Below are 57201 nucleotides of genomic sequence, written 5' to 3'. Positions count from 1 at the left end.
AGGAGATCGCGACCATGCGCACCTCCGACGCCCAGCCCGACGAGCTGTTCCGCGTGCAGGAGGGCGCCCTCCTCGCCCTCCCGGCCGAGTTCGACACGCCCACCTCGACGCTGTTCGCGTTCCAGCAGCTCAAGTTCCACGGGCTGCCGCTCGACTGGTACGACGGCTACCAGAAGCGCCTGCGCGCGGTCGACATCGCCGCCGTCCGCAAGGCCGCCGAGAAGCACCTGCGCGCCAAGGACTTCGTCGTCCTCGTCGTCGGCGACGCCAACAAGGTCCTCGGCGACCTCGACGCGATCGCCACCGAGAAGCTGTTCGGGGGCGGCGGCGTGGTCGTCCTCGACACCGACGGCCAGCCCGCCAAGCGCCCGACCGAGTAGGTCGCCGTCGCACGCACTCGCATGATTGAGCGCGCGGTCCCCCGGGGCCGCGCGCTCGTTCTATTCAGGGGAGGACGTGGGCGGATCGTGCATGGTCGCGCGATCGGGCGTATTCGAGGTCGTAGGATTGCCGTCGCCGGCGCGCGCCAGCGCGCCGCCGGGGACGCGGTTCGTACGCGGTTCTCGTGGACACCCGCGCGCCGCCGTGTTTGACTCGTGAAATGGTGAGTCCCTCGAACTCCGCGGGCGAGCGGGAGGCGCGGCTGCTGCGTGGCGCGCCCTTCATGGTGATCGAGCTCGACGGCGAGCGGCGCGTCACGCTGTGGAACGAGGCCGCCGCGCGGATGTTCGCGCTGCCGCCCGACGCGGCGCCCGGGGCCGAGGTCGAGCGCGTGCTCCCGGCCGCGAGGGACGACTTCTGGGCCGCGCTGGCGGCGGGCGGCTCGGGCACGACCACGCACGTGCGCGCGGACGGGGCCCGCGTCACCTGCGAGTGGACCTGCCGGGTGGAGCGCGACGCCGCGGACAATGTGGTGTCCGCCGCCTGCTACGGCCAGGACATCAGCGAGCGGGCCACCTTCGACTCGAAGCTCCGGCTCGAGAGCGCGATGCTGCGGGCGATCATCGAGAACATGAACATCATCGTCTGGACGATGGAGCCCGACGGGATATGTACATACCACCAGGGCCGGGGGCTGCAGAGCGCCGGCTTGCCGCAGCACGCGCTGGTCGGTCAGAACATCCGCGAGCTGTACCGCCAGCTCGACCCCGCGCCGCTCGACGGCGCCTGCGCGGGCACGCTGCAGAACTCCACCACCGAGGTGCACGGCCAGAGCTGGGAGAACTGGATGATCCCCGTGCGCGGCGAAGACGGCTCGATCGGGCTGATCGTCGGGCTGTCGCTCAACGTGAGCGAGCAGCGCGAGGGCGAGAAGGAATTGCGCGAGAAGCTGCTGCAGATCGAGCACCAACAGCAGGTGATCCGCGAGCTGTCGACGCCGATCATCGAGGTGTGGGACCGCGTGCTGACGGTGCCGATCATCGGCATGATCGACGGCGGCCGCGCCTCCGAGCTGATGGACAACCTGCTGCAGGCGGTGGCGAAGACCCGCGCCCGCTTCGCCATCCTCGACCTCACCGGCGTCGAGGAGGTCGACGCCGGCACCGCCGGCCACCTGCTGACCCTGGTCCGCGCGGTCCGCCTGCTCGGCGCCGAGAGCGTGATCACCGGCATCCACCCCAACATCGCCCGGACGATCGTGACGCTCGGGCTCGAGACCGCCGCGCTCACCGTGCGCGCGACGCTGCGCGAGGCCCTCGGCCACTGCATCGCCCAGATGTCCGGCTCGCGCAAGTGAGGGACGTGCCCGTCACGGCTGCTCGAAGCAGTAGAGCCGCGCCGACTTGTCGCAGGTGACGTCACAAGCATCTGTCCAGCCGCCGTCGCCGCGCTTGGCACTGCCGGCGCGGCCGGTACTCGACCCGAGATTGATCGTCCACTTTGAACAATGATTGGCGAATGTGTTGTCGTCATTCAAGCCGGTCCACACCAAGACATTGCCGTCGCAGTTGGTCCCTTGCAGCTCCTGGTGGGTGTCGGTGACGTCGATGGCGGTGTCGATGCCGCCGTCGATGAGATCGACCCAGCCGTCGGCGATCTTCGCCGTTGAGCCGTTGTGCAAGGTGCAATAGGGGATCGAGCTCGGGTAAAAGCTGTTCTGCGGCCCGTTCTGGCCATCGCCGAGCCACGCCTTCCAGGCGCTGCCCTTGATCTTGAGCGCGCCCGAGTCGGCGGCTGCCAGCTCGGCGCAACGGGCGTCGGCGGCCGCGATCGAGTCGAACTGAGCGCTGCCCGGGTTGTAGGACTTCGAGCTGACGAACACGAGGAAGCCGTTGCGGGTGCAGTTGTCCTTGCACACGCCCTTGCTCGAGTCGTTGTCGTTGAGCGCGCCGTGGTCGCAGGCCTCGTCCTCGGGGTTGAGGTAGCCGTCGCCACAGACGTTGTTCTGGCAATTCTCGCGGCAGGCGTCGAACGGGTCGGTGTTGCCGTCGTCGCACTGTTCGACGCCCATGTGCAGCTTGCCGTCGCCGCAGACGTTGTTCGTGCAATTGTTGAGGCAACTGTCGGTCTCGCTCTTGTTGCCGTCGTCGCATTCTTCGCCCACATGGACGATCATGTCGCCGCATACCGGCAGGCTGCACGCGGTGGTGCATCCGTCGTCGTCGACTTGGTTGCCGTCGTCGCACTGCTCCATGCCCATCCACGGCTTGCCGTCGCCGCAGATGTTGTTCTTGCACGCGAGCGTGCACGCGGCGTTGTCGGCGTTGTTCGTCGCGCCGTTGTCGCACTCCTCGGTGCCATTGACGATGTTGTCGCCGCACACCGGGTTCTTGCACGTGTTGCTGCAGCCGTCGTCGTTGACCCCGTTGCCGTCGTCGCACTCCTCGCCGGGCGACACGGTGCCGTCGCCGCAGCCGGGCGGGCCGCAGCTGTTGGGGCAGTCGTCGCTGTCGACCTGATTGCCGTCGTCGCAGTGCTCGACGCCCTGCCACACGTGGCCGTCACCGCACGTCGCCATCACGCAGCCGGCGACGCAGCCGTCGTTGTCGAGGTTGTTGCCGTCGTCGCACGCCTCGACGCCGGCCTGGACGAAGCTGTCGCCGCAGCCGGCGTTCTTGCAGGTGGTGAGGCAGGCGTCGGTCTCGTCGGCGTTGCCGTCGTCGCAGTCCTCGCCGGCGTCGAGGTCGCCGTCGCCGCACGAGGTCAGCTTGCAGTTGACGCAGCCCTCGACGTCGCCCTCGCACGACTCGCCGGCGCCGGTGTAGCCGTCGCCGCAGACGTTGAACTTGCATGCAGGGGTGCACACACCGTTGCCGCTCGGGCCCTGGTCGCACTCCTCGCCGACGTCCAGCTGGTAGTCGCCGCACAGCTCGCCGGGGCTGGTGGTCGTCGTCGGCCCGGTCGACAGGGTCGGCTCGGTGGTCGACGTCTCGCTCGACGTCGTCGTGTCCGTGGCCGCGCCTGGATTGCCGATCGCGTCGAAGAAGCAGCCCGACAGCAGGAACCCCCACCCCACCCATCGCTTTTGCATGCCCGATCTCCCTCAGAAGCCGAATCGCAGCACCGCGCCGGTCGCTTGCGGGCCGAACGTGGGTGCGAGGGTGTAGCGCCCGGACTTGCGCCGGAGCGCGAGCGCCAGCATCGTCGCGCCTGCAGCGACGAACACCGGCGCGGCGACGATGCCGAACACGGCGGCCCGATCGAGGGCCGTGCCGCGGCGGTAGTGCTCCGCGCAGGCTCCCTGTAGCTCGGCAGGATCGCAGGCGTTCGCCGGGTCGTTGAAGGCGTGCTCGTGCTGATTCATGCGCGCCAGGCTGGCGCCGAACATCACCGCCATCGCCGCGCCGGCTCCGAGGGTCACACCGCCGCCGGCCGCCAGGCCCTTCCACGGCCTGGGGGGCTCGGCCGGCGCGGGGGCGGGGGCGGGCGCCTCCGGATGCACGGGCGCGACCTTGACCGGCGGCTTTTTGGCTTCGCGCGCGGCCAGCTTGCGGCGAAGATACACCTGCGCCTTGATCACCGTCGCCGGCAGAGCTTGCCCCGAATACGCGGCCGCGTGACCCTCGGCATATCTGTCGAGGGGTTTCAGCGCGGCGATCAATTCAGCAGCCACGACGTCCTCGTCGCGGGCCTCGATGGATTTGATGAGCGCGTCCGCGGCGTACTCGTAGATCGCGGCGCGGTTGTCCCGGTGCTCGGGTACCTCGGGCAACAGCTCGGCCGCGTCGAGCCAGGTGCGAGCCGCGGCGGCGTATTCGCCCCGGTTGTACGCGTCCTGGCCGCGGCGAACGCCGGCGTCGACCGCCGCCAGGTCGGGGCCCCTGGGGGCCGCCATGACAGCAGGTGCCTGCAGCGCCGATACGGCACAGGCGGCGACGCACAGACGTCGCGCGAGATCGACGACCTTGCGTCGCCAGCCAAAATGGTTCGACACGATGCTCTCACGGTAACACGTCGCGCCGAGACGCGGTGGAGGCGACGCGGCGCGGAACAGCGCAGGAATGCAAGGCACGCTGGTTTTGCGCGAGCGACCCGGGCGAAATGGCGCGATGGATCTGCTCGCGTCCGGGCGACAGAGCGCCCTGTTATCGCAACAGTCGGCGCCGCTCGTCGCGTCAGGTCGACTTCATGTGGCGGTGGGCGGCGAAGGTCGCCTTCAGCGACTCGGCCAGGTGGTCGCGCAGCAGGGCCACGCGGGTCGGGATGTGCCGACCCGAGGGCAGCACCAGCGAGAAGTCGGCGTGCGTCCAGCAATGGTCGGGCAGGACCCGCACGAGCCGCTTGGCCGCGACCGAGCGGGCCGCGAGCACGTGGGGCAGGTAGGCGACGCCGGCCCCGGCCTCGGCGGCGTGGACGATGAAGGAGAGGTCGTCGGCGGTGATCGAGCCGGTGACGTCGACGTGCTCGTCGCCCTTCGGCCCGCGCAAGGTCCAGGTGCTGCGCCCGGCGCGGGCGCGGAACAGCACGCACTCGTGGCTCGCCAGCTCGGCCAGGGTGGTCGGGGCGCCGCGCCGCTTGAGGTACGCCGGCGCGGCGTAGAGGCCGTCGGCGAAGGTGCCGAGCTTGCGCGCGATCAGGCTCGAGTCTTTCAGGCGAGATGCCCGCAGGGCCAGGTCGAAGCCCTCGCGGATCATGTCGACGATCCGCGCCGTCAACACCAGGTCGACCTGGATCTGCGGGTACTCGCGGGCGAAGCGGGTCAGCGGCTCGGCGAGGAACTCGCCGAGGTCGACCGGCGCGGTCAGCCGCACGGTGCCGCGCGGCTCGTGACCGAGGTCGGCGGCGGTCAGCGCCGCCTCCTCCAGCGCCGACAGGGCGCCGCGCGCCTTTTGATAGAAGGCGGTGCCGGCGTCGGTGAGGTGCAGACGCCGCGTGGTACGCTGCAGGAGCCGCACGCCGAGGTCCTCCTCGAGGCGCGCGACGCTGCGGCTCACCGACGACTTGGGCAACCCCAGCATCTGCGCGGCGGCGGTGAAGCTCTCGGCCTCGACGACGCGCACGAACGCAGCAACCTTGACCGGATCGATTGTTGTCATGGGAGCAACGATGTGTTGTGACTATCCCACCTGGTCGCGGCCTCCGCAAGCCCTAAGCTCGGCTCCATGTCCCGCCTGCTTCCCACCGTCGCTCGCACCCTGCTGGGCCTCCTCTTCCTCGTGTTCGGGCTCAACGGCTTCCTCCACTTCATGCCGATGCCGCCGGTCCCGGCCCGCGCCGGCGAGTTCCTCGGGGCGCTGGCCGCCAGCGGCTACATGTTCCCGCTGATCAAGGGCACCGAGGTGGTGGCCGGCGCGCTGCTGCTGTCGGGCCGCCTGGTCCCGCTCGCGCTGGTCCTGCTCGCGCCGGTGATCGTCAACATCGTCGCCTACCACCTGGCCCTCGCGCCAGGCGGCTACGGCCTGCTGGCGCTGATCGTCGGCCTCGAGGCGTACCTCGCGTGGGCCTACCGCGACAGCTTCGCCGGGGTCCTGAACCCCTCGGCGCGCCCCGTGCAGGCCGAGGCGGCGCCGCAGCTGGCCCGCGCCCGCGCGTGAGCGAGAGCTTCGATGTGCGTCGCGCGGGCCACGAGGCGCCGCCGGGCGGGACGGATGGGGCTGATGCGCTCCGTCCCGGCGGCGAGGCCCGCGCGACGCACGATCGGATCGGCTCGGCTCAGCGCTCGACGCAGTCGGCGGCGAGCCGGTAGTCCTTGAAGCGCTCGCGCAATTGCAGCTTGGAGATCTTGCCGGTGGCGGTGTGCGGCAGGGCGTCGACGAATTCGACGGCGTCCGGCAACCACCACCTGGGCACGTTCTCGGCGATGTGCGCGAGCACGACCGCGGGGTCGACCTCGACGCCCGGCGCCTTGACGAGGACGAGCAGCGGTCGCTCGGCCCAGCGCGGGTGCGGCACGCCGATCACCGCCGCCTCGGCCACGCCGGGCACGCCGACGGCCAGGTTCTCGAGCGCGATCGAGGAGATCCACTCGCCGCCCGATTTGATGACGTCCTTCGAGCGGTCGGTGATCTGCATGTAGCCGGCCGCGTCGATGGTGGCGACGTCGCCGGTGCTGAACCAGCCGTCGTGGTGCGCCGTCGACTCGGCCTTGTAGTAGGCGCTGCACACCCACGGGCCGCGGATCTGCAGGTCGCCCGCGGCCGCGCCGTCGTGCGCCAGCGCCTGGCCGTCGTCGCCGACGATCCGCAGCTCGACGCCGAACACCTGCCGGCCCTGCTTGCGCTGCACGGCGATCTGCTGGTCTTTGGGCCAGGTGCGGATCGCCGGGCTCAGGCCGCAGGCGGTCCCGAGCGGGCTGGTCTCGGTCATGCCCCAGGCGTGCAGGACCTCGACGCCGTAGTCGTCCTGGAACGCGCGGATCATCGCCTCCGGCGCGGCCGAGCCGCCGATGACGACGCGGTTCAGGGTGCGGAAGCGGCGGCCGTGCTGGCGCATGTACGCGAGCAGGCCCATCCACACCGTCGGCACGCCGGCGCTCATCGTCACGCCCTCGTCCTCGAACAGGTTGTAGAGGCTCTCGCCGTCGAGCCGCGGGCCGGGCATCACCAGCCGCGTGCCGGTCAGCGCGGCCGCGTACGGCAGGCCCCAGGCGTTGACGTGGAACATCGGCACCACCGGCAGCACCGTCTCGCGCTCGCCGAGGCGGAACACGTCGGGCAGCGAGATGCCGAACGAGTGCAGGACGGTCGAGCGGTGGCTGTAGAGCACGCCCTTCGGCTCGCCGGTCGTGCCGCTCGTGTAGCACAGCGAGGAGGCGGTGTCCTCGGGGAACTCGGGCCACTGCAGGCCGCCGGGCTGGGCGGATAGGATGTCCTCATAGACATGTGCGTTCGGCAATGTCGTCTGGGGCATGTGCTCGCGGTCGGTCATGACGACCACGGCGCGCAGGTTCGGGCAGCGCGCGACCAGCTTCTCCACCAAGGGCACGAAGGTGAGGTCGGTCAGGAGGACGACGTCCTCGGCGTGGTTGAGGATGTAGAGCAGCTGGTCGGGGAACAGGCGCGGGTTGAGGGTGTGGCAGACCGCGCCGATGCCGGACACCGCGAAGTAGGTCTCGACGTGGCGGAAGCCGTTCCAGGCGAGGGTGGCGACGCGGTCGCCGGGGCCGACGCCGAGGGCCTGCAACGCCTGCGCGAGCTTCTGCGCCCGGCCCTCGAGCTCGCGCCAGGTGGTGCGGTGGATCGGGCCCTCGACGGTGCGCGACACCATCGTCTGGTCGGCGTGCACCCGCGCGGCGTGGCGGATGAGCCCGGAGATCAGCAGGGGTGAGTTCATCATCAGGCCGGTCAGATGCATGCGAGCCTCCAGGCCGGCGAGTGTGGGGCAACGCGTGCGCGCGGCGCAAGCGTCAGCGGCGCGCGAACGGGTTCAGGCGGGGGATCTGCGCCTCGTAGCCGTGGTAGTGCGCGCCGTGCTGGGCGCGGAGGTCGCGCTCCTCGAGCTCGAGCGCGACGAAGACGTAGAGCGTCATCGCCAGCGCGAAGCCGAGGTGACCGACGCTCATCGTCGGCGCGGCCCAGAACGCGATCAAGAACCCGAGCATGATCGGGTGACGAACCAGGCGATAGGGACCACGGACGCGGAAGTCTGGCTCGTGCGCGGGGCGACCGAGCCAGTGGTCCACGGCCTGGCGCAGGCCGAACAGGTGGAAGTGGTCGATGGCGAAGGTCGAGACCAGCACGAGACCCCAGCCGATCGCGGCGAGGCCGTGGACGAGGCCGGCGAGCCAGCCGTGGCCGAGGTCCCAGATCGGCGTCGGCAGCGGCTTCCAGGCCCACATCAACAGGGCGAGCTGCAGCGAGGCGAGCAGGACGTAGGTCGAGCGCTCGGCGGATTCGTGGATGAACACCGTCCAGACGCGCTTGAACCATGGTCGCGCCATGACGCTGTGCTGCAGCGCGAAGCTGGCGAGCAGCGCCGCGTCGACCAGCAGCGCCCGCGGCCACGCGACCGGCGGGCCGTCGTCGATCGTCCTGGGTACGCCGAAGCCGGCGACGAAGCCGGCGAACCAGGTGAATACGCCGAGGACGACCAGGTAGGAGACGACGCCGTGGACGAGGATGAAGACGCGACGCACCCGGCGATCTTACGAGCCCGCAAGCCCGCGCGACAGGGGACGCTGATGGCGCACGCGTGGCACAATAGCCCCATGGTCACGGAGATCTCTGCGCTCGCGGAACGGCTGGTCATGCATTACGACGCGCCGAGCGGCCGGCGGGTGATCGCGGGCAAGGACGTGCTGCTCCATTGCCATCACTACAACGCGCGGCTGCAGCGGACCGTGGAGTCCGCCGACCTCGTCGACGGCAAGCGGCTGATCGTCGGCGCGGCCGAGTGCGTGTTCGCCGAGTACATCGACCTGGCGCTGAGCTCGGGCGACAGCCCGGCGGCGCGCTGGGCCCTGGCCGAGCGGCTGTATTCCCACCTGGGGTTCGGGCGCCTCGACTTCTCGCGCGCCGACGAGGGCGTCGTCGTCGGCCCGGCGTCGCACTTCGTCGAGGGGTGGTTCGCCAGCCTCGGTCGACCCGAGCGGATGGTCTGCAGCTTCGCCGAGGGCTACATCCAGGGGGCCGTGCACGCGATCACGGGCGAGCTCGTGCACGCGCGCGAGCTCGAGTGCATGGCCCGCGGCGCGCCGGCGTGCCGCTTCGCGGTCGAGCGCGGGCGCACCGACCCGATCGCGCGCAACAGCAAGCGCCCGCTCGAATTCCGCGCCCGCGAGGGCGGCGAGTGGTTGCGCTCGCCGGCGATCGACGAGCAGGCGATCCTCGACGCGCTGGTGGCGATGCCGATCGCAGGCGGTGACGACGGGTTGATCCCCGCCTTCGGCGTGTACCTCGCGTGCATGCCGGCCGATTTCTACAATCGCGTGTGCATCGGCTTCCTCGCGGAGATGCGGCGGGTCGGCCGCGGGGCCACGGGGGAGCGCCTGCTGGTCGCAGAGGCCGAGTACTGCGCGCTCAACACGTTCCGCGGGGTGATGAGCTCGCCGGAGTGGGAGAGCCTGGTGGCGCCGATGTTGCGCGGCCCCGACGACCCGCTGTTCGCGACGATGGCCTTCAGCAACGCGCTCGGCTACGGCCACTGGCACATCACCGGCCTCGATCCGGGGCAGTCGATGCGGGTCGAGTCGGTCAACGGCTACGAGGCGATCGGGGCCCGCGAGTACCTCGGGATCACGAGCACGCCGCTGTGCCACGGCCACAAGGGCGCGGCCGCGGGGATCTTCGCGCTGATCTACGGCGAGGGCCCGATGACCGAGCGGTTCGGCACGTTCCACGCGGTCGAGGAGGCGTGCATCGCCTGCGGCGACCCGGTGTGCCGCTTCCGCGTCGAACGGGTCGGCTGACGCGAGTTTGATGCGCGTCGAGACATGTCGATCAGGACATGCTTGAAAGAGCATGCTCGAATGGACAGAAGGAGGGCCGCGCTCGGCGGCGCGAGACTAGCGGCGGCGGAGGGCCAGGCCGGCGCCGAGCGCGACCAGCAGGCACAGCCCGCCGTAGACGAGCTGCGGCGGCGGCCACGGCTCTGTCGAGATCTCCCCGGCGGCGGTCGCGGGGGGCGGCGACTCGGCAGGGGTCCGCACCGTCGATGGGGCGCTCTCGTCGGACGACGGTGCATTTGCAGGCGGCTTCTCCTCCGGGTCCGGCGCCGTCGCCTCGACCGCCGCCCCCGGCGCCGGCAGAGCCTCGACGGCGGGCTTCGCCGCCTCGGGCGGGGGAGCAGGCGGGATGTCCTGCGGCCGCGGGAGCCGCGGCCGCCGCCCCTTGTAATAGGCCCTGTCGAGGATCCGGCCGCCGCCGAAGTCGAAGCGGACGCGGGTGGGCGTGAGCGTGAGGCCGCCGGCGTCGATGCGCACGCGGTACACGTCCTCGATGCGGTACCCGTCGCTGTCGAAGGGCCGCCACCACCGCTGCTCGCCCTCGATCGTCTCCACCAGCACGCGCGGGTCGGTCGGCCGCTCGTCGCCCAGCTGGCGCCGCGCGGCCTCGGGCAGGACGTCCTCGTCGACCGCGTAGGTGTCGGCGGGGAAGGCGAACAGGCGCTGCGTGACGCAGCCCTCGGCGAGGAAATCGCTGCGGCCGTCGTCCTCTTCCAGGTTCAAGATCGTGTAGCTGGCGAGCGATTCCTCGTTGTGCGAGCAGCCGTCGGGCCACAGCACGAACAGATACTGCGGGTAGTCGCCGAGGTTCTCGACCGCGATCGTCACCTCGACGGCGAACTTGTCCACGGGCGGCACGAACTGGTCGGCGCGAGCGAGCCGTGGCGCGGCGCAGAGCGCGATCATGAGCCCGAGCTCCGGTCGAACGCGAGGCATGAGGCACTTTAGAGGATCTGCGGCGCCGCCGCTGCGTGCGCCGACCGACATGTCCTTCAGGACAGATCGTCGGCGCGCGCTGGCGCGCACCCCCGACGGGCGAAAGAGATGGGGACAGTGGGCCTCGTGTTGCGATAAACAATGGTTCGTGAGCGAAACCAGCAAGCTGGAGGGCGCCCCCCTGGTCGTGATCGAGGTCGACCCCGGGCTCATCGTGACCGCCTGGAACCGCCGCGCCGAGCTGGTCTTCGGGACAGATGCGGCCGCGGCCGTGGGCCGCCCGCTCGACGAGGTGCTGCCGCTCGCGGGCGCGAGCTGGCGCGCGCTGACCGACGGCGACGGCGAGTCGCCGCGGGTGTGGCCGGTCCGCAAGGGCGAGGCGACGCTGGCGTTCGAGGCGTGGTCGCAGGTCGGCCGCGACGACGACGGCCGGCTGCGCAGCGTGCGGCTGTACGGCCACGACGCCAGCGCCCGCGCGGCGGACGAGGCCCGCGCGGCGCTCGAGTCGACGATGCTGCGCGCGATCAAGGAGAACCTCGACATCGCGCTGTGGGCGACCGACGAGCACGGGGTGTTCCTCTACCAGGACGGCAAGGCGATCGTCGACGCCGGCATCACGCCGCACCAGTTCGTCGGCCTCAACATGCTCGAGCTGTACAAGGACCTCGGCAACAACCCGCTGATCGAGCGGGCGCTGCAGGGCGAGCCGGCGCGCACGCAGGGGGCCGAGGCGCACGGGGTCGTCTGGGACACCTACTACATCCCGATGGCGGGCGAGCCGGGCGAGGCGCGCCTGGTCGGGGTGACGCTCAACGTCACCGAGGCGAGGCGCGCCGAGATCGAGATGCGCCAGAAGCTCGAGCTGATCGAGCGCCAGCAAGAGGTGATCCGCGAGCTCGCCACGCCGATCATCGAGGTGTGGGACGGCGTGCTGACGATGCCGATCGTCGGTCTCATCGACACCGCTCGCACCGCCGAGATCATGGAGAGCCTGCTGCAGGCGGTCACGCAGACGCGGGCCCGCTTCGCCATCCTCGACCTCACCGGCGTCGAGGTCGTCGACACCGGCACCGCGAGCCACCTGATCCGGATGATCCAGGCGATCCGGCTGCTCGGCACGGAAGGGATCCTCACCGGCATCCACCCGACGATCGCTCAAACAATCGTCGCGCTCGGCGTCGACCTGTCCCACGTCGCGGTGTATGCAAAGCTGCGCGACGCGCTCAAACACTGCATTCAGGCCGCCCGCAAGGCATAATCGCGGAACTGCGCACATTCGCGGCAGGCGCGGATCCGCCCTTGGGTCTGCGTACGTGGAGACGGACAGATGTCCGCGGACACGGTACAACGGGCACGTGGACGAACGGACCTTGCTGCAGGACGCGCCCCTCGTCGTCATCGACGTCGACCCGGCGCTTCGCGTGTCCGGCTGGAATCGGCGGGCGGAACAGACCTTCAAGACGCCGCGCGCGGCGGCGGTGGGGCGACCCCTCGGGGAGCTGCTACCGGTGTCCGGGGGGTGGGGTGCCCTCTTCGAGGACGGCGCGAATACGCGCGTATGGGAGCTGCCCGGCGCGTCCGAACCGATGCTGTTCGAATCGTGGTGGCAGGTGAATCGCGGGGCCGACCATCGACCCGAGAGCGTGACGCTCTACGGCCACGACGCGACGGCTCGCGTGGTCACCGAGCGGCGCGCGCTGCTCGAGTCGCAGATGCTGCAGGCGATCAAGGAGTACCTCGACGTCGCATTGTGGGCGATCGACCGGCGCGGCACGTTCCTCTATCAGGACGGCAAGGGCGTGCGCACGGCCGGGATGACGTCGCATCACTTCGTCGGGCAGAACATCTTCGACGTCTACAAGAGCGGCGGTGACCTCGACGGCGTGCGCCGGGCCCTGCATGGCGAGCCGATCTCGGGGCTGCCGGCCGAGGTGCACGGGATGCACTGGCAGACGTGGTACATCCCGATGCCCCCGAACGCGGCCGACGCGGCGGTCGTCGGCATCACGCTCGACGTCACCGAGGCGCGCCGCAGCGAGCTCGAGCTGCGGGCCAAGCTCGAGCTGATCGAGCGCCAGCAAGAGGTGATCCGCGAGCTGTCGACGCCGATCATCGAGGTGTGGGACGGCGTGTTGACGCTGCCGATCGTCGGCCTGGTCGACAGCGTCCGCACCGCCGAGATCATGGACAACCTGCTGACGACGGTGGCCAGGACGCGGGCCCGCTTCGCGATCCTCGACCTCACCGGCGTCGAGGTCGTCGACACCGGCACCGCGGGCCACCTGATCGGCATGATCCAGGCGATCCGCCTGCTCGGCGCCGAGGGCATCCTGACGGGCATTCACCCGACCATCGCCCAGACGATCGTCGCCCTCGGCGTCGACCTCGCGCGCGTGGCGGTGTTCGCCAAGCTCCGCGACGCGCTCAAGCACTGCATCGTGCAGATGGGCCAGCGCAAGCCGCAGGCGAAGTAGCGCGCGACGACGAACCCCGATCCCCCACGTCCGTCGTTCCTTGAACATGCACCGACCCCCCGAACGCCGCCGCGCGACGACGTCGACGCGGACCCGCCGCCGCGCGCGCGGGTTGCGAAATGATTCGCGCAAGATGCGCATCTGGCGAAAGGAGCCCGAATTCGGCGGAACGACGCCGAGATCCGTTCGGGCCTCCGGCGTCGCTCATGGTGCGCGCGACACCGCCTCCGGCGCGGCGGGCCCGGGCCCGCGCCGCTTGCCGGCGGCGTGACCCCGGACAACAAGACCTGACCCCCATGACGACCCTCTCGCCCGTTTCGGACGCGACGAACGACCTCTTTCTGACCTCACGCCGCGACGCGCCGCTGGCCATCGACGATTTCGTGACGCTGGCGCCGCGGCGCGAGAACCCGCGCGCCGACGAGATCGAGGCCCGCGCGCTGGCGCAGGCCGAGCGGCTCGGGCTGGTGCACGCGCACAACCGCGGCCGCTTCGACGGCTTCAACACGCTCGGCCGCCACGTGTATCCGTCGGCCTCGGTCGAGCGCGGGGTGCTGTGCGCGACGTGGTGTAACTGGCTGTTCTTCTTCGACGACATGCACGACGAGGAGCTGCGCAGCCGCGACGACCAGAGCCGGGTGCGGCGGCAGATCGACCACGCGCTGGCGCTGCTGTCCGGCGCGCGTCAGCCGAGCGGCGAGGTCGACCCGCTCGACCGCCTGCTGCTCGAGTTCCGCCGCGGCGCGCTCGACCTCGCCGGCGGGGCCTGGCTCGACCGCCTGTGGTGCGTGACCGCCGATCACATGTCGCTCGGGGTGCTGCCGGCCGTGCGCAACTGGGGCACCTCGCGCACGCCGCCGCTGCGCGAGTACCTGGCCCAGCGCGAGCACGACAGCGGCGTGCTGACGGCGCTCGACCTCATCGAGCTGGCGGCGCAGATCCGTCTGGCCCCGGCGGTGCGCGACTGCCCGATGATGCTGCGAGCCCGCCGCGCGGCCAGCCGCACCGTCGGCTACTTCAACGACATCGTGTCGTTCCCCAAAGAGGTGCTGCGCCACAAGAACCCCAACAACCTGGTCCACGTGCTGATGTGCGAGCGCGGCTGCTCGCTGGCGACGGCCCTGCGCGAGGCGACCGAGCTCGCCAACGCCGAGGCCCGCGAGCTCGAGGCGTGCGTGCGCGAGGTGAGCGCGGCCCACCCCGAAGACCAGGCGGTGCAGACGTACCTGCAGGGGCTGCTCGAGTGGCAGCGAGGCAACATCGAGTGGTCGCTGGCGAGCCCGCGCTACGACGCGACCCGCGGGTGAGTCCCGGCGTCGATGATGCGAGTCGGACCCGCGGCGATCCGCGGGTCTCGCCATTCATGGGGAATGATCACGGCAGCGGGGCGCCCGGGAACTTGGCGGCGGCCTCGTCGCGCAATTGCTTGTAGGCCGATTCGTCGCCGGCGGCGCGGAGGTGGAGCAGGTAGGCCTCGTAGACGCGCGGCTCGTCGGGGGTCCGGGCCAGCATGCGCGGGAGGATCTTCGCGGCCAGCGCCTGGTTCTTGCGCGTGATCGTGTAGAGGGCGCCGCGGGCGGGGGCGAACTCGGGGTCGGCCTCGTAGGCGCGGACGAATTGCTCGGCTGTCTCCCAGGACATGCTTGAAAGATCTGCCAGGTCGCCGCGGGCGATCTCGCCGGCGAGGTAGTGGCGGGCCGCGGCGGTGAACGGCTGGGCCGCGGCGGCGAGGGCCTCGGCGCCGCTGCCGGCGAGGATGGCCGCGGGGGCCGGGACGGCGCGCTGCAGGATGGCGGCGAGGTTGTGCGCGCCGAGAGTGCGGTCGTCGCGGTAGGCCACGCGGGCGGCCTGGAAGGCGATCTCGGGCGCGAGGTCGGTGTTGCGCGGGGCGCCGTCGGACCAGGCGGCGAGCTCGTCGGGGCCCATGACGTACGACGCCAGCAGGTCGCGCGGGTCGACGATGTTGCGCAGCTCGGCGGTGTCGGCGGCGAGGCGGGCGACGTCGAGGCGGAGCTGGTCCGCGGCCGGGTCGGGGGCGCGGCCGACGAGCGCGAGCGCGGGGTTCTGGGCGTTGTAGATGCCGAGGAACGCGTAGGTCTCGGGGAACACGTCGAGGAAGGTGCGGACGATCGTGCGCACGTCGGCCTCGTCGAGCTGGTAGAGCGGGAGCCACTGGCACATCAGGCCGCCGGGGCGCAGGTGGTCGCGGGCGGCGGCGAAGTGCTCGCGGGCGAACAGGGCGCTGGCGCCGGCCTGGCCGGGGTGGAACAGGTCGGCGACCACGAGGTCGTAGCGGGTCGGCGCGGCGGCGAGGTAGCGGCGGGCGTCGGCGGCGTGCAGCGCGACCTCGGGGCGCTTGGCGAGGTCGTGGTTGATGTCGGCGAATTGCGGCAGGAGCTCGACGATCTCCGGCACCAGCTCGACGCCCTCGGCGGCGGCGTGCGGGACCGCCAGCGCGCCGCCCATGGTCGATCCGGTGCCTAGCCCGAGGTACAGGGCCTTTGGGATAGGTCCTTCGGGACCTGACGCATGAGACAGGAGTGAACAGACCTGGCCCATGCGCTGCTCGCCGAACCCGGCGGCGCCGCCCATGCGGAACAGCTTGCCGATCTGCAGCCGGCGCAGCGGGGCGCCGCCCGGGCCGGGGCGCTCGCTGACGGCGACGAGGCCGTGCAGCGTCTGCCGCTCCTCGCGGCGGACCCACCCGTCGTCGCTGGCCGCGAGCACGAGCGAGCGCGGGCCGGCGGCGGTGAGGGCGACGCCGACGAGCACGCCGCCGATGAGCTTGACGGGGGCGAAGCGGCGGAACCACCCGAACGCGGCGAACAGCGCCAGGTAGGCGTAGAGCACGGCGTAGAAGGCGTCGGCGTAGCCGAGGCGGGGGATCGCCACGAGGCCGAACACGAACGGGGCGGCGGCGCAGCCGAGCGCGTTCCAGGCGTAGGTCCGGCCGACGCCCCGGCCGGTCGCGGCCGCCAGGCCGATGACGTGGCTGAGCAGGGCGCCGAGCACCAGGGCCGTCGGCGCGAACACGAGGGTCGCCACCGCGACCTCGGCCAGCGCGGCGCGCCCGAGCCCGGCGGCCTCGGGCGCGAGCGCCTGCAGCAGCTCGGGGGCGTACGCGAGGGCGACGGCCGCCGGGACGACGAGCAGCCCGAGCAACCACAGCAGCGCGGCCGTGACGGTGGCCGGGCGACCGGCGACGGCGCGCGCGGCCAGGCGCTGGTAGACGACGGCGCCCACGCCGGTGGCGAGCAGGTAGGCGGCGAGGATGTGGGCGAAGGTGTAGATGGTGTTCTCGAGGTGCTGGCCGAGGACCCGCACGCCGACGACCTGGAGGCCGATGCCGGTCAGGCCTGTCCCGAAGGACACGAGGTCGAGCAGCCACGGCTCGCGCAGCAGGTCGGGGTCCGGGTCGCGCGAGGCGTCGACGACCGCCGCGGCGGCCGGCGACGCCAGCGGGGAGTGGGCTGGCGCTCGGGACATGTCCTCGGGGGCATTCGCGCTCGCGCCGGCGGGGGCTGATAAGGACGTGTCCGGAGAGACAGGTGCCGCGATCGCCCGTGACATGTCCGAGGAGACACGTGCCGACCAGGCGCGAAGGGTCAGGGCGGCGGCGAGGCCGGCGCCGGCGGCGAGCGCAGCGCCGATGGCGTAGCCGAGGGCGGGGAACACCACATGGATGCTGACGAGGGCGGCGAGGGCGGCGCCGAGAGTGTTCGCGCCGTAGATCCGCCCGAGGCCGCGGCCGTCGTGGTCGGAAGGCCAGGTGCGACGGCGGGCCTCGACGAGCGCGGCGAGCGAGGCGCCGAGCGGGGCGGCGCCGAGAGCGAGGACAGCCGCGGCGACGGCGGTCGAGGCGGCCAGCGCCGCGGTGCCCCCGGCGGCGGCGAGCGGGCCGAGCCAGGCCGGGAGCACGCGCGCGAGCAGCTGTAAGAGGTGCGGCGAGACGACGGCGAAGCCGGCCGCGACCAGCTCGAGCGCGACGAACAGGCGCGCCGGGTCGCGGGCGCGGAGGGTGCGGTCGTGCAGCAGCGCGGCCCCGAGGGCGAGGCCGGCGAAGTAGCCGGCGAGCCCGGCGAGCACGCCGACGGTCTCGCTGCCGAGCGACAGCGCGAGCATCCGCGTCCACAACATCTCGTAGGCGAGGGCCGCCGCGCCCGAGGCGAACGCGGCGACCAGCAGGAGGCCGTCGCGCGGGCCGTTCGTTGCTGACATGCCGCGTGAGCATACACGGCAGCCCCGAGGTCGGCGCGAATCCGAAGACGATCGCTCGCACTGCCGCGAGGCTTCTCACTTGGGGGCCCGGGCGGCGGCGCGGTAGCATTGCGCGGTGAAGATCGCGGTCCTCGGTGGCGGCCCGGCTGGCCTGTATTTCAGCGTGCTCGTGAAGAAAGCGCGGCCCGACTGCGAGGTCGTGGTCGTCGAGCGCAACCGGCGCAGAGACACGTTCGGCTGGGGCGTGGTGTTCTCCGACGGCACGCTCGGCAACTTCCGCCGCGCCGACCCGGAGACGTATGCGGCGATCACCGGCTCGTTCATCCACTGGGATGATATCGACACCTGTTTCAAGGGACAGGTGGTGCGTTCGGGCGGCCACGGGTTCTGCGGGATCGCGCGGGTGCGGCTGCTCGAGATCCTGCAAGACCGCGCGCTGGGGCTCGGGGTCGCGATCGAGTTCGAGACGGAGCACGAGGGGCTGCAGTCGCCGGCGACCCGCGGGGCCGATCTGGTGGTCGCGGCCGACGGGATCAACAGCAAGGTCCGCGGCCAGCTCGCCGAGGTGTTCGCGCCGACGATCGCCGAGGGCAAGGCGAAGTACATCTGGCTCGGCACGACCAAGAAGCTGACGGCGTTCACGTTCTACGTGCGCGAGAACCACCACGGGCTGTTCGTCGTCCACGCCTACCCGTTCGACCGCGAGACCAGCACGTTCATCGTCGAGACCGACGCGGAGACCTGGCGGCGGGCCGGGCTCGACGCGATGAGCACCGAGGAGAGCGTGGCCTACTGCGAGCGGCTGTTCGCCGAGGAGCTCGGCGGACACCGGCTGATGAGCAACAAGTCGAGCTGGCTGTCGTTCCGCGAGGTCAAGTGTGCGCGCTGGTGGTCGGGCAACGTGGTGCTGATCGGCGACGCCGCGCACACGGCCCACTTCTCGATCGGCTCGGGCACCAAGCTGGCGATGGAGGACTCGATCGCGCTGTGCGAGGCGCTGCAGCGCGAGTCGTCGGTGCCGGCGGCGCTGCAGGCGTACCACGAGGCGCGCTGGCTCGAGGTCGCCAAGCTGCAGCGGGCCGCCAAGGTCAGCCAGACGTGGTTCGAGGAGGTCCGCCGCTACAAGCACCTCGACCCGCAGCAGTTCGTCCTCAGCATGATGACCCGCAGCAAGCGGGTGACCTACGAGAACCTGCGCGTCCGCGACCGCGCGTACGTCGGCGGGCTCGACCGGTGGTTCGCCGGCCAGAACGGCTGCGAGGCCCACGAGCCGGCGCCGCCGCCGATGTTCACGCCGCTGCGCCTGCGCGAGCTGACGCTGCAAAATCGCGTGGTGGTGTCGGCGATGTGCCAGTATTCGGCGGCCGACGGGCTGCCGGGCGAATGGCACCTGGTCCACCTCGGCGGGTGCGCCGTCGGCGGGGCCGGCCTGGTGATGACGGAGATGACGAACGTCGCGCCGGAGGGCCGGATCACCCCGGGCTGCACCGGGATCTGGTCGCCGGCGCACGCGGCGGCGTGGCGCCGCGTGGTCGACTTCGTGCACGCGCACTCGACGGCGAAGATCGGGATCCAGCTCGGCCACGCCGGGCGCAAGGGCTCGGCGGCGCACCCGTGGGAGGGCGCCGACACCGGGCTGCAGGAGGGCGGCTGGGAATTGCTCGGACCTTCGCCGGTGGCCTACGCGCCCGGGTTCGCGGTGCCGAAGGCGATGACGCCCGCCGACATGGCGGCGGTGGTCGAGCAATTCCGGGGCGCGGCGCAGCTGGCCGAAGAGGCAGGTTTCGATCTGGTCGAGGTCCACATGGCCCACGGCTACCTGCTGGCGTCGTTCATCTCGCCGCTGACGAACCTGCGGCGCGACGAGTACGGCGGCTCGCTCGCCAATCGCATGCGCTTCCCGCTGCAGGTGTTGGACGCGGTGCGCGCGGCCGTGCCGGCGCACAAGCCGGTGTCGGTGCGGATCTCCGCGACCGACTGGATCCCCGACGGCCTCGACGAGGAGGACGCGGTGGAGATCGCGCGCATGCTCAAGGCCCACGGCTGCGACCTCGTCGACGTGTCGGCCGGCCAGACGACGCCGGAGTCGCGGCCCGAGATCTACGGGCGCATGTTCCAGACCCACCTGAGCGACCGGATCCGCCACGAGGCCGGGGTGACGACGATGGCCGTGGGGGCGATCCAGGACTGGGACCAGGTCAACACGATCATCGCCTCCGGCCGCGCCGACCTGTGCGCGCTGGCCCGGCCGCACCTGCTCGATCCGCACTTCACGCTGCGCGCGGCGGCCGAACAGAGCTACCGCGGGCCCGGGGTGACGTGGCCGCCGCAGTACCTGGCCGCGCGCCCGCGCGGGTGAGGCGGCGCGATGTCCTTATGCACGATGGGACATGTCGTCACGACATGTCCCATCGTCAATGTTCGTGGGCCGCGCGGCCTCAGTTCACGTGGAAGTTGTACTCGACCTCGTACTCGAGGCAGGCGTCGGCCGGGCCCTTCTGCAGGCGCACGTACAGCATCGCGCTCTCGTCGCCGCCGGCCTGGCAATTGATGCTGTAGCTCATGCTGCCGGGGCCGCAGCAGCCCTTCCGGCCCTCGAGCGACAAGGTGCTGGTGGTGCCGTTGGGGCAGGTGAAGACGGTGTCGCCGTCGATGTCACAATCGGCGTACATGCAGACCTCGAGCGGCCCGTCGGCGCTCACCATGACCGACGCGACGCCGTCGGGGTCGTTGTCGTTGCAGCTGTTGCCGCTGAAGTCGCCGAAGAAGCGGTACCAATCGACGTCGGTGTTGCCGTCGAGCACGCCGGAGAACTTCTTCGGCGGGGCCTTGCAGTGCTGGTTGCCGAGGTCGAAGGACTCGGCCTCGGTCTCGTTGGGCTCGGGGCCGGGGTCCATGCACATGGGACCGGTGGTGGTGTCGGGGCCGGTCGAGGTGCTCGTGTCCGTGCTCGTGGTCGACGTGTCGGTGGCGTCGGGTCCCGTCGAGGTGGTCGTGGTGTCCGGCCCGGTGGTGGTGGTGTCGGTCGTCGTGGTCGTCGTGTTGGAGGGGTCGACCGGCGTGGTCGTGCTCATGGTCGCGCCGTCGCTCTCGCTGCCCCCGGGGCCGGCGGTGGTGGTCGGCAGGGCGTTCGTGCCGGTCCCCGGCTCGGCGGTGACGGTCGAGGTGTCGCCGCTCGAGGTGGTGGAGGTCGGCTCGCCGACACTCACCAGACCGCTGCTGTCGAAGCTGCAGGCGAGGAGCAGGGTGAACGCGGTCCAGCGAACCCGAGCGACGGAATAAGGGAGCATCGTCGGAGGGTAGCGCAGCAGCGCGCCGCCGGGCCAGCGCCGCAGCCGCGCGAGCCCGGTCGGCCGACGCAGGCGCGGTGAGGCGTTCACGGCGATCGAGTGCGTGCTTTCCTCTACTACTTGGAGCCGCAGCCCCACTTGCCGCCGCCGCAGACACAGGCGAAATCGCCGCCGGTGGTGCGGTAGACGCAGAACTCGGACTCGCCCCGCGGACATGGAGCACCGGCCGCCGGCACCGCGCGCGGACACGACGAGGGCCCCTCGATCGCCGTGACGTCGCCGGGCGCCTGCGAACCTCCGCCGCCGCTCTTGCAGGCGAATCCGACGAATCCGGCGAGGGCACCGGCGAGGGCGAAGACGGGGAAATTGCGGGTCATCGTGACCCCAGCGTCTCCCTCCCCAGGGTGCGGTGTCAACGCCATCGCGGCCGAGGCGCAGTTTCGCGCACTGCGCTGAGTGAAAATTGCTGTCGTCGCATGCGCAAGTGACTCAGGGTCTCCCGTATTCCTCCAGCGGGCTCAACAGCGAGAACCCCGGCGCAGCGGCCCCGGCGGCGAGATCGCGGCTCGAATTGGGGTCCACGGCCCCCCAGGCGCGCCGAGCTCCGCCTTGCCGAGGCGGTGCAGTCGACCATGGTTCCCTCGAAACGTCCTCTGACGGCGTCATGTGCGCTCTGTCCTTGAGGACATCCATACAAAGAACCCATCACGGCGCGGATACAGGTCCGCGACAGAGGTACCAGCAATGCCGAACAGCACCGGGAAATCAGGGGAGCACCGCGGAGGACGCGGGTTCGCGGGGATGGAGGCGGAGAAGCAGCGGGAGATCGCGCGCAAGGGCGGCCGGGCAGCCCACGAGAAGGGCACGGCGCACGAGTTCGACTCGGAGGAGGCCCGCGCGGCCGGCCGCAAGGGCGGTGAGGTGGTGAGCCAGAACCGCGAGCACATGGCGGAGATCGGGGCGAAGGGCGGCCACGCGTCGCACAGCAACCGCGCCGCGTCCCGCTCCCGCTCCCAGCGCGGAGCGCAGGGGATGACGGGGACGAGCGACGAGCCGCAGGTCGTGGAGGAGCGCGAGGCGTCGACGTCCTCGACCACGCCGGAGAACCGGCCGGAGATGCCCCGCAACGAGCCGATGTCGCCGAGCGGTCGCGACGAGGGCGAGCAGGACCGCTGAGCCGCACGCCGCTGACAGCAGGGCGGTCGACGAGAGCGGCCGCCCGCCGTCATTGGTTCGCTGTCAATCCCGCACGATCTCGCTCGCCAGCTGGGCCGCGCGAACCGGTGAGAGCACGGAGCAGACGAGCGGCGCATGATGTTGTCCTTTTGGACATGTTCTTGAGGGCAGCCGATGGTGCACGTTCGAGCCGGCGCCGGCGAGCCGTGAGCGTCGAGGCGTCAGGCCGGCGAATCGCCGCTGCGGCGGGGGCCCTGAAAGGTGACGCGCACGCCGGTCGCGGGGCCGAGGACGACGTTGCGGCGGCCCGGCTTGACCTCGCGCGGCTCGGCGAGCGCGAGGCGGTAGTGCCGGAGCAGCGTGGCGAGCACGACCTTCATCTCGTAGAGGGCGAAGGCGGCCCCGAGGCAGCGGCGGTGGCCGCCGCCGAACGGTGTGTATTCGAACGGGCTGTACTTCTTGTTGATAAAACGTTCGGGGCGGAACTCGTGCGGCTCGGGGTAGATGTCGGGGCGCACGTGCAGCAGGGCGGTGGCCGCGGCGACGCAGACGCCGGCGGGCAATCGATAGCCGCCGAGTTCGAACGGGCGCGCGAGGGTCCGCGGCGCGTCGGGGGCGATCGGGTAGAGGCGCAGGGTCTCGTGCACGACGGCCTCGAGGTACGGCAGGCGCGCGAGCACCTCGGGCTCGGGGTGCTCGCCGGCGGCGTCGAGCTCGGCGAGCAATTTCTCGAGACGGTCGCGGTCGCGGTGGAGCCAGTAGATCGCCCACGCGAGGGCGATGCCGGAGGTCTCGTGGCCGGCGAACAGCAGGGTGAGCAGCTCGTCGTGGATCTCGACGTCGCTCATGCCCGCGCCGTCGTCGTGACGCGCGGCGAGCATACGGCTCAGGATGTCGTCGCCGACCTCGTCGGGGCGGCTGCGGCGGGCGGCCAGCTCGGCGCTGATGAGGAAGCCGAGCTTCTCGCGCGCCCGTGAGAAGCGCGCCCACGGGCCGCGGCCGAAGAATTCGCGCTGCAGGAACGGGAAGAACAGGATGCTCGGGGCGGTGGCGGCGACGAACTCGAGGATGGCCTGGCGGACGGCTTCGACGCGGGCGGCGTCGGCGACCCCGAACACGGCGCGGATGATGACCTCGAGCGAGATCCACTGCGAGCTGTTCTGGAACGTGAAAGGCTGTCCTTTGGACCATGTCGCGGCGGCGGCGTGGGCCGCGGCGCGGATCGTCTCGCCGTAGGCGCGCATGCGTTCGCCGTGGAAGGCCGGCATCAGCAGCTTGCGCTCCTTGCGATGGCGCTCGCCGGAGAGGAGCAGCAGCGAGAAGTCGCCGACCAGCGGGCGCGCGGCGGCGACGCCGAACGGGGCAAAGGTGTCGGGATCGGCGGAGAAGATCTGCTGCACGCCGGCCGGGCTGCCGGTGATCACGACGTCGCCGTTGACGACGTGGGCGGTGAACGGGTCGCCGTTCTCCGCGAGCATGCGGGCCAGGTAATCGTAGGGGTCGCGGAGATAGCGGTAGGTCTGCAGGAGGGTCAGCTTGGAGCCGGGCGGGAGCGCGCTGCGGGTCGACACGCCAGGGAGGGTGCGCCGGCCCCGGTGGTCCGTCAAACGCGAACGATGTGCACCGGTCCGCTGCGGCGAATCGCCGCACGTTCACGCGCGCTGGCGGCGACGTGGCGCGCGGGATCGCGGGGATGCTGGTGCGGAGCAGGCGGCGAATCGCAAGAGCCCATGCGTCCTCCCTTGCGAGGCCACCCTCCCCGGCGAGTCGGCCGGGCGCACCTGCGTCAGCCGTCGTTTCCTGGTACGAGCCCGGGCTGGCTCTCGGGTCATGAGCGAGGTCCGGGGGTCGTGACGCCGGCGCAATGAGAACCTGGCTGAAAGAGCAGGCGGCGAGATCTTCGCCCGGAGGCCGCGGCGGGCGGTCGCTCTCGGCGGATGTCCGGAGGGTCAGGCGCCGAAGATCTTCGCCAGGTGGTCGTTCATGAACACGCCGCGGGGGTCGAGGCGGCGGCGGACGGCGTGGAAGCGGTGCCACTCCGGGTACATGTCCTGAAGTTCATGTGCGGTGAGGTTGTGGATCTTGCCCCAGTGCGGGCGGCCGCGGTGGTTGCGGAAGATCGCCTCGCAGCCGGCGAAGTAGTCGGCGTACGGCATGCCGGCGTACATGTGGACGGAGATCACGGCGCTGTCGCGGCGGTAGAACGGGCTCAGCCAGATGTCGTCGCCGGCGACCACGCGGTACTCGATGGGGAAGTGGACGCGGACGCGGTCGCGCTCGATGTAGGCCTTGAGCTCGCGCAGGCAGTCGGGGCCGCGCTCGACGGGGACGGCGTACTCCATCTCGTTGAAGCGGACGTCGCGGGGGCTGGGGAACACGCGGTGGCTGTGGTCGGCGTAGTCGGCCTCGGAGATCGCGCGGGAGGCGAAGCGGGCGACCGGGCGCGAGAGGCCGGGGAACAGGCGCACGGCCTCGGAGGCGGCCCAGAACAGGCCGGTCTCGAGCATCTTGTCGGCGAGGACGCGCTTGACGGCGGAGCGCGGGCGCGGCGAGGCGACGATGTCGAGCGCCTTGGTGGCGGCGCGGTCGCTGTAGGGGAACCACCAGAACTCGAAGTGACGGTGGCGCCGGCAGCTGTCCTCGAAGTCAGCCAGGCATTGATTGAGGTCGACGTTCTTGCGGACGTCGCGGAGCACGTAGCTCGGCACGCACTGCAGGCGGACCCGCGCGAGGACGCCGAGGCTGCCGAGCGAGACCTGGGCGGCCTTGAAGATCTCGGGCTCCTGCGTCGGCGAGCACGACAACAGCTCGCCGGTGGCGAGGACGAGGGTGAGGGCGCGGACCTGGGTCGAGATGCTGCCGAACGCGATGCCCGTGCCGTGGGTGCCGGTGCTGACGGCCCCGGCGATCGCCTGGCTGTCGATGTCGCCCTGGTTCTCGAGCGCGAGGCCGTGCTTGCCGAGCAGGCCGCCGAGGTCGCGGATCGTGGTGCCGGCCAGCACGGTCGCGGCCCCCGCCTCGCGGTCGATCTCGGCGATGCCGCTGATCCGCGCCAGCGAGACGAGGGTGTGCTCGGTGGCGACGACCGGGGTGAAGGAGTGACCGGCGCCGACCACCCGCAGCTTGCCGTTGGCGGTGGCTGTCTCTCGGACCAGGTCGCTGAGGGCGTCGACGGTGCTCGGGACCACGAACTGTCCCGGACGACAGGTGACGCCGCCCGACCAATTGGACCAAGTCTTGCGCGCGAACATCGCGGCGGATGGTAGCAGGCGCGCGCGCCCGGACGAAGTCAGCGGCCGGCGCCGACGAAACTGAGACAATCGCCGCCGGCCGCGGGACGATGCAGCGGCGGTGCGGGGTCCGGGCGAGGACGGCGAGCGGTGGTTCGCCGGCGGCCGTGCGGGGTCCGGACGGCGACGCCGAGCAGGGGTTCGCCGGTCCGACGAAGCAGCGGCCGTGGGGCTCGGGCGAGGATGGCGAGCGGTGGTTCGCCGGTCAGACGAAGCAGCGGCCGTCGCCGCGGTAGGTGGGGACGCGGCCGACCACGGCGGCGCCGGCCAGCAGCACGAGCTCGGGGAAGTGCTCGCACAGCTCGCCGGCCTTGGCGTGGCGGAAGAAGATCGGGTCGCCGATGCCGAGGATCTCCGGGCCCGCGTAGGTGACCGGGGTCTGGACCTCGCCGCAGCCCTCGTTGGCCAGCAGGCCGGTGCCGGCCGGCAGGTAAGGGGTCGGTTGCCGATCGCGGCCGGGGCTGCCGGAGGCGATGTAGCCGCCGCCGAAGCAGGTGTAGATGGCCGGAGTCGGCCGCCGCACGATCGGCAAGGCGAAGCCGGCGGCCGGTTGCGGCCGGAAGCTGTCGTAGCCGTCGAACAGGGTCGGTCCGAAGAGGCCGGAGCCGGCCGCGAGCTCGGTGACCGAGGGGTCGGTGCGGGTCAGGTCGAGGCTCCCGGTGCCGCCGCCGTTGACGAACCGCAGGGCGTGGCCGCGGGCCTTGATCGCGGCGACGACCGCAGCGCGCCGGGCGAACACCTCCGGCTGCGAGCGCCGCTTGAGCGCCCGGACGGCGGCGCTCTTGAGCCGCTGGCCGGGCACGAGGTCCTGCAGGCCGGCCAGCTGGGCCTCGTAGCCCATGAGGCCGTCGAGGCGGAGGTGGGCGGTGCCGGCGATGGCGTCGGCGAGGGCGACGGCGCCGTCGACGGCGACCACCGGCGAGCGGCGCACGCCGAAGTGCAGGCCTGGCAGGGTCGAGGACATGTCGAGGTCGATCGCCACCGGCAACGTGACAGCGGCGCGGCCGGCCGCCTCGGAGAGGAAGGGCAGCTGGGCGGGGTCGTCGACCATCAGGCAGATCTCGGCGCCGCCGGCGATGGCGGTGCAGGCGAGGTCGAGGTCGTGGCGGTCGACCGTGGGGTAGGCGACGACCAAATCTTTAAAACCATCGGCGGCGAGGTGGGCGGCCTCACCGGCGCTGTAACAGAGGATGCCCTGAAAGACAGGGCTCATGGCCTGGACGCGGCGGAGGATCTCGCGGCAACGGACCGACTTGGAGGCGAGGCGGATCGGCAGGCTGCCGGCGCGCTCGACCAGGCTGCGGGCGTTGGCGGCCAGCAGGTCGAGGTCGCAGTAGGCGAGCGGGAGGTGCTCGTGGCGGAGTGCGGCGCGCAGCTCGGCGTAGGTCACGGCCGCGGTTCTACCATCATCACCTGCAGCGCGGGCCTCAGGAGCCGGTCGGTGCCTCCTCGGCCACGCGCGGCTTGCGGCCACGACGCGGCGGCAAGCGCAGGGGCTCGGCGTTGCCGGAATCGGCGGACGCGACCTCGAGCTTGCGCCGCCGCGGCTCGGCCTTGCCGCCGCCGAGGTGGATGTCGGCCAGGCGCGCGTCGAGCTCGGGGTCGTCGGCCGCGAACACGCGGGCGTAGGCCAGACCCTGCTCGGCCGTGCGAAGCAGCCGCAGGCGGGACTCGGTGAGCTGATTGTGGAGGGCGTCGAGCTGGGCCCGCAGCTGGTCGAGCTCGTGGGCGTGCCCGCGCACCTGGTCGACGAGGCCCCGGAGGACCCCCTGGTCGACCCCCGGGAACTGGACCTCGGCGAGCGGGCCCTCGAACACGGCCAGGAGGTCGAGGAGCGCAGGAGAGACGGGATCGGCGGTTTCGCTGTCGTGCATGGCTGATCTTCCGTTCAGTGGTGTACAATGGGCGCGGTCGCGCGTCAAGCGGAGCCGCGCGCCAGGGCGCGAGACGAGGTCCGGGCATGCCCTTTCGGGCATGTCTGTTTAGTCATGTCGTTAAAGACAGAGCGAGCGGGCCGGCCGCGGAGAGGGGATTGCATGCGGCCGAATATCGCGGATCTCGAATGTCGGGACCCGGGCCGACGACATGGCATTAGGGAATGTCATACGATCACGGGGTGAGCTCGTAGAACTCGTCGCCGTGGGTGAGGCAGGCCTCGCGCGCCTCGGCGAGGTCGCGGTGGAGCGAGGCGCCGAAGTACTCGGCGCGCATCCTGTCGTAGTCGAACACGAGGAAGCGCGGCGTGATGCAGGCGCCGTGGGCCCGGAGGTGGGGACAGGGGCCGTGCAGCCAGCGACCGCCGGCGGCCTCGCAGGTGCGCTTCTCGTCCTCGACCTTGTAGTTCGCGTCGAGGTGCTCCGAGCACTGGGCCCCGGTGTCGCAGCCGCCGTGAGCCCGCGCGGAGGCGGCGCGTACCGGGTCGGGCAGCGGCTGCCCGGTCGTCGGGCCGCGCACGGGCACGCCGTTCTCGGCGGGCTCGGCCGGCGGGACCAAATGCGGGCAGCCGAGCAGGAGCGCGAGCGAGAGGAGACGCAGGCGGTGGATCACGGGGCGGGCCAGCAGCAGGTGTCGGTGTCGCCAGTGGTCGATGAGGTGCCGGAGCGCGTGGCGGCGACCGGCCGCGAGCTCGAGGCATGCATTCGCCGACGATACGCCCCCGCCCGGGCGGGCACAGCCCCTCCGCGGGAGCGGGCCGGAAGAACAAGTTCTACGATTTCCGGGCGAGTGGCGAGGATCTCTCGAAAACTCACGCGTAGCGCCTGCCCGGCCCGCTGGGCGGGAGCGTGGCCGCGCCGCAGCGATCACGGATCCGCGCAGGTTTGGTTCGTCCGTCGCTCGAGCCGGGTCGCAGCGGCGCCAGAACACCATTCAGAAGCCTGGCTCTTAAGACAGGCGAATACGCGATAATACTCGTCGTGAGGGTGCATGTGCGACCCGCGCGGAGATTGTGAATAGTGCGAATTTGCGACGAACGCGGGGCCGGGCGCACTGCGCACGTCGATTCGCGTTTACGGCGCACAGGCCAGGGATTTAGTCTGCGACGACAGGAGATCGAATGTCCCGCACCGCCTTGCCCCTCGCCGTCGTCGTCGCCGCGTCGCTCGTCTGTCCCGAGGCCGCGGCCGCGCCTGTCCGATCGACCCTGGCCTCCTGGTCAGCCGCGGCGCAGACCCAGCCCGAGGCCGCACCCGAGGCCGCACCCGAGGCCGCGCCGGTGAGCGAGGCGCCTCCCCCGGCCCCGCAGCCCTACGCCGATCCCAGCGCGACCGGGACGCCGCCGGAGGGCCCAGCCGCCGGCACCGTCTATGCGCCGCCGCCCTCGCCGCCGCGTTCGCGCCGCAAGGGGCTGATGATCGCCGGCTGGACCATGTTCGGCGCGTCGTACCTGTTCACCGCGCTGATCGCCGGCATCGTCCACGACACCTGCAGCATCGCCAGCGCGCCGAACTGCCGGCGCGCGGCCGGCTACTCGTTGATCCCGCTGGTCGGGCCGTTCTTGACGATCCCGTACCTCCGCACCGACGCGATCACGCCCAAGGTCTTCATGGCCATGCCGGCGCTGGTCCAGATCGCCGGCCTCGCCATGGGCATCGCCGGCACCATCCAGTTCGTCAACGACGGCAAGTCCCCGCGCGTGGCCGATGTCGACGGCTTCAAACTGGGTCGCACCCGCCTGCGCGCCAACGTCGGGCCGACGCCGTTCCTCGACGGCGGCACGTTCATGCTCGGCGGCCGCTTCTGAGGCTCGAGGTTGGCGCGCGTGCACGTCCGCGGGCGCGCGTGCACGGCCGCCGAAGAATGGCACGCGGAGGGCGGGAGGTTGAGGCCAGGCGGTGGCTTCTGAAGCTCGACCGCGGGCGCGCGTGCACGGCCGCCGAAGAATGACACGCCGAGGGCGGCAGGTTGAGGCCAGGCGTGGCTTCTGAAGCTCGACCGCCGGCGCGCGTGCACGGCCGCCGAAGAATGACACGCCGAGGGCGGGAGTTGATGCCAGGCGGTGGCTTCTGAAGCTCGACCGCGGGCGCGGGTGGGCGGGAGGTTGAGGCCAGGCGGTGGCTTCCGAGGCCGACGCGCGGAGGTCCGCCGCGGAGAATGACACGCCGTGAATGATGCGAGATGGCGTCCGCTCGGCGGCCAGTCCTGGCCGTCGAGCGGGCGCTCGTGATCTGTCCTCGGGACATCTCGCATCGAAGCCCGCGACGGCGTGTCGGCCTCTCACGGCTGCAGCCGTGCCAGGGGTCCGGGGAAGGGTCGGTCGCGAATACGAGGGCAAGAAGACCCCGACGCAGGAGGGGTCATCGGCACGCTGAACTCGCGGCCGACCCTTCCCCGGACCCCCCGGGAGGCGCAGTCGGCATTTCGCGAAGCACCACACCGATGAGCCCATCAAAACATGTCCCGAAGGACATGTCATGCGGCCGAGCGAGGCCCGGCAGAGCGCGACAGCAGGGCGATCAGTCGGTCCGGGTCGGCCGGCTTGGTGAGGTGGTGATCGAAGCCGGCCGCCTCGGCGCGCCGGCGGTCCTCGTCCTGACCCCAGCCGGTCTGGGCGACGAGCATCGTCCGGGCGCCCCACGGCTGCTGGCGGATCCACCGACAGACCTCGTAGCCGTCGAGCTTGGGCATGCCGATGTCGAGGAACACGACGTCGGGGCGGAACTCGGTACATGCGCGCACGGCCGCCTCGCCGTCGTAGACGGTGTGGACCTCGTTGCCGAACGCCTCGAGCAACATGGCGAGGGTGTCGGCGTTGTCGACGTTGTCGTCGGCGACGACGATCCGCCAGCCGCTCGGGCGCCCGGCGAGGGCGGGGCGGGCGCGCGGGCGGGTCGGGGCGTCGGCGACGGCGAGCGGGAGGTCGACGATGAATTCGCTGCCGCGCCCGAGCCCCTCGCTGCGCGCCGAGATCTGGCCGCCGTGCATCTCGACGAGGCCGCGGGCGAGCGCGAGGCCGATGCCGAGCCCGCCCTCCGAGCGCGACTGGGTCGGACCGACCTGGGAGAACATCTCGAACAGCCGCGGCAGGTGCTCGGCGGCGATGCCGACGCCGGTGTCGGCGACGCAGATCCGGACCCGCTCGCCGAGCACGGCGGCCGTCACCCGGATCGTGCCGCCCGGCTCGGTGTACTTGGCGGCGTTGGTGAACAGGTTGGAGAACACCTGCGCCAGCCGCACCGGGTCGGCGTCGAGGATGACCGGGGTGGCCGGCAGGTCGACCTCGAAGCGATGACGGCGCGCGTTGATCCACGGCTCCGCGGTCTCGGCGGCGCGCGCCATCACGGAGGCGAGGGTGATCGGCTCGCGGCGCAGGGTGAGCCGGCCGCGGGTGATCCGCGAGACGTCGAGCAGGTCTTCGAGGAGGTGCGCCATCTGTTCGACCTGCCGGCCGATGACGGCCACGCCGGCGGACCGCTCGGGCGCGTCGCGGGCCACGGCGAGCAGCGCGAGGGCGTTGCGGATCGGCGCCAGCGGGTTGCGCAGCTCGTGGGCGAGCGTGGCGATGAAGGTGTCCTTGCGCTGATCGGCCTCGCGCAGCGAGGCCTCGATGCGCTTCTGCGCGGTGGTCTCGATGACGGTGATGCCGACCCCCAGCAAGCGGTCGCCGGCGCGGATCGGGTATTGACTCAGCAACCAGTGGCGCAGCGAGCCGGAGCCCCGCGGGTCGCCCTGCATCTCGATGTTGACCCGCTCCAGGCCGTCGCGCAGGCCGTCGCGCAGCAAGGGCTCGAAGAGGGGCCACAGGGTGGGGACGACCTCGGCGACGGTGCGGCCGATGTGGTCGGCGGGCGGGAGGCCGTTGAACTCGGCGAGCTTGTCGTTGACGCGGACGTAGCGGGACTCGCGGTCGATGAAGGCCATGCCGATCGGCGCCCTCATGACGAGCGCGTCGATGAGGGCGAAGCTCTCGGCGAGCTGCGCGGCGGTGGCCTTGCGCTCGGTGACGTCGCGGACGATGCCGATGTTGCGCAGCGGACGCGGCGGCCGGACGTCGGTGTCGAAGACGGTGCGGCCCTGACAGCCGAGCCAGCGCACGCTGCCGTCGCCGCGGACGATGCGGAATTCGAGGTTGTCGCTGCCGTCGCCGTCCGGATCGAGGGCGGCCTGCACGGCGGCCCGCACGGCGGGGAGGTCGTCGGGGTGCACGCGCGCGCGCAGGTCGGCGACCGTCAACTCGCCGTCGTCGGGGACGTCGAACAGGCGCCGGGCCTCGCGCGTCCACTCGAACCGGACCGAGCCGTCGCGCGCGAACACGGTGGCGGTGACGCCGAGCCCGGTCGCCTCGACCGCCAGGCGCAGGCGCTCCTCGCTGGCGCGCACGAGCGCCTCGGCCTGGCGCTGGGCGGTGACGTCCTTGAGGAAGCCGACGACGCGGACGACCTGCCCGCCGGCGTCGTGGACCTGCTCGCCGACGTCGTGGAGGATGACGTATCGCCCGTCGCGGTGGCGCACGCGGTACTCGACCGCGAGGCTGCCGCCCTCGCGCGAGGCGCGGTAGCGCGGCAGGTCGTCGGGGTGCACGAGGGCGCTCCAGTCGATGCGCTCGCCCAGCTCCTGCGCGCTGTAGCCGAGGATCGGCAGGCAGGCGCCGCTGAACATGGCGCGGCCGCTGTTGCGGTCGAAGTCGTAGAGGATGTGGCCGCTGGCCCGCACGGCGGCCTCGTAGCGGTCCTTCCACGCCCGCTCGCCGGCGGACACGAGCGCGAGCTCGCGGGCGCGGGCCTCGGCCAGCCGCCGCGCGGCGTGCAGCGATTCACACAACCACGCGACGGCGAGCGCGACGAGGGCGAAGATGCCGAGGTCGACGAGGTCGCTCCATTGTTGCACGGAGTCGGCGAGGTCGAAGCAACAGACGTCGAGGACGGACGAGAGGGCGATGGTGAGGAGCGCCGGCCCGAGCCCGCCGAGCCACGCCGAGACGCCGGCGGCGCCGGTGAACAGGAGGAGGATCGGCGGCCGGGGCTCGAGCGTGACGGCGAGGAAGAGGCGCAGACCGGCCGCCAGCGCTGTGATGCCGACGGCGAACGAATAACGGCGAGGCTTGCTGCAGCGGGCGTGATCGATGAGGCGGGCCATCCGAGCTCCTGGCGGTCGCCACACCATCGGCGCCGGCTCCGCCGCCCGCAGGTCGCGAGCGCACCGGCGAGAGTAGGAGCCGCCAATTGGAGTTCAAGACGCGGCGTCTGGAATTAATCAAGACGCGGCGTGAGCCGGCGAGCACCGTCGGAGCGCGGTCGGCGACGCCGCCGAGGTGACGGACGCTTCACGCGGCGCACACGGCGGCGGGCGCGATCGTCGGCGGCGAATCCGGCAGCAGGGTCCGCTGGGTCCGTCCAATGATTGTCGATGTCCTCGAGGTCATGTGAATTCGGCCGCGGTCCTGCGAACCCGATGCTCCGCGAGGGGCGGCGCACGCGGGCCAGGCGATCAGGTGTGGGACCCTTGCAACCGCAAGACCTGGACGGAGGAACAGGATGCTGTCCGTCGGAGGTAGCGCGCATGGGTGGTCGGGGGCGGCTGGTGCTCGTCGGTCGAGCCGGCGCCGGCGCGGTCGGAAGTGAGCTGTCCTGGGGGACATGTGTGTGGGGCGGTGGCGATGGGCGCCTGTCCTCGGGGACATATCCTGGAGACGGCGCGCTGCGGACGTGCGATCGCCAGGTCGCTACTCGGCGGCCGTGGGGGGTGGTATAGTGGACAGATGCGTGGCTTGACCGCGATTCGCGTGCTCGTGGCGGTGGGGTGGATGATGGCGAGCGCGGCCCCGGCCCGCGCGCACTGCGGAGACGATTGCGCCGACCCGCTGCCGCTGCAGCTGTGGCCGGCGAGCGCGGAGCTGGCGGCCGACGGCGTGCTCTCGTTTTACGCCGGGTTCGGGCGGGCCGATGCGGCGCTCGAGTTCTTCACGCTGCGGGTGCTCGACGGGCAAGGCGAGGAGGTGGCCGGGAGCTTCGAGCTGTACGAGGAGTTCTCGACGTTCGTCTGGCGCCCCGCGCAACCGTGGACCGCGGGGGCGACGTACACGGTGATGACGTACGTCGACACCGCCGCGTGGGCGAGCGCGGTGTACGGGGCAGCGCCGGGGGCCTGCGTGACGTACGAGCGGGAGAACGCGGTGACGATCGCGGCCGAGCCGCTGCCGCCTCCGGCTGCCCCGCCGCTGGCGGTGACGAGCACGCACGTGATCGAGACGAAGGACCGGCTCGCGGATCTGGTCTGCTGCGACGGGGCGTATCCGCGGCTCGAACAGGTCCAGGGGCACTGTCCGGCGAGCGATCCGGAGCGGGTGGAATACGCGGATGGTTCTTGCACGCACCTGCGCACGCACGGGCAGCTCGACGTCGCGTACGAAGTCGAGCACAGTATGCTGCCGGCGCTCGCGGCGGGTAACTTCGCTCACCGCCTGCTCGGGCCGGACGATCAGGCGTACACCGGGAAGCTGGCCGGGCTGCGGGCGCCGGGGTGCCTGCGCTTCGAGTCGCTCGATCTGGCGCGGGGAGAGGTGTTCGTCGACGAGCGCTGTCACGGCGACGGTCTGGCCGACCAGCTCGGCCCGCTCGAGCTCGACCCGTCGGACATGCTGGCGGGGCAATGCGAGGGGCCGGCGTACGTATGCGAGGGGCAAATGTCCTGGGACCCCGACAGCTGCAAGACCTGGCCGGACGGCGAGGACTACATGGGGGTGGCGCCGGAGGACTCGCCGCCGGGCGAGCCGGCGGAGGAACCCGGTGCGCCGGAGGCCGCAGGGGCGGGGACGGGCTGCAGCGCGCACGAGCGGCCGGGGCTGCTCGCGCTGGTCGTGCTCGTCGGGCTGGCCCGGCGCCGGCGTGCGTGAGATGTCCCGGAGGACAGGTGTGTCGGTGCGAGGGGACTGCAAGGCTTTCGGAGGAAGTCCCGCAGTATTTCGCCAGCGCAGTCGGCGGCGCATTCATCCAGGGCGGCGTAGCGCCGCGTGATATGTCCGTCGGGACATGTCACTGATCCGCGATCAGCCGGGGATGCAGTACTGCAGAATCTCGTCGGCGACGGTGGTGAGGGTCTGCGGCAGCTCGCCGTTGCCGGCCTGGAGGTAGAGGGGGACCATGCCGTTGGGGTCCTTGGCCTGGTAGCCGCTGCCCATCTGCGCGCAGTTGGCGTCGAAGTCCTTGGCGGTCTGGCCGGCGCAGGCGACGTCGTTGAGGAACTGGACGGCGCCGGCCTGGGCCTCGGCGCCGAAGAAGCCGACGACGTAGGTGCGGATGCCGGCGGCGGCGAGCTTCTGGGTGACGAGCAGGGGCGAGGGGTCGGGGCAGCTGAGGTCCCAGTCGGCGCCGTCGGTGACGAGGACGACGTACTGCTCGCGGCCGGGGACGGCGTGGTCGACCAGCCAGGTCGAGGCGGTCTCGAGCGCGGTGCCGGTCGGGGTGGTGTTGCAGATCAAGGTGGTGAGCGGGTCGACGGCGGCGGCGATCGCCGGGCCGGCCGCGAGCGCAGGCGGGACGAGGATCTCGGCGTCCTGACAGCTGGGGTTCGTGGCCTGCTTGGTGTCGAGGATCCGCTCGGCGAGGGTGATGCACAGGCCGCCGCCCGGGTCGCGCGGCCACAGCTCGAGGCCGAAGCGCAGGTCGGTGTCGAGGCCGTTGCCGCCGACGACCTGCTCGATCGCGCCGATCGCCTGGGCCCACTTGCTGCTGGCGTAGTTCGGGGCGTCGACGGGGGTCTCGCCGTCGGGCGTGCGGTGCATGCTGAGGGTGCGATCGAGGGCGAACAACACCTCGGGGGCGTCGCAGGTCTTGTCGCAGCCGCAGCACAGCTGACCGGCGACGGACTTGAGGGCGGCGCCGAGCTCGTCGGCGTTGTCGGCCTGCAGGTACACGGGAATGTCCGCACCCTCGACGGCGACGAAGCCGTCGGCGGTGGGGACACACGGGCCCGGGAAACCCTTGGCGGTGCGGCCGGCGCAGGCGAGGTCGTTGAGGTACTCGGTGGCGCCCATCGCCGCCTCCTCGCCGTTGAAGCCGACGATGAAGGTCTTGATGCCCTGTTCGGCGAGGTCCTGCACGGCGGCCAGCGGCGAGGGCTCGGGGCAGCTGAATTCCCAGTCGGCGCCGTCGGTGACGAGGATCGCGTACTGCTCGCGCCCGGGCTCCTTGTTGGCGGCGAGGTACTCGCCGGCGGTGACGAGGGCCTGGCCGGTGGGGGTGGTGTTGCACAGCAAGGTGGCGGCCGGGTCGATGGCGCCGGCGATCGCGGCGCCGTTGCCGAGCTCGGGGCCGATGACGACCTCGCCGGCCTCGCACATCGGGTTGGTGGCCGTCTTGTTCTGCTCGATGCGCTCGGCCAGCGTGACGCATGCGCCGCCGCCGGGATCCCTCGGCCACAGCTCGAGGCCGAAACGGACGGTGTCGTCCTGCGGCGCGGCGGTCAGGGTCTCGATGGCGGAGATCGCCAGGGCCCACTTGCTGCTGGCGTAGCCGGGGGCGTCGACGGGCGTGGCGCCGTCAGGGGTGCGGTGCATCGATTGCGTGCGGTCGAGCACGATCAATGCGTCGGGCGGGAGGCAATCGGCGCCGTCGGTGGTGGTGCCCGGCGGCTCGGTGGTGGCGTCGGTGGTGCTGGTGACGGGCGGATCGACGGTGGTGGTCGGGACGGTGGTGGGACCGTCGGTGATGCCGGTGGTGGTGCCCGCGGTGGTGCCGGTCGGCTCGCCGTCGGTGGCGCCGGTCATCGTGACAGCGTCGGTCATCGTCGCCGGCGCGCTCGACGGCTGGGTGGCGGTCGCGGCGGTGTCACGACCTCCGTCGTCGCTGCAGGCCGCGAGGAGCGCGAGGAGGGCCATCGGACGGCAATAGCGAGAATTCATCGGGCGAGCGTACCGCGAGGCGCCTGGTCGCCGCATCGGGGCGCGGCCGGGCGCTCGCGGTGCACCCGCGCTCGCAGGTGCACCGTGAGGTTCGAGTGGCGCGCGGGCGCGCGTGCTCGATGCGGACGTTCGCATCGATGCGCGAGGTGGTCGAAGAGACAGGTGATGCGCTCGCGGCTGCGCACCGCGGCGGGGCGACGCGCGGGCGGTGAGTCGTGAGATGGCCGGAGAGACATGTGATGTGGCGGCGTGAGCCGGGCGGCGGTGCGGTGGCGAGATGTCTCGAGAGACATGCGCTACGAGGGCGGCGATGCGCGCTGCGAAGTCGTGCTGTCCGGGCGAGGCGTCGGCCTGGGGGGCGAGCGGTGGTGCGGTGACGAGATGTCTCGAGAGACATGTGCTGCGATAGCGGCGATGGCGTTGCTGTCGGTCGTGCTCGCTGCGCTCGACGTGAGGACGTGTCCCGAAGAGGTGCCTCCGGCGAGATGTCCTTGGAGACAGGAGCATATGTGTCGTGAGTCACGATTCGCTCCTGCGGCGGGCCTCGCGCGGGGTCGGTGGTCGCTGGAGGCAGAATCGGCGACTCGCGGGGCGGCGCCGGCAGCGCTCGCGGGTGATCGAGAATAATGCAGTCCTCGGTGTAACGCTCGCCCTGGTGCGGGCACTCCAGAGGCGCGCATGCCAGGTCGTCATCGAACCAATTCCTCCGCGCTGGTGCTGTGCGCCGCGCTCTCCTCCGCCTGCCAGCTGGTCTCGCTGCCCGAGCAGGACAGCGACGGCGCGATGAGCGACACCGACGGGACGACGGCGGAGCCCGGTCCCACCTCGGGGGAGGTGCCCACCACCGGCGAGGCGCCGACCACGGGTCCGGTCGATCCGTCGGGCGGGACGCCGGGCGAGTGCGACTTCCCGGGCGCGGTGCAGCCGATCTTCACGGGGAGCTGCAGCTGCCACGCGGGCGGTCAACCGGCGGGCGGGCTGTCCCTGGCGACAGGCGAGTCGTTCGCGGCGCTGGTGAACGTCGAGAGCTCGCAGGCGCCGGGGGTGCTGCGGGTGGCGCCGGGAGATCCCGCGAGCAGCTTTTTGATGGAAAAGCTCTCGCCGGCGCCGTCGGTGGGCCAGCAAATGCCGCTCGGCGGGATGTTGTCCGAAGGACAGGTGGCGACGATCTCGGCGTGGATCGCAGCGGGGGCGCCCGAGACGGAGGTGTTCGCGTGCTCGTCCGGCGGCCAGGAGGGCGAGGTCGGGGAGATCGAGCTCGAGGTCGACGGGCCGGTGCAGGTGCTGGTCGGCGAGACGACGCCGCTGACGGCGCTGGTGACGAACGAGGAGGGCGAGCCGGTCGACGTGACATTGACGTGGACGAGCAGCGCGGAGCTGACGCTGTACGTCGACGGCAAGGGGGTGCTGCTCGGGGTGTCCCCGGGGACAGTCGAGCTGACGGCGAGCGCGGGCGGAGTGACGAGCGCGCCGGTGACGGTCGCGGTGGTCGACCATGACCCTCCCGCGGCCACGTTCACGCAGGTGCGCGCGCTGACGGACCAACGCTGCGCGGTCTCCGGCTGCCACGTCGACGGGGTCGAGCCCGGCGACCTGCGCTTCGATCGCGAGCCCGACCGGCTGTGGGAGGAGCTGATCGAGGACGAGGCAGAGCAGGTCGACATGCCGCGCGTGCAGGCGAACGCGCCGACGAACAGTTACCTGATGCACAAGCTGGTGCTGCGCACACCGGCCGTCGGGGCGCAGATGCCGATCGGCGGCAGCCCGATCGCGGCCGCGGAGGCGCAGGTGATCTTGCGCTGGATCCTCTCGGGGGCCGAGTTTAATTGATCGACTGGATCGAGTCGGCGTCGAGGGTAGGAATATGCTGGTCTTATGGACATGTCTCTTTGGTCTGTTGATGCCGTCGCCCGCCGCGGAGGCGCCGGCGGACGCGTGGCGGGCGGAGGAGCTCGTGACGGTGAAGCCGAAGGCGCCGGCGGTCGAGGCTCCCGCCGAGACGAAGCCTCGGCCGCCGCAGGTGAAGCCGGCGAAGAACGCCGCGAAGGCGAAGGGCAGGAGTGAAGCGCGAGCCGGGGCGCCGCGACGAGCGGCGGTCGAGGAGGTGCCGCCGGTAGGCGGGGCGAACGAGGTCGAGAGCGCGGCAGAGGGGGGGACGGGCGAGCTCCCCGCGAGCGAGGACGACAAGGTCGTGGCGGACGGGATGGCGGGCGAGCCGCAGGGCGCCGCTGCGAGCGAGCCCGCGGTGGCGTCGACCGAGGTGGCCATGCCGGTGCGGCCGGTGGAGGCGAGCGCGGAGGAATCGGCGAGCGAGGCGGCGCGCTGCGAGCTCGGGCCGGTGCCGACGACCTCGGAGGTCGACCCGGTGCGGCTGCGCAAGGGGCGGGCGCAGATGTTCGCGGGCGCGGGCCTGCTCGGGGTCGGCGTCGTCGGACTCGGGGTGATGGTGAGCGGGTCGTACATCCAGCGCTTCTCGGCGCACGAGCTGGCCCGAGGGACAGGTTACTCGGAGGAGGCGCTGGCGCCGCTGCGGGCCCAGCACGACCGGGGCGAGACGATGCTGGCTGTCGGCGCGGTCACGGCGGCGTTCGGCGCGGTGCTCGGGGTGACGCTGCTGGCGACGGGCGCCCGCGACATGAGGGCCGCCCGCGGCCGCGTTCAGGTGGCGCCCACGCTCGCCGGGCTGGTGCTGAGCGGCCGATTTTGATGACGACGGGGCGCGGAGTGCGCGAGGGGCGAGACGAGGTCGAGAAAAAAGTTGGAGGGGCTGTCGATCGTCGTCGGGCTCGATCGTCGGCGGGACGAGGCCGGTCATGACGGACCGGGAGGAGTCACGACGATGAAGTACATGATCATGATCTTCAGCAGCGAGCAGGCCTGGAACGCGCTGCCGGAGCAGAAGCAGCAGCAGATCTTCGGCGAGTACGAAGCCTACACCGAGGAGATGAGGCGGGCCGGCGTGCTGTGCGGCGGTGAGGCGCTGCAGCCGTCGACGACGGCGACGACGGTGCGCAGCTCGGAGGGCCGGACAATCCACGTCGACGGGCCGTTCGTGGAGACGAAGGAGCAGCTCGGCGGGTTCTGGATCGTCGACTGCGCCGACCTCGACGCGGCGCTGGCGTGGGCGGCGAGGATCCCCGAGGTGGTCCACGGGATGGGGTCGGCCGAGGTGCGGCCGGTGATGGTGTTCTAGCCGGCGGCGTGGGACCCTCGGCGGGGTGAACGGCGTCGCCAGGGCGATCGATGCCATCTTCCGCGCCGAGTCGGGCGCGGTGCTGGCGACGCTGATCCGCCTGACCGGCAGCTTCGAGCTGGCCGAGGACGCGCTGCAGGACGCGCTGACGACCGCACTCGAGCGCTGGCCGGTCGACGGGCTGCCGCACTCGCCCGGGGCGTGGTTGACGACGACGGCGCAGCGCAAGGCGCTCGACCGCCTGCGCCGCCGTCGCAACGCGGACCGGCTCGGCGCACACGTCGAGGCCGAGCTGCTGCGGACCCGCGCCGACGAGGGTCGACCCGACGTCGGACCGGGCGGGCCGGTCGCGGACGACCGCCTGCGCCTCATCTTCACCTGCTGTCACCCGGCGCTGGCGCCCGAGGCCCAGGTGGCGCTGACGCTGCGCACGCTCGGCGGGCTGTCGACGGCGGAGATCGCCCGCGCCTTCTTGACGAGCGAGTCGACGATGGCGCAGCGCCTGGTGCGGGCGAAGCAGAAGATCGCGCGGGCGAAGATCCCCTACGCGGTGCCCGACGCGGCCGCCCTGCCCGCGCGCGTCGAGGCGGTGCTGGCGGTGATCTACTTGATCTTCAACGAGGGCTACCTGGCCAGCGCGGGCGCGTCGGCGATCCGCCGGGAGCTGTGCAGCGAGGCGATCCGGCTGGCCCGCGTGCTGGCGACGATCCTGCCGAACGAGCCGGAGATGACGGGGCTGCTGGCGTTGATGCTGCTGCACGACGCGCGACGCGAGGCGCGGACCGACGACGAGGGGGCGCTGATCCTGCTGGCGGAGCAGGACAGGTCGCGCTGGGATCGCGGCCAGATCGCGGAGGGCCTCGAGCTGGTGGCGCAGGCGCTGCGACAGGGCCGACCGGGGCCGTATCAGTTGCAGGCCGCGATCGCGGCGGTGCACGTCGAGGCGGACTCGGCGGAGGCTACCGACTGGTTGCAGATCTTCCTGCTCTACACGGAGCTGCAGGTGCGCCACCCGACGCCGATCGTGGCGCTCAACCGGGCGGTGGCCGCCGGGTTCGCCGGGCGCCCGGAGGTGGGGCTGCGCGCGCTGGCAGAGCCGGAGGTGGCGGCGGCGCTGGTCGATTACCCCGGCTTCTACCTGGCGCGCGGCGAGCTGCTGCGGCGCGTCGGCGAGCTGACGGCAGCCCGCGGCTGCTTCGAGCGCGCGGCCGAATTGACGGACAACGCCCAGGTCCGCGGGGCGGCCGCGCGGCAGCTGCAAGCGCTGGCGAACCTGCCGTGAACAGCGGCCGACGCCGTACTCGATCCGCCACGACGAGGCGGCGGCCCCTCACGTCGGTTAAAAAATTCAGCGTAGACCTCGAGCGACTGTTCGACGCCGGCGGCCGGGGTGAATTTCAGGATATGTTGGATAGGGCATGTCTGATAGGGCATGTGCCATGAGGCATGCTCGATAGGTCATGCGTGCTCGCGGCGGTACATGACGTCGCTGCGCAGGACGTGCTTGACGCCGCGCAGGACGGGGGCGCCCTGGTGGCGGATCGGGTGCTCGAACAGGAGCGCCGTGCCGCGCGCCGGGGTGACGCGCAGGACCTCGCCGTCGGGGTCGAAGTCGGTGCTGCCGCCGGTGAACTCGGCGTCGAGGTAGATCATGAAGGTGAGCAGGCTGTGCTCCCGGGTATCTCGGAAGTACGAGCCATCGTGGTGCCAGCGGAAGTACTGGCCGGGCTCGTAGCGGTAGAAGCGGAACCGCTCGTTGAGGCCGACGGCGCGCCAGCGGCCCTGCCGCTCGGGCACGAACGGGGCCAGACGCTGCCACAGCCGGGCCGCGCGCTCCTCGTCGTCGAGGATCACCCGGGTGTTGTTGCGGACCTCGGGGGCCATCACGAAGCCGCGGGCTGTCGTGATCGGGGCGGCCGTGAAGCCGATGCCGTGGGCGAGGCGGAGCAGCTCGGCGCACTCGTCGGCGGTGCAGAAGTCGTGGACGGTGAAGATGTCGTCGCCGCGGATCGCGGTCTTGGTCAACGTGTTCATGCCAGGACAGTGGCGCCCGCAGGCCCGGCGGACGAGGACACGACCGGGCAGAACCGGGCAAGACCGGAGAACACGGGGCAAACCAGTGCTCGTCGGCCGCTCACCGCCGGTCGCGGTCGCGCGGCGGCGCTGTGCCGTCATGCGCCGGTCTGTCAGGCGTCATGACTCGGGGCGCTTGCGGCGGGGTCGCCTGGCGGCGCGGCTCCGGCGGGCGAGCGCCTGGTCGTGGGCCTCGCGGAGCGCGCGGAAGGCCTCGGCGTCGCCGCCGCGGTCGGGGTGGGTGAGCAGCGCGCGCTGGCGGAAGGCGGCGCGGATCTCCGCGACCGTGGCCTGCGACGAGAGCCCGAGGACCTGCCAGATCGAGGCGCCCTGCGGCTCGCGGCTCGCGGGCGGCGCGACGCCGGTCGCGTCCTTCGCGGCCTGCGGGAACGGGGCCTCGCCCATCAGCACGCGGGCCCACGCGCGCGCCCAGATCGGCTCGATCTGGACCAGCGCGCGACCGGCGGCCTTCTCGGCGCGGCGCAGGGCCTCGTCGCGCGTGCGGGCGCCGCCCTCCGAGGCGTCGGGCTTGCGGAACGGCTCGCGCGCCGGCGGGGCGGTCCACCAGGCGGCCCACAGGAAGCGGCGGCGTCGCGTCGAGGCGATCGAGACGACGGCGGCGAACAGCTCGGACACGCGCGGATGCTACCCGATCGGGGGGCCGCGGCAACCGATCGGGGTGGAGCGAGGATGTGTCCTGGAGGACATGTCCTGACGGGCTCGCGTGGACAGGGACAGGAGCGGGCGAGACCGGTTAGCATGGCCCAGCACCCGTGCTCCGCTTCAATCACGAGTTGCTCGCGCGGATCCGCACCGAGCTTAACCTGACCCAAGAGGCAGCCGCGGCGGCGGTCGGGGTCGATGTCCGCACGTACCGCCGCTACGAGTCGGGGGCGGTCAACGAGGCGGCCGAGGGCTTCGTGGTCCGCAACGCGAGCCGCCGTCGGCTGCTGACGCAGCTGGGCCGCGAGCTGGGGATCGCGGAGGACGAGCTGGTGGTGGCGATCGAGGCGCCGGCGCCGGCGCCGGCGCGCGAGGGGTGGCGTCCGTGCCACGCGCACACGCTGCCGCGCGCGCGTCACTTCGTCGGCCGCGAGGATGTGCTGGCGCTGCTGCGCGAGCGGTCGCGGCGGGTGATCGCGGTGGTGGCGATCGGCGGGGCGGGCAAGACGTCGCTGGTGGAGCGCTACCTGGCGGAGCTCGGCGAGGGGCCGCACGCGGGCGGGATCTTCGTGTGGAGTTTCTATGACGACACGCGGGTCGAGGCGTTCTTCGCCCGCGCGACAAGGTACTTCGCGGGGGAGGTCGAGGTGGCCGCCGGCGACCGACCGCAGGTGCTGCAGCAGGCGCTGGCCGCGGGCGCGCCGCACCTGCTGGTGCTCGACGGGCTCGAGGCGGTGCAGGGCAGCGGGTCGGGCGAGACGACGTACGGGCGGCTGGCCGACGGGGCGCTGCGCCGGCTGTTGATGGCGGCGGTGCGCGGGCTCGGGGCGACGCGCGTGCTGCTGACGTCGCGCTTCGAACCGACGGACCTGCAGGCGTGGGACGGGCAGGAGCTGACGACGGTGCGGCTCGGCGGGCTGTCGCCGGCGGAGGGCTCGACGCTGCTCGAGCGCTGGGGGCTGGTCGCGGGGGCGACGCTGCAGCCGCTGGTCGATCGCGTCGGCGGACACGCGCTGTCGCTGGCGATGCTCGGGTCGTACGCGGGGACGTTCCTCGACGGCGACGGCGAGCGAGCGCAGGCGATCGCGCTCGAGCCGGCCGCGCGCGACGATGTGCAGGCGCGGCGGCTGCTGACGGTGCTGGCCGCGTACGCGCGCGCGCTGGCGCCGGAGGAGCGCGACGTGGTGGCTCGCCTGGCGCTGTTCCCCGCGGGCGCCGACGCGCCGCTGCTGGCCCGGATCGCGGCGGCGGGGGGCGCTGCGGCGGGGGCGCTGGCGGGGCTCGAGGCGGCGAAGATCGTGCCGATCCTGGCGCGGCTCGAGCGGCTCGGGCTGGTGGCCCGCGCGGCGCCGCAGCGCTGGACGGCGCACCCGTTCGTGGCCGAGTACTTCCGCTCGCTGCTCGGCGCGCCGCCGGAGGCGATCCACGAGGTCGAGCGCGAACACCTGCTCGCGAGCCTCACGGTCCACGCCCCGGGGCCGCAGGCGCACGATCGACTCGACACGTACGAGGCGCTGCTGATGCACACGCTGCGCGCGGGGCGAGTGAGCGAGGCGGCGTCGATCTACTTCCGCGGCCTCGGCGGGTTCTCGCACCTGGGGCTGCAGCTCGGGGCGATGAGCCGGGGGGCCCGGATCGTCCGCGAATTCGCGGCCGACGGCGATCCCGGGCGCATGCTGCCGGCGCTCGGGGGGGGTCGGCGCGCGCGGCTGGTGTACGACTGGGGGCTGTACGCGGGCGCGCTCGGAGATCTGGCGCAGGCGAGCCGGTGCTTCCGGATCCACGGGACGCTGGTGCGCGAGGAGGGCAGCCTCGAGGGGCTGACGACGAGCCTGCGCGCGCTGGCGTACACGGAGCGCCTGGCGGGCTCGCTCACCGAGGCGCTGCAGCTGGCCGAGATGGCGGCGGAGGTGGCGATCCGCGCGCAGTCGCCGGGGGACGCGGCGCGGGCGCTGGCGCTGCAGGCCCGCGTGCTGCACGACCTCGGCCGGGTCGACGCGGCCGAGGCGTGCTTCGAGCAGGCGCGCGGGCTGGGCGATCGACCGTTCGCGCGGCGCTCGTTCTGGACCGCCGAACACGCGCTGGCGCTCGGTCGAGTGACTGCGGCGCAGGCGGAGGTCGAGGGCAACCTGGCCGGATTGCACGAGCTCGGCTGGGCGGGCCATCGCGCGCACGCGGAGACGATCCTAGGACAGGTGGCGCTCGCCGGCGACGAGCCGGACCCCGACCGCGCGACCCTTCATCTGATGCACGCACGCGAGTGGACGACGGCGACCGGCGAGATCGAGGTGGTGCTGCGCTGCCACGAGCTGGAGGCGCAGATCTGCCTGGCGGAGCGGCGCTTCGCCGACGCGGAGCGGGCGATCCGCGGCGGGCTGGCGCTGGCCGAGACGTGCGGGTTCGGCCTGTTCGCCGGAGTCTTTAAAAATTTGGCGCTGGCGCGGTCGCTCGAGGTCGGGGCCGGGGTGGCCGAGGCCGCGGCGCTCGCGTTGGCGGCGGCGCGGGCGCAAGCGACGGCGGCGTGGAACCTGGCGGACGCGCTGCACCTCGCCGGAATGGCTGCGCTGACGACGGGGACGCCGGCGCGCGAGCTGTTGGCGGAGGCGGAGCGGCTGCGGGCATGGCTGCGCCACCCGCAGCTGGCGGCGACGCGGGCGGCGCTGGCGCGGGCGTGAATGTCCTTCGGGACATTTTATTAAAATAGGAGAGCGTCACGAGAGATGTCCGGAGGGACATCTGTCATGATTGTGGGCACGAGGGCCCCGCCGCCGCGGAGGGCGGCGGGGCGAATGGCCTGACGGGAGCGCTCAGCCGCGGAAGCGCGACGACGGGTTGTGGCGCCGGCGGACGTCGGCGCCGCCGCCGTGCTGGCGGTTCGGCGCCGGCTCGCGGCGGCGCTCGTCGGGGCCGTGGCCGGGCTTCTGACGGGCCGGTGCGGCGCCGCCGAGGGCCCATGAGAGCGGGCCGGTGTGGACGCGCTCGGGTTTGGGGTCGGTGCGCGGGTCGGGGACGGTGAGCTCGGGGGCGGTCCTGGGAGCGGGAATCGTTTTGGGCATGAGGTCGCGATCCTTCGAGCCTGTCCGAATGAACAGGCGTGGGGATCCCGCGCGCCGGGGCGCGGGAGGATGAACAGGCGACGACGCGGTCCGGCACACGTCCTGCGCGCCGGACGACGATTGTCCACAGGCGTGAATCACCCTCGACGGGAGATCACGGCCCTGCGGCCTCGCGGGGACGCTTTCGCGTCTGCGCGAGGAGTCCGGCGACCGACCGCCGGCGACGCTGTGCCGATGCGTGTTCGCATGCGCGACCCGCACCGCGTCCGCGGCGCACATGGCCGCGAAGCGGGAGAAAATCGACACAGAGCGCGGCTGGCGAACCGGTGAGGGCGCCGCGTCGGTGTGCTCGAAGACTCGGGGTTCAGACGTCCATAATCGACCCCATCGCTGAGGCCGACTCCACATTACTCGCAGGTCCCGGGCCTGTCAAGGCGGCGAGCGACGGGGCGCACGTCCACGCGAATGCAGAGCTCGATGGTTCGGGCGGGCGCGGCGAATGCGAGAGGTGTTCGAGCATCACATGTCTCTGAGGACATGTTGAGGCTCGGTGGAACACGACGGCGCCGGAGCCGGCAGTGGGCGGCGCGGTCGGCCGACGACTTCGCCGGCGAGCAGCTCGAGATCGCCGGAGCCGGTGCCGCGGGCCTGGACCGTCTCGCCGAGCCGCTGTTGACGAGCGAGGCGCAACACCCCGGGAAGTGTCACCGGGGCGGAAGCGCGCGTTGGGGGCGGACCTTCAATGGGCATTCACCGCGTCGCCGTGGCGGTAGAATGCGTTTCGATTCGTGGCAGCGCAAATCACGTGAGTCGAGGTCGCGGCCGGCGTCCGGCGGAGGTCACGGGGTCTCGACGCGTGCATGATTCTCGGCCATGATGCGGCGCCTTTCTCCGGCCGCGCCCGCCATGTCCGAAGCCCCGGCACTCGACTGTGACGTCGCCATCGTCGGCTGCGGGCCGGTGGGGGCGGTGGCGGCCAATTTTTTGGGAATGGCGGGGGTGCGCTGCGTGGTGCTCGAGCGCGAGACGAGCGCGCACGGCCAGTCGCGCGCGTTCAGCTGCGACGACGAGGCGCTGCGGATCTACCAGCAGATCGGCCTGGTCGACCGCCTGCTGGCGGACATGGTCTCGCCCGACCGGGTCGACTACACGGGGGTGGCCGGCCGCCATTTCGCCGAGTTCCGGCTGGCCCGCCTCGACTTGGGCTCGGCCTACAGCCCGCTGCACTTCTTTCACCAGCCGACGCTGGAGGCGACGTTGCGCGCGGGGATCGGCCGCTTCCCGGCGGTGTCGCTGCGGCTCGGCTGCGAGGTGACGGGCCTGGAGGTCGGCGCCGAGGCGGTCACGCTCGCGCTGCGCGAGGACGGGGCTCGCAAGGCGCTGACGACTCGCTACGTGCTCGGCTGCGACGGGGCCCGCAGCGCGTTGCGCCAAATGTTGGGAGTCGCGCTGCACGGTTCGCGCTGCGACGAATCGTGGCTGGCGATCTCGGGCTTCGCCGAGCCGGGGGCGCTGCGCGTGCCCAACACCCGATTCGTGTGCGACCCGCGGCGGCCGACCTTCGTCAGCCTGTGCCCGGCCAACGAGGTCCGCATCGAGCGCAGGATCCTCCGCGGCGAGACGCCGGCGGCGCTCGAACGGCCGGAGTCGGTGCGCGCGTTCGTGGCGCCGTTCGTCGACCCCGACCGCTATCGCATCACCCGCGCGGCGACCTATCGCTTCGGCAAACACGTGGCCGAGCGCTGGCAGGTCGGCCGGGTGTTCCTGCTCGGCGACGCGGCCCATCAGATGCCGCCGTTCATGGGTCAGGGCCTGGTCTCGGGGCTGCGCGACGCGGCCAACCTGACGTGGAAGTTGACGGCGGTGCTGGCGGGTACGGCCGACCCGGCGCTGCTGGCGACGTACGAGGTCGAGCGGCGGGTGCACACGCAGGCGATGATCGACGTCAGCGCGCGCATGGGCCTGGTGTTCCTCACCGACGCACCCCGGCTGGCGGCGCTGCGCGACCTGGCGCTGTGGGCGATCCAGCGGATCGCGCGGGTCCGCCGGTTCATCCGCGACTTCGAGTTCAAGCCGCCGCCGCTGCACACCCGCGGCTTCATCGCCGGCGGCCGGCGGCCGCGCGGCGGGGCCCAGGGGACCTACTTCCCGCAGGTCCGCGGGGCGGCCGGGCTGTCCGACGAGCTCCTCGGCCCGGGCTTCGCGGTGGTCGGCTTCGAGGTCGACCCGCGAACGGTCGACCCGGATGGCCTTTTGGCCAGGTTGGCGCCGCGCTTCGTCCGCGTGCGCGCGGGCGCCGGCGCGGCCGAGCGAGGGCTGAGCGAGGTCGTCGACGCCGGCGACAAGCTGGCGGTGTGGTTTCGCCGCCACCGCGCGGCCGTGGCGATCGTCCGCCCCGACCGCCACGTGTTCGCCGCCGGACCGGCGCACGCGGCCGCGAGTCTCGGCCGGGCGCTGGCGACGGCCCTGCGCGATCCGGCGCGGCTGATGCGCGGCTGATGCGAAGGACATGCCCTGAAGAGCATGTGTTGAAGGCTATGTCCTATCGGACAGTTCCGAAGGGACATGCAGGGCGATACACGTCAGTCGGGCGGCGGGACGACGGCGACCGGGCAGGCGGCGAGGCCGGCCAGCGCCGAGGCGGTGCTGCTGAGGAAGATCCGGGCCGGCATCCCGAGCCGGCGCGAGCCGACGACCACGAGCGCGGCGTCGCGGTCCTCGGCGAGCTCGGCGAGCTCGAGCGCCGGATCGCCGTGGCGGATGTGCCGCGGCAGGTGATCGAGGCGGTGCGTGACGGCCCAGCGCTCGGTCGTTTCGGCGACCTCGGCGCGGTAGGTGTCGCGCGCGTGCACCCACACGGGGTCGCGGAGCTCGTCGTTCTCCTCCTCGTAGAAATCTTCGCCGACGTGCACGAGCTCGAGCGGGCGGCCGACGCGGGCGGCGAGGTCGGTGGCGAACGCGACGGCCGCGTCGCTGGCCGGTCCGAGGTCGGTGGCGAGGAGGATCGGTCCGGCGGCGACGGTGACGAGCGTCGGCGGGACGACGACCACCGGCGCGGGCAGGTGGCGCAGCATCCTGCGGGCGACCGGGCCGAGGCGGAACAGGGCGCGGCGCGGCTGACTGGCGGCGCGGCCGACGATCAGGGCGGTGGCGCCGAGGGCCAGGCGCTGCAGCCCGGCCTCGGCGGTCTCGGCCTCCTCGGTGACGAGCCGCGCCGGCGGGCGGCAACCGAGCGCCCGGGCCATGCGCGCGACGGCGGCGGCGATGTCGGCCTCGACGTCGCCGCGGGTGTAGGGGCGGCTCCACGCCTCGAGCACGTAGGCGCCGACGACTGATTCGCCGGCTGCGCCGAGCCAGCCGGCGAACGCGAGGGCGCCGCGGCTGCGGTCGCGGAGGTCGAGGGCGACGATCCATGGGCTTGCTGTCGACACACCGAGAAGATAACGCCGGCCGCGCGGGGCGAGGTGACAATGTCGCGATGGCGGTGTGCGATCGGTCGAGGACAGCGCGGTCCGGTGTGGCCTGCCGCGCCGTCACGGGGCGCAGGAGTTTCGCGGTCGCCGGTCGGCGAGACGTCGCCATGAATGGGTATGTCGATCCTCGCGCGAACCGCCGCCGTTCTGCTCGCTCTGGCCGCCTGCGACATGATCCACGCCGAGGGGCCGCCGAAGCTCGAGGAGAGCAGGCACAACGCCAGCGGCGACCGCGGCGGGCTCGTCGCCTGCTACGACGATTGCAAGCGGCAGCAGCTCGAGCCGACCGACGAGGCGAGCTGCCGCGGGAATTGTGAGATGGCGTTCAAGGTGACGCCGACGGCCGCGGACCCGGTGTTCGACGCGGCGGCGAAGTGCCTGCACGAGTGCGGCGACTCGCGGTCGTGCGCCCGGCGGTGCAAGCGGCGGGCGCGGGCGGCCGACAAGACGCTGACGGCCGAGGCGCTGCGGCGCCTCGAGGAGTGCGTCGACGCCTGCGACACGGAGGAGAAGAACACCGGCGATCGCTGGACCTGCGTCCGCAACTGCGCGCAGACGACGAGGACCGAGGGGCCGGCGTCGTGAGGTTCAGCGCTTGCCGCGGGGCGCCGCGACCGGCGCGAGCGGGAGGGCGACGCGGAACAGCGAGCGGCCGGGGACGCTGTCGACGTCGATCGTGCCGCCGTGGTCGGTGACGATCCGGTGGGTGATCGACAGGCCGAGGCCGGTGCCTTGCGGCTTGCTCGAGTAGAAGGCGTCGAAGATCGGGCTGCCGGGGGCGATGCCGGGGCCGTCGTCCTCGACCTCGAGGGTGACGGTGCGCGGCTGCCGGCGCGCGCGGACGACGACCTTGCCGCCGCCGCCGGGCGCGAGCGCCTCGATGGCGTTGCAGGCGAGGTTGAGCAGGACCTGCTCGAGCTTGGCGCGGTCGGCGACGAGCTCGATCGGGGCGATCGGGACGTCGAGGGCGAGGCTCACCGCGCCGCCCTCGGCCTGGGCGGCGACCAGCTGGGCCACGCGCTCGAGCAATGGTTGCACGCACACGGTCTCGAGCTTGAGCGGACGCGGCCGCGCGAACTCGAGGAACTCGGTGACGAGGGCGCCGAGGCGCTTCATCTCGTCGCCGACGACGGTGACCGAGTCGTGCACGCGCGGGCCGGTGTCGCCGCGTCCCAGGGCCCGCTGCAGGTAGGTGAGGTGCAGCTGCGCGCCGTTGAGGGGGTTGCGGATCTCGTGGGCGAGCCCGGCGGCGAGGGTGCCGATCGCGGCGAGCTTCTCCTGCTGCTGGGTGCGGGCCAGCAGCGCGGTCTCGTCGGTCGAGTCGATGCCGAGCGCGAACACCGAGACCTCGTCGCCCTCGGCCGGCGCGTAGGTGAGGCGCCAGCGGACCACGCGGGTGCGGCCGGCGCGGGTCTGCACGGTGGTCTCGAGCGGCGGCTCGTCGTCGTCGGCGGGCCCGGACCTGTGCGCCTCGGGGCCGGCGCGGTGGAGCTCGGCGAAGTGGTCCAGCCGCTCGCGCAGGCGCCGGCCGTCGCCGCTGTCGTCGACGTGCAGGACCTCGACGAACCCGCGGCCGAGCACCTCGTCGCGTTGATGCCCGGTGACGCGCTCGGCCTCGCGGTTGAACAGGCGCACGCAGCCGTCGGCGTCGAGCCCGAGGATGAGCACGCGCGCCAGCTCGACGGCGTTGATGTAGCGGTGCTCGGTGCGCGCGAGCGACCGCCCGAGCGCCTGCTTCTCGAGCCGCTCGAATTGCTGGATCCGGAGCACGAAGTCGTCGCGGTAGCTCTCGAGCATGATCGCCAGCTCGAGGTCGAGGAGCCGCGAGATCGCGGCGGCGGTGCCCGGGCCGTCGCTCGGCGCGGCCTCGGCGATGGCGACCAGCGAGCCGCGGATCCGCGCCATCGCGGTGAACATGTAGCGCTGCGGCAGGCCGACCTTGACGTGCACGCGGCCGATCGTGGCGGTGTCCTGATAGTAGGACTCGTCGTAGACGCCGCCGAACAGGCGCCCGAGCCAGCGGACGAGCGAGCGGTGCAGGCGGGCGATCTGCTCCTCGCCGGTGAAGACGGCGTGGGCCTCCTCGTGCAGGCGGATGCGCTCGTAGAACTCGCGGGCGATCCGCTCGAAGTGCGGCGCCGCGAGCTCGCGCGCGGCTCGCAGGTACTCGGCGTCCTCGGCGGTGAAGCCGATGTAGCGCTTGAGCTCCTCGAACCGCGTCTCCAGGGTCTGCATCGCGACGCTCCCGCGCGCCCGGAGCTCTCCGGGTAACACGCGGCGATCGAGGCCGACAAGCGCAGGTCTTTCGGAGCGCGCGGCGAGGCGTCGCGCCCGCGGCGCGAGACGATCTACGCGTGGTGGTACCTCACGTGCGTCCCGACGTCGCGGCGAAGACGGCGGCGGCCGGGCCTCCACGCGGTCGATGTGACGGGCATGTTACAGGTGGGCCGGCGCTGCGTGAAATGCGCGAGCAAGCGATGGACTCGCCGGCAGAGGCCGGCTAGCTTCGCGCGCGGAGAAGCACCCATGGCGCTGCAGGACGTAATCCGTTGGCTACTTCCGCGGGAGGATGTGTTTTACGGGCTCATCGAGCGGCAGAGCGAGCTGTGCGAGCAGGCCGCCCGCGCGCTCGCCGAGTTCGCGCGAGGGGTCCCGGCGGAGAAGGTGCGCGAGCGGGTGCAGGAGCTCGAGCACCAGGCGGACGCGATCGTCTACGAGATCGAGGATCAGCTGGAGCGAGTGTTCGTGACGCCGATCGACCGCGAGGACATCCAGCTGCTGGCCGCGTCGATCGACGACATCGTCGACCTGATCAACCTGACGGGCCGGACCTTCGAGCTGTACGCGGTGCCGGAGCCGTCGCCGCCGATGATCGAGCTGATGAACATCCTGGTGAAGATGACCGAGCTGTTGAAGGCGGAGCTGCCGGCGCTGCGGCGCCACGAGTACGCCAAGCTGATCGCGGTCGGGCGGGTGATCAAGACCCACGAGAAGGAGGCCGACCGGATCTTCCGCAACGCCGTCGGGGAGCTGTTCCACGACCCGGCGATCGACGCCAAGGTGCTGCTGCGCGACAAGGAGGTCCTCGAGGACCTCGAGAAGGCGATCGACAAGTGCGAGACGGTGGCCGAGCGGCTCAAAAATCTGGCGGTGAAACATGGTTAGCGCGCTGACTCTGGTGATCGTGGTGATCGTGGTCGCGCTGGTGTTCGACTACATCAACGGCTTCCACGACGCGGCCAACGCGATCGCCACGGTGGTCTCGACCGGGGTGCTGCCGGTCCGCACGGCGGTCATCCTCGCCGGCGTGCTCAACTTCGTCGGCGCGATCACGGGCACGGCGGTGGCCAAGACGATCGCCTCGGGCTTCGCCGAGCCGATGGTCGTGACGCAGGTGGTGGTGCTGGCGGCGCTGGTCGGCGCGTGCATCTGGAACCTGCTGACGTGGTGGTACGGCATCCCGTCGAGCTCGTCGCACGCGCTCATCGGCGGGCTCGCGGGGGCGGTCGTCGCTCACGCGGGGCTGTCGGCGTTCAACTGGAGCACGCTGGTCGACAAGGTGCTCATCCCGCTGGTGGTGTCGCCGCTGGCCGGGTTCACGATCGCGTTCCTGTTCATGATCGGGCTGTTGTGGCTGGTGCGGGCGTTCCGTCCGGCGACCGTCCAGCGCGGCTCACGGCGCCTGCAGCTGGTCTCGGCCTGCATGATGGCGTTCTCGCACGGCTCGAACGACGCGCAGAAGGCGATGGGCATCATCACCCTGGCGCTGGTGTCGTTCGTCGCGGCCGGCTACACCGGCTTGCCCGACTCGATGCTGCCGGTCGGCAAGGATGTGCCGACGTGGGTGGTGTTCGCGTGCGCGGCGGCGATCGGCTTCGGCACGATGGCGGGCGGCCAGCGCATCATCAAGACGATGGGCGCGAAGATCATCCGCATCACGCCGCTGCAGGGCTTCGCGGCCGAGACCGCGGGCACGGCGACGATCCTCACCGCGAGCGCGATGGGCGTGCCGGTGTCGACGACGCACTGCATCAGCGCGTGCATCATGGGCGTCGGCGCGAGCAAGCGCCTGTCGGCGGTCCGCTGGGGCGTGGCCGGCAACATCGTCCTCGCGTGGGTGCTGACGATCCCCGCCAGCGCCGGGTTCGCGTTCCTGTCGCTGCTCGGTTTGCGCGCGATCTTCGGCGACCTGGCCTAGCCGGCAGCCTTGGTGCGAGCCGGCGCTCCACGGGCTGCTGGCGCGTGACCGCGCGGGCCGGCGGACCTCGACCGCAGGGCCCGCCCGTGCGAGCCTGACGGCGCGCGACAGGAGGCGCCGATGCAGGACGATCTCGGGGACCGAATGAAGATGTACGAGATGGCGGAGGCCGGCCGGAAGTGCATGCCGCTCCTCCCCATCGTGGCCCGCATCGACGGGCGCTCGTTCTCGAAGTTCACGTCGGGGCTCGAGCGCCCGTACGACCGCCGATTGTCGGAGCTGATGATCGACACGGTCAAGTTCCTGGTGCGCGAGACCAATGCGGTGTGCGGTTATACGCAGTCGGACGAGATCACGCTGGCCTGGTACACGCCGAACTTCGACAGCCAGATCATCTTCGACGGGCGGATCTCCAAGCTCGTGTCGGTCCTGGCCAGCTTGACGACGGCGCACTTCAACCGCCGGCTGCCGCAGTTCCTGCCCGCCGAGTACGCGGAGAAGTTGCCGCACTTCGACGCGCGGATGTGGAACCTGCCGTCGCTCGAGGAGGCGGCCAACGCGTTTTTGTGGCGCGAGCTCGACGCGATCAAGAACTCGATCTCGATGGCCGCCAGGGCCCACTACAGCCACAAGCAGCTCGACGGCAAGAACGGCGCCGAGATGCAGGAGATGCTGCTGCAGAAGGGCGTGAACTGGCACGAGTACCCCGACTTCTTCAAGCGCGGGACGTACGTCCAGCGGCGCAAGACCGTGCGCAAGTTCGACGCCGAGGAGCTCGAGAAGCTGCCGCCCATGCACGAGGCGCGCAAGAACCCGGAGTTGATGATCGAGCGCACCGACTACGTCGCGCTCCCGCTGCCGCCGCTCAACCGGGTGAAGAATCGCGTGGCCGTGCTGTTCGAGGGCGCGGCGCCCGAGACGGCCGAGACCGCGTGAGTCGGAGGTGATGACGATGCTGCCAAAGGATCACGACGTACGCATGAGCCGCGCCCGCCTGGCCCTCGCCGGGCTGTCGGTCGGCGACGCCCTCGGCGAGCGCTTCTTCGGCCGCGACTCGGTGGTCGAGCGCGCGATCGCCGGGCGCGTCGAACCACCGGACCCATGGTCGTGGACCGACGACACGGCGATGGCGCTGTCGATCGTGGCGACGCTCGAGCGCCACGGGGACATCGACGCCGACTTCCTGGCCCGCGCGTTCGCGCGGCGCTACGAGCTCGAGCCGCAGCGCGGCTACGGCGGGACCGCCCACGAGATCTTGCAAGACATCGCGTCCGGCAGACCATGGCGCGAGGTGTCGGCGGCGGTGTTCGGCGGCGAGGGCTCGATGGGCAACGGGGCGGCGATGCGCGTGGCACCGGTCGGGGCGTACTTTGCCGATGATGTCGCGCGTGCGGTCGAGGCCGCGCGGCTGTCGGCGCTGCCGACTCACGCCAACGCCGACGCGCAGGCGGGGGCGATCGCGGTCGCGGTGGCTGCGGCGTTGGCGTGGCAGATGCGCGAGGCGCCCGACGGCGAGCGGCTGATGGCGAGGGTCATCGAGCACACGCCCGAAGGACTGACGCGGCACGGGCTCGTGCAGGCGCTCGAGCTGCGCGCGCAGGGGGTGCCGACGGCGATCGCGGCGAAGCGGCTCGGCAGCGGCTACCGGGTGCTGGCGTGGGACACGGTGCCGTTCGCGCTGCTGTGCGCGTCGCGGCACCTCGACAGCTATGAGGAGGCGTTCTGGGACACGGTCTCGGGCCTCGGCGACCGCGATACGACCTGCGCGATGGTCGGCGGCGTGGTGGCGATGAGCGTCGGCGAGGCGGCGATCCCCGCGCGCTGGCTCGCGGCGCGCGAGCCGCTGTCGTGAACGCGTCGACGCGCCCGGGCCTGGCCGCGAGCGCGTCGACGTCCGCACCGGTGATTACGGATCGATCGGGACCGGCGGCACGACCTTGATCTCGCTCGACACGCTGTTGGCCAGCTCCGACAGGGCGTGGCGGTAGATGTCGATCTGCTCCGAACACCAGCCGTAGTTGTAGAGGTGGACCAGGCTGAAGTAGCGGATGAAGGGGCGCGCGTCGGTGCGTGTTCAAGTCGATGAAGACCGACGATGCGTTTCGGCATTCGTCGTTCGGCGGCGCAAGCTCGCTCGTGTCACACCACGAGACGATCGTCGGACTCGACAATGCGAATCTGTCGCGCGTTCTCGTGGACGACCGTGCATACCGGCCGCCCCTGGGCGAGCCACACGGTCTGCACCGAACTCTCATGCGTGTTGAATGAGAACAGGAGCTCGTCGCCGGTGTCCGACGGGAATCGGTAGCGTCAGAACCCGTCCGAGGGGCTGGCATCGAATGGGCCCACACCGAGGTGGGCCAGAAATTCGTCTTCCGTCGGTGCTGTCGTGGGCATCGTGGCCGCGTCGATCTACCACGAGGTGGCACGATCGCGGAATGGGCAGTCGGCTCGAAGCCCCACGGAGCCCGCTTGCGGATCCTCGCCGAGGGGCGTCGTCATTGCACGGTGCCGCGGCCGGCGTCCTTGCTGCGCCAGGTGAACTCGTACTTGATCTTCTGGCACTTGCCGGCCAGGAGGGTGAGCACCTCGTCGGGGACGTCGACCTCGAGAGCGTCGATGGCGTTCTTGATCCGCGCGTCGAGGACAGGGTCGCCGGTGCTCTGCTTGAGCTGGGCGGACAGGCTGCCGTCGGGGCAGACCTCGAGGCGGAACTTGTAGGTGACGTCGTTGCCCTCGGCGGCGAAGGTGCCGACGCGCATGTTGTTGAGCGCGCGCATGACCGCGGTGGCCCACGGGTCGCCGGCCTTGTAGGTGTCGGACCAGCCGTCGGCCGAGCCGAAGGGATCGCCGGGCAGCTCGTCGACGGTCGGCAAATCGTCGTAGGGGGTGTTGGACGGGCGGTCGCGGTCGGACACGGGGGCGGCGGGGTCTCTCGGCTTGCTCGGCGCGCTGGTGTCCCTGTCGCTGGTGGGCCTGGGCGGCGTGGGCTTGGGCGCGGGCTGGTCGTCGGTGGTGACGGAGGACCTGGCGGCGTGGTCGGGCGCGCGGGTGGCCCGCACGACCGGCTTCTCGGGGATGGCCTGCGGGTCGAGCTGCGGGCCGCGGCGCACCAGCTCGCCGGGGATGTACTCGATGAGCGCGATGTCGTCGTCGGCCGAGACCTCGAAGGTCGGCGCGAACATGACGAGCGCGGCCACGCCGCCGCTCAGCAGGGTCGAGCCGACGAGGCTGCCGACGAAGGCGGTCGAGTTGCTGGCGATCTCGCGGAGCTGCCGGGCGAACGCGGCGAATGGAGTGAGCAGCATGGGGACGCTGCGGACCTGCGGGCGGGGGGACCGGTCGGCTGCGGGCACAGTGGGGCGTCGGACGACCGCGGGCGCGGCGATATTCGCCGGGCCGGAGCGCGCGCTGTGGACTCGGTTCGAGCCGAGCGAGCAGACGGCTCGGCGGGCGGGCCGCCCGCTCGTGTGTCGATTGCTCCGGCGACGCCGGGTCCGGTGGTCGATTCGGCGAGGTCGGTTACCTTCGAGGATCGCCATGGCTATTCTCCGCTCGGGGGCCTCCGAGGAGCGCGTGGTCCTGCCGGATCGATGTTTGATAGGTCGCTCGAAATCGTGCGACCTGGTGCTGGGGGCGCGCGACGTGTCGGGGCGGCACGCGGAGATCCAGTGGGACGGGGCGCGCTGGGAATTGCACGACCTCGGCAGCCGCAACGGGACCTGCGTCGACGGGGCGCGGCTGGCGGCGGGCGAGCGACTGGTCCTGCATCCGGGGGCGCAGATCCGCTTCGGCCGCGAATCGGCGGTGTTCCGGCTGGAGGACGCGGGCGGGCCGCAGCTGATGGCGCACCGCCTGCCGGCGGGCCCCTGGCAGGTCGGCGAGGGCGGCTATCTGGCGCTGCCCGACCCGGCCGAGCCGGAGTGCTCGATCTACCAGGATCCGCAGGGGACGTGGGTGTGCGAGCGCCTCGGCGAGCTCGGACCGATCGAGGACCGGGCCGTGCTGGTGGTCCGCGGCGAGGTGTGGCGCGTGCACCTGCCGCGGTTCTGCGCGTGCACGTGGCAAGAGAGCGACGGCGGGCTGTGCCTGGCCAACCTCCGGCTGTGCTTCGCGTACAGCCGCGACGAGGAGCGGGTCGAGCTGGTGGCGCTCTGCGGCGAGCGCCGCCTCGATCTCCAGCGCCGGGCGCATCACTACGTGCTGCTGCTGCTGGCGCGACGGCGCCTCGCCGACGAGCGCTCCGGCGTGCCGCTGGCCGAGCAGGGCTGGTTGACCGCGGACGAGCTGCTCAAGATGCTGCGGATGGACGACAATCACCTGAATATCTGCATCCATCGCGCGCGCACGCAGCTCGGGCGACTCGGGGTCGCCGACGCGGCGTCGCTGGTCGAACGGCGCCCGGGGAGCCGGCAGGTCCGCCTGGGCGTCGGGCGGCTCGAGCTGCGCCTGGTCGATTGAGCGGTGCGGCGATCGGGCGCGCGGGCCGGGGTCGTGAAGG

At 71.9% G+C, this 57201-nt stretch carries 46 protein-coding genes (1 of these 46 only partly in view); 24 read left to right on the top strand and 22 right to left on the bottom strand.

The window, feature by feature from the left end; all coding sequences use genetic code 11:
* Both K7C98_RS10060 and K7C98_RS10055 read left to right on the top strand, forming a co-directional pair.
* A protein-coding gene (locus tag K7C98_RS10060) for a M16 family metallopeptidase (protein ID WP_224191385.1) crosses the window boundary here: on the top strand, positions 1-380 show its final stretch. 1171 nt of this gene lie to the left of the window's left edge; 380 of the gene's 1551 nt are visible here — the last part of the coding sequence; the start codon falls outside the window, past its left edge; its stop codon occupies positions 378-380.
* A 221-nt stretch (positions 381-601) separates the two neighbouring features.
* Positions 602-1738 (top strand): STAS domain-containing protein, encoded by a 1137-nt coding sequence (locus tag K7C98_RS10055; protein ID WP_224191384.1) that lies wholly within the window; start codon positions 602-604, stop codon positions 1736-1738.
* A gap of 12 nt (positions 1739-1750) precedes the next feature.
* Here K7C98_RS10055 and K7C98_RS10050 read toward each other — a convergent pair whose 3' ends face one another.
* From K7C98_RS10050 to K7C98_RS10040, 3 genes are all read right to left on the bottom strand, one after another.
* The gene (locus K7C98_RS10050; RefSeq protein WP_224191383.1) at positions 1751-3472 is read right to left on the bottom strand and encodes a DUF4215 domain-containing protein; all 1722 of its coding nucleotides are present in this window, start codon (positions 3470-3472) and stop codon (positions 1751-1753) included.
* A 12-nt stretch (positions 3473-3484) separates the two neighbouring features.
* Positions 3485-4276: a hypothetical protein gene (locus K7C98_RS10045; protein WP_224191382.1), complete on the bottom strand. Its 792-nt coding sequence runs from the start codon at positions 4274-4276 to the stop codon at positions 3485-3487.
* A 280-nt stretch (positions 4277-4556) separates the two neighbouring features.
* On the bottom strand, positions 4557-5477 hold the full coding sequence (locus K7C98_RS10040; RefSeq protein WP_224191381.1) for a LysR family transcriptional regulator: 921 nt from the start codon (positions 5475-5477) through the stop codon (positions 4557-4559).
* A 66-nt stretch (positions 5478-5543) separates the two neighbouring features.
* Between K7C98_RS10040 and K7C98_RS10035 the strand changes: the two genes are divergently transcribed.
* The gene (locus K7C98_RS10035; RefSeq protein WP_224191380.1) at positions 5544-5975 is read left to right on the top strand and encodes a DoxX family protein; all 432 of its coding nucleotides are present in this window, start codon (positions 5544-5546) and stop codon (positions 5973-5975) included.
* A 118-nt stretch (positions 5976-6093) separates the two neighbouring features.
* Here the strand turns inward: K7C98_RS10035 and K7C98_RS10030 are convergent, their stop codons facing one another.
* Together K7C98_RS10030 and mddA are read right to left on the bottom strand one after the other, a co-directional pair.
* The gene (locus K7C98_RS10030) at positions 6094-7734 is read right to left on the bottom strand and encodes a 3-(methylthio)propionyl-CoA ligase (RefSeq protein WP_224191379.1); all 1641 of its coding nucleotides are present in this window, start codon (positions 7732-7734) and stop codon (positions 6094-6096) included.
* 52 nt (positions 7735-7786) lie between these two features.
* The gene (gene mddA, locus K7C98_RS10025; RefSeq protein ID WP_224191378.1) at positions 7787-8515 is read right to left on the bottom strand and encodes a methanethiol S-methyltransferase; all 729 of its coding nucleotides are present in this window, start codon (positions 8513-8515) and stop codon (positions 7787-7789) included.
* Positions 8516-8587: 72 nt separating this feature from the next.
* On the opposite strand from mddA, the gene K7C98_RS10020 reads away from it, so the two are divergent.
* Positions 8588-9787, top strand: coding sequence for a 4-vinyl reductase (locus K7C98_RS10020; protein WP_224191377.1), 1200 nt, complete (start codon positions 8588-8590; stop codon positions 9785-9787).
* A 96-nt stretch (positions 9788-9883) separates the two neighbouring features.
* Here K7C98_RS10020 and K7C98_RS10015 read toward each other — a convergent pair whose 3' ends face one another.
* On the bottom strand, positions 9884-10729 hold the full coding sequence (locus K7C98_RS10015; RefSeq protein ID WP_224191376.1) for a hypothetical protein: 846 nt from the start codon (positions 10727-10729) through the stop codon (positions 9884-9886).
* Between the two features lie 178 nt (positions 10730-10907).
* On the opposite strand from K7C98_RS10015, the gene K7C98_RS44690 reads away from it, so the two are divergent.
* The 3 genes from K7C98_RS44690 to K7C98_RS10000 all read left to right on the top strand — a co-directional run bounded on the left by K7C98_RS44690 (position 10908) and on the right by K7C98_RS10000 (position 14540).
* The gene (locus tag K7C98_RS44690) at positions 10908-12017 is read left to right on the top strand and encodes an STAS domain-containing protein (RefSeq protein ID WP_224191375.1); all 1110 of its coding nucleotides are present in this window, start codon (positions 10908-10910) and stop codon (positions 12015-12017) included.
* Between the two features lie 97 nt (positions 12018-12114).
* Positions 12115-13233 (top strand): STAS domain-containing protein, encoded by a 1119-nt coding sequence (locus K7C98_RS44685; protein ID WP_224191374.1) that lies wholly within the window; start codon positions 12115-12117, stop codon positions 13231-13233.
* 296 nt (positions 13234-13529) lie between these two features.
* Positions 13530-14540 (top strand): terpene synthase family protein, encoded by a 1011-nt coding sequence (locus K7C98_RS10000; RefSeq protein WP_224191373.1) that lies wholly within the window; start codon positions 13530-13532, stop codon positions 14538-14540.
* 67 nt (positions 14541-14607) lie between these two features.
* Here K7C98_RS10000 and K7C98_RS09995 read toward each other — a convergent pair whose 3' ends face one another.
* Entirely contained in the window at positions 14608-17451 is a 2844-nt protein-coding gene (locus K7C98_RS09995) for a hypothetical protein (protein WP_224191372.1), read from the bottom strand.
* Positions 17452-17566: 115 nt separating this feature from the next.
* Between K7C98_RS09995 and K7C98_RS09990 the strand changes: the two genes are divergently transcribed.
* Positions 17567-19810, top strand: coding sequence for a bifunctional salicylyl-CoA 5-hydroxylase/oxidoreductase (locus K7C98_RS09990; protein WP_224191371.1), 2244 nt, complete (start codon positions 17567-17569; stop codon positions 19808-19810).
* Positions 19811-19889: 79 nt separating this feature from the next.
* Here the strand turns inward: K7C98_RS09990 and K7C98_RS09985 are convergent, their stop codons facing one another.
* Both K7C98_RS09985 and K7C98_RS09980 read right to left on the bottom strand, forming a co-directional pair.
* A complete protein-coding gene (locus tag K7C98_RS09985) occupies positions 19890-20831 on the bottom strand; it encodes a hypothetical protein (protein WP_224191370.1) in 942 nt (313 codons plus the stop codon).
* Between the two features lie 26 nt (positions 20832-20857).
* A complete protein-coding gene (locus K7C98_RS09980; RefSeq protein WP_224191369.1) occupies positions 20858-21118 on the bottom strand; it encodes a hypothetical protein in 261 nt (86 codons plus the stop codon).
* A gap of 367 nt (positions 21119-21485) precedes the next feature.
* Between K7C98_RS09980 and K7C98_RS09975 the strand changes: the two genes are divergently transcribed.
* Entirely contained in the window at positions 21486-21917 is a 432-nt protein-coding gene (locus K7C98_RS09975) for a KGG domain-containing protein (RefSeq protein WP_224191368.1), read from the top strand.
* A gap of 221 nt (positions 21918-22138) precedes the next feature.
* Here K7C98_RS09975 and K7C98_RS09970 read toward each other — a convergent pair whose 3' ends face one another.
* The 5 genes from K7C98_RS09970 to K7C98_RS09950 form a co-directional block, all read right to left on the bottom strand.
* Entirely contained in the window at positions 22139-23488 is a 1350-nt protein-coding gene (locus K7C98_RS09970; protein WP_224191367.1) for a cytochrome P450, read from the bottom strand.
* Positions 23489-23866: 378 nt separating this feature from the next.
* The gene (locus K7C98_RS09965; RefSeq protein WP_224191366.1) at positions 23867-25168 is read right to left on the bottom strand and encodes a D-arabinono-1,4-lactone oxidase; all 1302 of its coding nucleotides are present in this window, start codon (positions 25166-25168) and stop codon (positions 23867-23869) included.
* Positions 25169-25412: 244 nt separating this feature from the next.
* Positions 25413-26597 carry an amino acid deaminase/aldolase gene (locus tag K7C98_RS09960; protein ID WP_224191365.1) on the bottom strand — a complete coding sequence of 395 codons (1185 nt, stop codon included), beginning with the start codon at positions 26595-26597 and terminating at the stop codon, positions 25413-25415.
* A gap of 37 nt (positions 26598-26634) precedes the next feature.
* Positions 26635-27081 (bottom strand): hypothetical protein, encoded by a 447-nt coding sequence (locus K7C98_RS09955; protein ID WP_224191364.1) that lies wholly within the window; start codon positions 27079-27081, stop codon positions 26635-26637.
* 235 nt (positions 27082-27316) lie between these two features.
* On the bottom strand, positions 27317-27754 hold the full coding sequence (locus K7C98_RS09950; RefSeq protein ID WP_224191363.1) for a hypothetical protein: 438 nt from the start codon (positions 27752-27754) through the stop codon (positions 27317-27319).
* 508 nt (positions 27755-28262) lie between these two features.
* On the opposite strand from K7C98_RS09950, the gene K7C98_RS09945 reads away from it, so the two are divergent.
* A complete protein-coding gene (locus tag K7C98_RS09945) occupies positions 28263-28949 on the top strand; it encodes a hypothetical protein (protein ID WP_224191362.1) in 687 nt (228 codons plus the stop codon).
* Positions 28950-29617: 668 nt separating this feature from the next.
* Here the strand turns inward: K7C98_RS09945 and K7C98_RS09940 are convergent.
* Complete coding sequence (locus K7C98_RS09940; RefSeq protein ID WP_224191361.1) at positions 29618-32281, bottom strand: PAS domain-containing protein; 2664 nt, start codon at positions 32279-32281, stop codon at positions 29618-29620.
* Positions 32282-32903: 622 nt separating this feature from the next.
* Between K7C98_RS09940 and K7C98_RS09935 the strand changes: the two genes are divergently transcribed.
* Positions 32904-34037: a hypothetical protein gene (locus tag K7C98_RS09935; protein ID WP_224191360.1), complete on the top strand. Its 1134-nt coding sequence runs from the start codon at positions 32904-32906 to the stop codon at positions 34035-34037.
* A gap of 153 nt (positions 34038-34190) precedes the next feature.
* Here the strand turns inward: K7C98_RS09935 and K7C98_RS09930 are convergent, their stop codons facing one another.
* Positions 34191-36044, bottom strand: a complete 1854-nt coding sequence (locus tag K7C98_RS09930; RefSeq protein ID WP_224191359.1) for a vWA domain-containing protein — start codon at positions 36042-36044, stop codon at positions 34191-34193.
* Between the two features lie 678 nt (positions 36045-36722).
* On the opposite strand from K7C98_RS09930, the gene K7C98_RS09925 reads away from it, so the two are divergent.
* From K7C98_RS09925 to K7C98_RS09910, 4 genes are all read left to right on the top strand, one after another.
* Positions 36723-37874: an Ig-like domain-containing protein gene (locus tag K7C98_RS09925; RefSeq protein WP_224191358.1), complete on the top strand. Its 1152-nt coding sequence runs from the start codon at positions 36723-36725 to the stop codon at positions 37872-37874.
* Positions 37875-37908: 34 nt separating this feature from the next.
* Positions 37909-38751 (top strand): hypothetical protein, encoded by an 843-nt coding sequence (locus tag K7C98_RS09920; RefSeq protein ID WP_224191357.1) that lies wholly within the window; start codon positions 37909-37911, stop codon positions 38749-38751.
* A 132-nt stretch (positions 38752-38883) separates the two neighbouring features.
* Positions 38884-39237, top strand: coding sequence for a YciI family protein (locus K7C98_RS09915; protein ID WP_224191356.1), 354 nt, complete (start codon positions 38884-38886; stop codon positions 39235-39237).
* Positions 39238-39262: 25 nt separating this feature from the next.
* Complete coding sequence (locus K7C98_RS09910) at positions 39263-40519, top strand: RNA polymerase sigma factor (RefSeq protein ID WP_224191355.1); 1257 nt, start codon at positions 39263-39265, stop codon at positions 40517-40519.
* A 176-nt stretch (positions 40520-40695) separates the two neighbouring features.
* On the opposite strand, the gene K7C98_RS09905 is transcribed toward K7C98_RS09910, so the two are convergent.
* The gene (locus K7C98_RS09905) at positions 40696-41271 is read right to left on the bottom strand and encodes a 2OG-Fe(II) oxygenase (protein ID WP_224191354.1); all 576 of its coding nucleotides are present in this window, start codon (positions 41269-41271) and stop codon (positions 40696-40698) included.
* 159 nt (positions 41272-41430) lie between these two features.
* Positions 41431-41946, bottom strand: a complete 516-nt coding sequence (locus K7C98_RS09900; RefSeq protein WP_224191353.1) for a J domain-containing protein — start codon at positions 41944-41946, stop codon at positions 41431-41433.
* Between the two features lie 137 nt (positions 41947-42083).
* Here K7C98_RS09900 and K7C98_RS09895 point away from each other — a divergent pair, with 137 nt between their 5' ends.
* Entirely contained in the window at positions 42084-44648 is a 2565-nt protein-coding gene (locus tag K7C98_RS09895; RefSeq protein WP_224191352.1) for a helix-turn-helix domain-containing protein, read from the top strand.
* Between the two features lie 132 nt (positions 44649-44780).
* On the opposite strand, the gene K7C98_RS09890 is transcribed toward K7C98_RS09895, so the two are convergent.
* Entirely contained in the window at positions 44781-45029 is a 249-nt protein-coding gene (locus tag K7C98_RS09890; RefSeq protein ID WP_224191351.1) for a hypothetical protein, read from the bottom strand.
* A gap of 906 nt (positions 45030-45935) precedes the next feature.
* Between K7C98_RS09890 and K7C98_RS09885 the strand changes: the two genes are divergently transcribed.
* The gene (locus tag K7C98_RS09885; RefSeq protein ID WP_224191350.1) at positions 45936-47528 is read left to right on the top strand and encodes a bifunctional 3-(3-hydroxy-phenyl)propionate/3-hydroxycinnamic acid hydroxylase; all 1593 of its coding nucleotides are present in this window, start codon (positions 45936-45938) and stop codon (positions 47526-47528) included.
* 83 nt (positions 47529-47611) lie between these two features.
* On the opposite strand, the gene K7C98_RS44680 is transcribed toward K7C98_RS09885, so the two are convergent.
* A complete protein-coding gene (locus tag K7C98_RS44680; RefSeq protein WP_224191349.1) occupies positions 47612-48460 on the bottom strand; it encodes a universal stress protein in 849 nt (282 codons plus the stop codon).
* Positions 48461-48619: 159 nt separating this feature from the next.
* Here K7C98_RS44680 and K7C98_RS09875 point away from each other — a divergent pair, with 159 nt between their 5' ends.
* Complete coding sequence (locus K7C98_RS09875; RefSeq protein ID WP_224191348.1) at positions 48620-49087, top strand: hypothetical protein; 468 nt, start codon at positions 48620-48622, stop codon at positions 49085-49087.
* A gap of 3 nt (positions 49088-49090) precedes the next feature.
* Here the strand turns inward: K7C98_RS09875 and K7C98_RS09870 are convergent, their stop codons facing one another.
* On the bottom strand, positions 49091-50737 hold the full coding sequence (locus K7C98_RS09870; protein WP_224191347.1) for a protoglobin domain-containing protein: 1647 nt from the start codon (positions 50735-50737) through the stop codon (positions 49091-49093).
* 198 nt (positions 50738-50935) lie between these two features.
* Here K7C98_RS09870 and K7C98_RS09865 point away from each other — a divergent pair, with 198 nt between their 5' ends.
* From K7C98_RS09865 to K7C98_RS09845, 5 genes are all read left to right on the top strand, one after another.
* Positions 50936-51667 carry a DUF47 domain-containing protein gene (locus K7C98_RS09865; protein WP_346660274.1) on the top strand — a complete coding sequence of 244 codons (732 nt, stop codon included), beginning with the start codon at positions 50936-50938 and terminating at the stop codon, positions 51665-51667.
* Entirely contained in the window at positions 51660-52700 is a 1041-nt protein-coding gene (locus K7C98_RS09860; protein ID WP_224191345.1) for an inorganic phosphate transporter, read from the top strand. The genes K7C98_RS09865 and K7C98_RS09860 overlap by 8 nt, the downstream gene beginning before the upstream one ends.
* 120 nt (positions 52701-52820) lie before the next feature.
* On the top strand, positions 52821-53636 hold the full coding sequence (locus K7C98_RS09855) for a tRNA(His) guanylyltransferase Thg1 family protein (protein ID WP_224191344.1): 816 nt from the start codon (positions 52821-52823) through the stop codon (positions 53634-53636).
* 16 nt (positions 53637-53652) lie between these two features.
* Entirely contained in the window at positions 53653-54552 is a 900-nt protein-coding gene (locus K7C98_RS09850) for an ADP-ribosylglycohydrolase family protein (RefSeq protein WP_224191343.1), read from the top strand.
* A gap of 230 nt (positions 54553-54782) precedes the next feature.
* Positions 54783-54968 (top strand): hypothetical protein, encoded by a 186-nt coding sequence (locus tag K7C98_RS09845; RefSeq protein ID WP_224191342.1) that lies wholly within the window; start codon positions 54783-54785, stop codon positions 54966-54968.
* Positions 54969-55198: 230 nt separating this feature from the next.
* Here the strand turns inward: K7C98_RS09845 and K7C98_RS09840 are convergent, their stop codons facing one another.
* The gene (locus K7C98_RS09840; protein WP_224191341.1) at positions 55199-56008 is read right to left on the bottom strand and encodes a hypothetical protein; all 810 of its coding nucleotides are present in this window, start codon (positions 56006-56008) and stop codon (positions 55199-55201) included.
* A gap of 232 nt (positions 56009-56240) precedes the next feature.
* Between K7C98_RS09840 and K7C98_RS09835 the strand changes: the two genes are divergently transcribed.
* The gene (locus K7C98_RS09835) at positions 56241-57161 is read left to right on the top strand and encodes an FHA domain-containing protein (protein WP_224191340.1); all 921 of its coding nucleotides are present in this window, start codon (positions 56241-56243) and stop codon (positions 57159-57161) included.
* Positions 57162-57201: the final 40 nt, after the last annotated feature.

Origin of the sequence: Nannocystis pusilla, assembly GCF_020073745.1 — a bacterium.
Taxonomy (GTDB): Bacteria; Myxococcota_A; Polyangia; order Nannocystales; family Nannocystaceae; genus Nannocystis; species Nannocystis radixulma.
The sequence above is the reverse complement of the archived record's forward strand: the minus strand, read 5'-3'. Positions and strand labels throughout refer to the sequence as shown.

What these genes read in the sequence shown, in the direction of transcription:
- K7C98_RS09845 (WP_224191342.1), top strand. Translation starts at nt 54,783, where the DNA reads ATGAAGACCGACGATGCGTTTCGGCATTCGTCGTTCGGCGGCGCAAGC.
- K7C98_RS09875 (WP_224191348.1), top strand. Translation starts at nt 48,620, where the DNA reads ATGTCGATCCTCGCGCGAACCGCCGCCGTTCTGCTCGCTCTGGCCGCC.
- K7C98_RS10000 (WP_224191373.1), top strand. Translation starts at nt 13,530, where the DNA reads ATGACGACCCTCTCGCCCGTTTCGGACGCGACGAACGACCTCTTTCTG.
- K7C98_RS10045 (WP_224191382.1), bottom strand. Translation starts at nt 4,276, where the DNA reads ATGGCGGCCCCCAGGGGCCCCGACCTGGCGGCGGTCGACGCCGGCGTT.
- K7C98_RS09920 (WP_224191357.1), top strand. Translation starts at nt 37,909, where the DNA reads ATGCTGGTCTTATGGACATGTCTCTTTGGTCTGTTGATGCCGTCGCCC.
- K7C98_RS09915 (WP_224191356.1), top strand. Translation starts at nt 38,884, where the DNA reads ATGAAGTACATGATCATGATCTTCAGCAGCGAGCAGGCCTGGAACGCG.
- K7C98_RS10035 (WP_224191380.1), top strand. Translation starts at nt 5,544, where the DNA reads ATGTCCCGCCTGCTTCCCACCGTCGCTCGCACCCTGCTGGGCCTCCTC.
- K7C98_RS09965 (WP_224191366.1), bottom strand. Translation starts at nt 25,168, where the DNA reads ATGTTCGCGCGCAAGACTTGGTCCAATTGGTCGGGCGGCGTCACCTGT.
- K7C98_RS09925 (WP_224191358.1), top strand. Translation starts at nt 36,723, where the DNA reads ATGCCAGGTCGTCATCGAACCAATTCCTCCGCGCTGGTGCTGTGCGCC.
- K7C98_RS09955 (WP_224191364.1), bottom strand. Translation starts at nt 27,081, where the DNA reads ATGCACGACAGCGAAACCGCCGATCCCGTCTCTCCTGCGCTCCTCGAC.
- K7C98_RS10055 (WP_224191384.1), top strand. Translation starts at nt 602, where the DNA reads ATGGTGAGTCCCTCGAACTCCGCGGGCGAGCGGGAGGCGCGGCTGCTG.
- K7C98_RS10015 (WP_224191376.1), bottom strand. Translation starts at nt 10,729, where the DNA reads ATGATCGCGCTCTGCGCCGCGCCACGGCTCGCTCGCGCCGACCAGTTC.
- K7C98_RS09935 (WP_224191360.1), top strand. Translation starts at nt 32,904, where the DNA reads ATGCGTGGCTTGACCGCGATTCGCGTGCTCGTGGCGGTGGGGTGGATG.
- K7C98_RS09890 (WP_224191351.1), bottom strand. Translation starts at nt 45,029, where the DNA reads ATGCCCAAAACGATTCCCGCTCCCAGGACCGCCCCCGAGCTCACCGTC.
- K7C98_RS10020 (WP_224191377.1), top strand. Translation starts at nt 8,588, where the DNA reads ATGGTCACGGAGATCTCTGCGCTCGCGGAACGGCTGGTCATGCATTAC.
- K7C98_RS10050 (WP_224191383.1), bottom strand. Translation starts at nt 3,472, where the DNA reads ATGCAAAAGCGATGGGTGGGGTGGGGGTTCCTGCTGTCGGGCTGCTTC.
- K7C98_RS09945 (WP_224191362.1), top strand. Translation starts at nt 28,263, where the DNA reads ATGTCCCGCACCGCCTTGCCCCTCGCCGTCGTCGTCGCCGCGTCGCTC.
- K7C98_RS09840 (WP_224191341.1), bottom strand. Translation starts at nt 56,008, where the DNA reads ATGCTGCTCACTCCATTCGCCGCGTTCGCCCGGCAGCTCCGCGAGATC.
- K7C98_RS09850 (WP_224191343.1), top strand. Translation starts at nt 53,653, where the DNA reads ATGCTGCCAAAGGATCACGACGTACGCATGAGCCGCGCCCGCCTGGCC.
- K7C98_RS09930 (WP_224191359.1), bottom strand. Translation starts at nt 36,044, where the DNA reads ATGAATTCTCGCTATTGCCGTCCGATGGCCCTCCTCGCGCTCCTCGCG.
- K7C98_RS09885 (WP_224191350.1), top strand. Translation starts at nt 45,936, where the DNA reads ATGTCCGAAGCCCCGGCACTCGACTGTGACGTCGCCATCGTCGGCTGC.
- K7C98_RS09870 (WP_224191347.1), bottom strand. Translation starts at nt 50,737, where the DNA reads ATGCAGACCCTGGAGACGCGGTTCGAGGAGCTCAAGCGCTACATCGGC.
- K7C98_RS09940 (WP_224191361.1), bottom strand. Translation starts at nt 32,281, where the DNA reads ATGGCCCGCCTCATCGATCACGCCCGCTGCAGCAAGCCTCGCCGTTAT.
- K7C98_RS09905 (WP_224191354.1), bottom strand. Translation starts at nt 41,271, where the DNA reads ATGAACACGTTGACCAAGACCGCGATCCGCGGCGACGACATCTTCACC.
- K7C98_RS09855 (WP_224191344.1), top strand. Translation starts at nt 52,821, where the DNA reads ATGCAGGACGATCTCGGGGACCGAATGAAGATGTACGAGATGGCGGAG.
- K7C98_RS09835 (WP_224191340.1), top strand. Translation starts at nt 56,241, where the DNA reads ATGGCTATTCTCCGCTCGGGGGCCTCCGAGGAGCGCGTGGTCCTGCCG.
- K7C98_RS10030 (WP_224191379.1), bottom strand. Translation starts at nt 7,734, where the DNA reads ATGCATCTGACCGGCCTGATGATGAACTCACCCCTGCTGATCTCCGGG.
- K7C98_RS09975 (WP_224191368.1), top strand. Translation starts at nt 21,486, where the DNA reads ATGCCGAACAGCACCGGGAAATCAGGGGAGCACCGCGGAGGACGCGGG.
- K7C98_RS09980 (WP_224191369.1), bottom strand. Translation starts at nt 21,118, where the DNA reads ATGACCCGCAATTTCCCCGTCTTCGCCCTCGCCGGTGCCCTCGCCGGA.
- K7C98_RS09865 (WP_346660274.1), top strand. Translation starts at nt 50,936, where the DNA reads ATGTTACAGGTGGGCCGGCGCTGCGTGAAATGCGCGAGCAAGCGATGG.
- K7C98_RS09860 (WP_224191345.1), top strand. Translation starts at nt 51,660, where the DNA reads ATGGTTAGCGCGCTGACTCTGGTGATCGTGGTGATCGTGGTCGCGCTG.
- K7C98_RS09995 (WP_224191372.1), bottom strand. Translation starts at nt 17,451, where the DNA reads ATGTCAGCAACGAACGGCCCGCGCGACGGCCTCCTGCTGGTCGCCGCG.
- K7C98_RS10040 (WP_224191381.1), bottom strand. Translation starts at nt 5,477, where the DNA reads ATGACAACAATCGATCCGGTCAAGGTTGCTGCGTTCGTGCGCGTCGTC.